Annotated in this window: 36 protein-coding genes and 1 tRNA gene (1 of these 37 only partly in view); 11 read left to right on the top strand and 26 right to left on the bottom strand. The window is 59.4% G+C overall.

Annotation, left to right across the window (positions count from 1 at the left end; all coding sequences use genetic code 11):
• Positions 1 to 442 precede the first annotated feature (442 nt).
• The 12 genes from AWR36_RS14285 to AWR36_RS14230 all read right to left on the bottom strand — a co-directional run bounded on the left by AWR36_RS14285 (position 443) and on the right by AWR36_RS14230 (position 11,828).
• Positions 443 to 532, bottom strand: a tRNA-Ser gene (locus AWR36_RS14285).
• A 221-nt stretch (positions 533 to 753) separates the two neighbouring features.
• On the bottom strand, positions 754 to 948 hold the full coding sequence (gene csrA / locus AWR36_RS14280) for a carbon storage regulator CsrA (RefSeq protein ID WP_067086302.1): 195 nt from the start codon (positions 946 to 948) through the stop codon (positions 754 to 756).
• A gap of 219 nt (positions 949 to 1,167) precedes the next feature.
• The gene (locus tag AWR36_RS14275; RefSeq protein ID WP_067086300.1) at positions 1,168 to 2,415 is read right to left on the bottom strand and encodes an aspartate kinase; all 1,248 of its coding nucleotides are present in this window, start codon (positions 2,413 to 2,415) and stop codon (positions 1,168 to 1,170) included.
• A 269-nt stretch (positions 2,416 to 2,684) separates the two neighbouring features.
• Entirely contained in the window at positions 2,685 to 5,297 is a 2,613-nt protein-coding gene (gene alaS, locus AWR36_RS14270; RefSeq protein WP_067086298.1) for an alanine--tRNA ligase, read from the bottom strand.
• A gap of 62 nt (positions 5,298 to 5,359) precedes the next feature.
• Positions 5,360 to 5,707, bottom strand: a complete 348-nt coding sequence (locus tag AWR36_RS14265; protein ID WP_067086295.1) for a histidine triad nucleotide-binding protein — start codon at positions 5,705 to 5,707, stop codon at positions 5,360 to 5,362.
• A gap of 3 nt (positions 5,708 to 5,710) precedes the next feature.
• Positions 5,711 to 5,896, bottom strand: coding sequence for a Trm112 family protein (locus tag AWR36_RS14260; protein WP_067086292.1), 186 nt, complete (start codon positions 5,894 to 5,896; stop codon positions 5,711 to 5,713).
• Between the two features lie 98 nt (positions 5,897 to 5,994).
• A complete protein-coding gene (locus AWR36_RS14255; protein ID WP_067086289.1) occupies positions 5,995 to 6,846 on the bottom strand; it encodes an alpha/beta hydrolase in 852 nt (283 codons plus the stop codon).
• Between the two features lie 163 nt (positions 6,847 to 7,009).
• The gene (locus tag AWR36_RS14250) at positions 7,010 to 8,035 is read right to left on the bottom strand and encodes a class I fructose-bisphosphate aldolase (protein WP_067086287.1); all 1,026 of its coding nucleotides are present in this window, start codon (positions 8,033 to 8,035) and stop codon (positions 7,010 to 7,012) included.
• A 46-nt stretch (positions 8,036 to 8,081) separates the two neighbouring features.
• Positions 8,082 to 9,560 (bottom strand): glycerol kinase GlpK, encoded by a 1,479-nt coding sequence (glpK, locus tag AWR36_RS14245; protein ID WP_067086285.1) that lies wholly within the window; start codon positions 9,558 to 9,560, stop codon positions 8,082 to 8,084.
• Between the two features lie 95 nt (positions 9,561 to 9,655).
• The gene (locus AWR36_RS14240) at positions 9,656 to 10,150 is read right to left on the bottom strand and encodes a regulatory protein RecX (RefSeq protein WP_067086279.1); all 495 of its coding nucleotides are present in this window, start codon (positions 10,148 to 10,150) and stop codon (positions 9,656 to 9,658) included.
• The gene (gene recA, locus AWR36_RS14235) at positions 10,151 to 11,185 is read right to left on the bottom strand and encodes a recombinase RecA (protein ID WP_067086264.1); all 1,035 of its coding nucleotides are present in this window, start codon (positions 11,183 to 11,185) and stop codon (positions 10,151 to 10,153) included.
• A gap of 118 nt (positions 11,186 to 11,303) precedes the next feature.
• Positions 11,304 to 11,828 (bottom strand): CinA family protein, encoded by a 525-nt coding sequence (locus tag AWR36_RS14230; RefSeq protein ID WP_067086260.1) that lies wholly within the window; start codon positions 11,826 to 11,828, stop codon positions 11,304 to 11,306.
• 90 nt (positions 11,829 to 11,918) lie between these two features.
• On the opposite strand from AWR36_RS14230, the gene mutS reads away from it, so the two are divergent.
• The 3 genes from mutS to AWR36_RS14215 all read left to right on the top strand — a co-directional run bounded on the left by mutS (position 11,919) and on the right by AWR36_RS14215 (position 15,404).
• Positions 11,919 to 14,585: a DNA mismatch repair protein MutS gene (mutS, locus tag AWR36_RS14225; protein ID WP_067086257.1), complete on the top strand. Its 2,667-nt coding sequence runs from the start codon at positions 11,919 to 11,921 to the stop codon at positions 14,583 to 14,585.
• Positions 14,586 to 14,708: 123 nt separating this feature from the next.
• Positions 14,709 to 15,032: a ferredoxin FdxA gene (gene fdxA, locus AWR36_RS14220; protein WP_067086252.1), complete on the top strand. Its 324-nt coding sequence runs from the start codon at positions 14,709 to 14,711 to the stop codon at positions 15,030 to 15,032.
• Positions 15,033 to 15,242: 210 nt separating this feature from the next.
• Entirely contained in the window at positions 15,243 to 15,404 is a 162-nt protein-coding gene (locus AWR36_RS14215; RefSeq protein ID WP_082679624.1) for a DUF1328 family protein, read from the top strand.
• Positions 15,405 to 15,574: 170 nt separating this feature from the next.
• Here the strand turns inward: AWR36_RS14215 and AWR36_RS14210 are convergent, their stop codons facing one another.
• On the bottom strand, positions 15,575 to 16,102 hold the full coding sequence (locus tag AWR36_RS14210) for a carboxymuconolactone decarboxylase family protein (protein WP_067086250.1): 528 nt from the start codon (positions 16,100 to 16,102) through the stop codon (positions 15,575 to 15,577).
• An 85-nt stretch (positions 16,103 to 16,187) separates the two neighbouring features.
• Here AWR36_RS14210 and dinB point away from each other — a divergent pair, with 85 nt between their 5' ends.
• From dinB to AWR36_RS14190, 4 genes are all read left to right on the top strand, one after another.
• A complete protein-coding gene (gene dinB, locus AWR36_RS14205; protein ID WP_067086248.1) occupies positions 16,188 to 17,270 on the top strand; it encodes a DNA polymerase IV in 1,083 nt (360 codons plus the stop codon).
• Positions 17,271 to 17,396: 126 nt separating this feature from the next.
• Positions 17,397 to 17,675, top strand: a complete 279-nt coding sequence (locus AWR36_RS16155) for a DUF6116 family protein (protein ID WP_067086246.1) — start codon at positions 17,397 to 17,399, stop codon at positions 17,673 to 17,675.
• A gap of 158 nt (positions 17,676 to 17,833) precedes the next feature.
• Positions 17,834 to 18,400, top strand: coding sequence for an RNA polymerase sigma factor (locus tag AWR36_RS14195; RefSeq protein ID WP_067086243.1), 567 nt, complete (start codon positions 17,834 to 17,836; stop codon positions 18,398 to 18,400).
• Entirely contained in the window at positions 18,397 to 18,855 is a 459-nt protein-coding gene (locus tag AWR36_RS14190; RefSeq protein WP_067086241.1) for a hypothetical protein, read from the top strand. The genes AWR36_RS14195 and AWR36_RS14190 overlap by 4 nt, the downstream gene beginning before the upstream one ends.
• A 50-nt stretch (positions 18,856 to 18,905) precedes the next feature.
• On the opposite strand, the gene AWR36_RS14185 is transcribed toward AWR36_RS14190, so the two are convergent.
• The 6 genes from AWR36_RS14185 to AWR36_RS14160 all read right to left on the bottom strand — a co-directional run bounded on the left by AWR36_RS14185 (position 18,906) and on the right by AWR36_RS14160 (position 24,113).
• Positions 18,906 to 19,364, bottom strand: coding sequence for a MaoC family dehydratase (locus tag AWR36_RS14185; RefSeq protein WP_067086404.1), 459 nt, complete (start codon positions 19,362 to 19,364; stop codon positions 18,906 to 18,908).
• A 78-nt stretch (positions 19,365 to 19,442) separates the two neighbouring features.
• Positions 19,443 to 20,228: an SDR family NAD(P)-dependent oxidoreductase gene (locus AWR36_RS14180; protein ID WP_197409285.1), complete on the bottom strand. Its 786-nt coding sequence runs from the start codon at positions 20,226 to 20,228 to the stop codon at positions 19,443 to 19,445.
• 1 nt (position 20,229) lies between these two features.
• Positions 20,230 to 21,006, bottom strand: coding sequence for an SDR family oxidoreductase (locus AWR36_RS14175; RefSeq protein ID WP_067086238.1), 777 nt, complete (start codon positions 21,004 to 21,006; stop codon positions 20,230 to 20,232).
• A 72-nt stretch (positions 21,007 to 21,078) separates the two neighbouring features.
• Positions 21,079 to 22,137 carry a phosphotransferase gene (locus tag AWR36_RS14170; RefSeq protein ID WP_231745348.1) on the bottom strand — a complete coding sequence of 353 codons (1,059 nt, stop codon included), beginning with the start codon at positions 22,135 to 22,137 and terminating at the stop codon, positions 21,079 to 21,081.
• 14 nt (positions 22,138 to 22,151) lie between these two features.
• Positions 22,152 to 23,360, bottom strand: a complete 1,209-nt coding sequence (locus AWR36_RS14165; RefSeq protein ID WP_067086233.1) for an acyl-CoA dehydrogenase family protein — start codon at positions 23,358 to 23,360, stop codon at positions 22,152 to 22,154.
• 81 nt (positions 23,361 to 23,441) lie between these two features.
• Positions 23,442 to 24,113, bottom strand: a complete 672-nt coding sequence (locus tag AWR36_RS14160) for a histidine phosphatase family protein (RefSeq protein ID WP_067086231.1) — start codon at positions 24,111 to 24,113, stop codon at positions 23,442 to 23,444.
• Positions 24,114 to 24,304: 191 nt separating this feature from the next.
• Here AWR36_RS14160 and AWR36_RS14155 point away from each other — a divergent pair, with 191 nt between their 5' ends.
• The 3 genes from AWR36_RS14155 to AWR36_RS14145 all read left to right on the top strand — a co-directional run bounded on the left by AWR36_RS14155 (position 24,305) and on the right by AWR36_RS14145 (position 30,887).
• Complete coding sequence (locus AWR36_RS14155; protein WP_231745347.1) at positions 24,305 to 25,207, top strand: LysR family transcriptional regulator; 903 nt, start codon at positions 24,305 to 24,307, stop codon at positions 25,205 to 25,207.
• A 184-nt stretch (positions 25,208 to 25,391) separates the two neighbouring features.
• On the top strand, positions 25,392 to 27,422 hold the full coding sequence (locus AWR36_RS14150; protein ID WP_067086223.1) for an NADPH-dependent 2,4-dienoyl-CoA reductase: 2,031 nt from the start codon (positions 25,392 to 25,394) through the stop codon (positions 27,420 to 27,422).
• 363 nt (positions 27,423 to 27,785) lie between these two features.
• Positions 27,786 to 30,887 carry a Mur ligase family protein gene (locus AWR36_RS14145; RefSeq protein WP_082679622.1) on the top strand — a complete coding sequence of 1,034 codons (3,102 nt, stop codon included), beginning with the start codon at positions 27,786 to 27,788 and terminating at the stop codon, positions 30,885 to 30,887.
• A gap of 3 nt (positions 30,888 to 30,890) precedes the next feature.
• Here the strand turns inward: AWR36_RS14145 and AWR36_RS14140 are convergent, their stop codons facing one another.
• The 5 genes from AWR36_RS14140 to AWR36_RS16150 form a co-directional block, all read right to left on the bottom strand.
• A complete protein-coding gene (locus tag AWR36_RS14140) occupies positions 30,891 to 32,150 on the bottom strand; it encodes an HlyD family efflux transporter periplasmic adaptor subunit (protein ID WP_082679621.1) in 1,260 nt (419 codons plus the stop codon).
• Positions 32,147 to 34,360, bottom strand: a complete 2,214-nt coding sequence (locus tag AWR36_RS14135) for a type I secretion system permease/ATPase (RefSeq protein WP_067086218.1) — start codon at positions 34,358 to 34,360, stop codon at positions 32,147 to 32,149. Before AWR36_RS14135 ends, AWR36_RS14140 begins: the two co-directional genes overlap by 4 nt.
• Positions 34,357 to 35,850 (bottom strand): TolC family outer membrane protein, encoded by a 1,494-nt coding sequence (locus tag AWR36_RS14130; RefSeq protein WP_096866669.1) that lies wholly within the window; start codon positions 35,848 to 35,850, stop codon positions 34,357 to 34,359. Before AWR36_RS14130 ends, AWR36_RS14135 begins: the two co-directional genes overlap by 4 nt.
• 84 nt (positions 35,851 to 35,934) lie before the next feature.
• On the bottom strand, positions 35,935 to 37,233 hold the full coding sequence (locus tag AWR36_RS16260) for a hypothetical protein (protein ID WP_067104721.1): 1,299 nt from the start codon (positions 37,231 to 37,233) through the stop codon (positions 35,935 to 35,937).
• A 347-nt stretch (positions 37,234 to 37,580) separates the two neighbouring features.
• Positions 37,581 to 40,154, bottom strand: a complete 2,574-nt coding sequence (locus AWR36_RS16150; RefSeq protein ID WP_141398543.1) for a BapA/Bap/LapF family prefix-like domain-containing protein — start codon at positions 40,152 to 40,154, stop codon at positions 37,581 to 37,583.
• 393 nt (positions 40,155 to 40,547) lie between these two features.
• Between AWR36_RS16150 and AWR36_RS14115 the strand changes: the two genes are divergently transcribed.
• Positions 40,548 to 41,096: a histidine phosphatase family protein gene (locus AWR36_RS14115; RefSeq protein ID WP_067086212.1), complete on the top strand. Its 549-nt coding sequence runs from the start codon at positions 40,548 to 40,550 to the stop codon at positions 41,094 to 41,096.
• 21 nt (positions 41,097 to 41,117) lie between these two features.
• Here AWR36_RS14115 and pepN read toward each other — a convergent pair whose 3' ends face one another.
• Both pepN and ggt read right to left on the bottom strand, forming a co-directional pair.
• Entirely contained in the window at positions 41,118 to 43,754 is a 2,637-nt protein-coding gene (gene pepN / locus AWR36_RS14110; RefSeq protein ID WP_067086209.1) for an aminopeptidase N, read from the bottom strand.
• A 91-nt stretch (positions 43,755 to 43,845) separates the two neighbouring features.
• On the bottom strand, positions 43,846 to 45,108 hold the 3' portion of the coding sequence (gene ggt, locus AWR36_RS14105) for a gamma-glutamyltransferase (RefSeq protein ID WP_197409284.1). It continues 465 nt past the right edge of the window; the window shows 1,263 of its 1,728 coding nt (coding positions 466-1,728); the start codon falls outside the window, past its right edge; it ends in the stop codon at positions 43,846 to 43,848.

Genomic DNA, 45,108 nt, shown 5'->3' with positions numbered 1-45,108 from the left:
AACCCCGAACCACCGTCTCCGGCAGCTCGTGAGGGGCGCGCATTATAGCGAACCGCCTCTCCGCGGCAAGCCTTTTTTGAAGGCTTTTTACAGTGCTGGATGCGATGCCCGAAAGCGTCTGATCCAACCCTGCGGGACTAGCGGAAGCCCCTTCGAAGTGGCGCGCATTATAGCGGCCTCCTCCCCCCCTGCAAGTACTTTTTGTAACTCAGTTACCCAGCCCTTACAGAGACGCTGACCTCACCAACAACCTGGCTTGAGGCCAAAAAAAACACCCTCTCGAAAGAGGGTGTTTTTAAAGATGGCGATGAGAGAGGGATTAGCTTCGCTTCGCTAGCTGGTCTCCGGCGCCATGCGCCTTCGACTCGAACCCTTCAGGGTTCTCACCCTCTCCGGCCCTTTTCAACAAAAGGCCCCGCTCTGCGAGGCCCTTTGTTCAATATGGCGGTGAGAGAGGGATTCGAACCCTCGATGAGTGTTAACCCATACGCCCTTAGCAGGGGCGCGCCTTCAGCCACTCGGCCATCTCACCTTGTCTGCTTTCTCTGGGAGCCGTTAGGCTGCCCCCCGAAAGAGAGCGGCATAATACCAACGGCGAGACAAAAATCAATGGGGAATCAATAACTTTTTGGCTTTTTGCAAAGCAGCGGTCAATTCTTGGGCAGCCCAGCTGCGCCCGCTTTTCTGACCGCCCCAAAACGAAAAAGGCCGGTCTGACCGGCCTTTTCAGCAACCACTTGTAGCGGGTGGGGGTTATTCCCCCTCCCCGCTGTCAGAGGACTGCTTTTCGCGTTGAATGCGCTGGTAGATTTCCTCCCGGTGCACCGCTACTTCCTTGGGCGCGTTTACGCCTATCCGAACCTGATTCCCCTTGACGCCGAGCACGGTCACAGTGACGTTGTCACCTACCATCAGCGTCTCGCCAATCCGGCGGGTCAAAATCAACATTGGCTACTTCTCCTTGGTCATCCTGTGAGAGCGCAGCGGAACATTCCCATGGCTGCGCTAATGGTCATCATAACCGGATGGCGGCGCAAAAAGGTCGAAACTGCCCATCTCCCTATTCATTATTGACCAGCGGATCAAAATCTCAATAGGTCGGACTCCACGCCAAATGACCGAATCGCTATGGTCAGACTGCGCTCGCCTTAGTTCTGGTTATAGATTCTACTGCCCCTGCTGCACCTTACGGGGCTCTGAGAGCTCGAATTCGCTGTGCAGGGCTCGCACGGCCAGCTCCAGGTACCGCTCATCGATGATCACGGAAATCTTGATCTCAGACGTGGTGATCATCTGAATATTGATATTGTCCTCGCCCAGGGCACTGAACATGCGGCTCGCCACATTGGCGTGCGAGCGCATACCCACACCGACAATTGAGACCTTGGCGATCTTGTCATCGGAGACCACTTCACGCGCGCCCAGCTCGTCAGCCACTCGCTGAAGTACCTCACGCGCCTTGTTCAGATCATTGCGGTGGACGGTAAAGGTAAAATCCGTGGTGCCATCGACCGCACTGATATTCTGGACGATAACGTCCACTTCGATATTTTCGGCGCCAATTGGCGCGAGAATCCGGCACGCCACCCCCGGGTTGTCCGGCACGCCACGGATCGTCAGCTTTGCCTCATCGCGGTTGAAGGCAATACCGGAAACGACAGGTTGCTCCATCTCGTTGTCTTCCTCATCCAGACTGATCAGCGTGCCCTCACCTTCCTCAAAGGTTGAGAGCACCCGCAGGGGTACTTTGTACTTGCCGGCAAATTCGACCGCACGAATCTGCAACACCTTGGAGCCGAGGCTGGCCATCTCCAGCATCTCTTCAAAAGTGATACGGTCCAGTCGCCGCGCGCTATCCACCACCCGCGGGTCAGTGGTGTAGACGCCATCCACATCGGTGTAAATCTGGCATTCTGCCGCATCCAGTGCCGCCGCCAGCGCAACCCCGGTGGTATCGGAACCGCCGCGACCCAGGGTAGTGATATTGCCATCCCCGTCGACGCCCTGGAATCCTGCCACGACCACTACCCGGCCAGCGTCCAGGTCACGGCGCATGCGCTCCACATCAATTTGCTGGATGCGGGCTTTGGTGTGGGCGTTATCGGTAAGAATCTTGACCTGTCCGCCGGTATAGGAACAGGCATCGTATCCGCGCTTTTTCAACGCCATGCTGAGTAGAGCGATGGTGACCTGCTCACCCGTCGACACCAGCACATCCATCTCACGGGGATCCGGGCGCTCCTGAATCTGGTAGGCAAGCTCAATCAGGCGGTTGGTCTCGCCACTCATGGCGGACAGCACGACCACCATGTCGTGGCCCTTGGCCCGAAACGCAGCCACCTTGTCTGCAACAGCCTCGATCCGCTCGATAGAGCCGACAGAGGTGCCGCCGTATTTCTGGACGTACAAACTCATGGGTTTCTGTGTTTCCTTACTGCTAACACGGTCAGGTGCCGCGCCGCTCTACTCCGTATGGCTGTTAGATGCTGGGAATGCCGCGCCCCGGCGCAGTTGGCTTGCAACAAGCCAGGGCACGATTGAGACGGAGAGCCGGCAAGCCCCAGAAGCTCACCACACGGCAGCTTCTGGGGCAGGCTATTCAGCGCAAGCCGCGCACTAAATCACCAAAATCGGCTGAAATCAACTTGCCAAATAGCATTTTCCGCCAACTTGACCCAATTTAACTAGTTGAGCTGACTTTCAACCCAGGCCGGGACTTCTGCGAGCATGCCCTGCAGGGCCGATACATCAGTGCCCCCTCCCTGGGCCATATCTGCACGTCCCCCGCCCTTGCCGCCCAGCTTCCCTGCAGCGAACCGCATCAGGTCACCCGCCGCCACGCGGTCAGTGAGATCCTTGGTGACCGCCGCCACCAGGGCGACTTTCTCGTCCCCCGGCGCTGCCAGCAATACCACACCCGAGCCAAGCTTGTTTTTCATCTGGTCCGCCAGGTCTCGCAGGGACTTGGGGTCAGCCCCCTCAATCGAGGTGGCCAGGAGCTTGAGGCCGGCGACCTCAACCGCCTGGGAAGAAAGGTCACCGCCCGCACCGCTGGCCAGCTTGGTCTTGAGCTGGGCGATTTCCTTTTCCAGCTTGCGGTTGTTGGTCAGCAGCTGCTCAACCTTGTCCGCCAGGGTATCCGGGCGGGTCTTCAGCAATGCAGATACGTGCTCCAGGCGCTGCTGCGCTTCGTCGAACATTGCCAGGGCATGGGCGCCGGTGACGGCCTCGATACGGCGCTGACCGGAGGCAATACCGCTCTCGGCCACAATCCGCAGCAGGCCGATATCACCAGTGCGCGCCACGTGAGTGCCACCACAGAGCTCCACCGAGAAAGCGTCTCCATCTTCCTCGCGGCCCATGGACAGCACTCGCACGGTGTCGCCGTACTTTTCACCAAACAATGCCATCGCGCCTTTGCGCTTGGCGGTCTCGATATCTGTCTCTTCCGTCTGCACGGGCGTATTGGCACGAATCTGTGCGTTGACCAGGGCTTCGATGGCATGCAGCTGCTTCGCAGTCACCGCCTCGGGATTGGAGAAATCAAAACGCAGGCGCTCGGAATCCACCAGGGAACCTTTCTGGGTCACGTGCTCGCCCAGCACTTTGCGCAGCGCAGCATGCAGGAGGTGGGTAGCCGAGTGGTTGAGCGCAGTGGATTCACGGACATCGGCCGCCACCTCCGCTTCTACCGAGTCACCGACAGACAGACCGCCCCGCAACATCTTGCCGGCGTGCAGGTGGTGGCCGCCCTGCTTGGTGCAGTCCGCCACTTCGAAGCGTCCGCCATCCACCTGCAGATAACCACAATCACCGACCTGGCCACCGGACTCGGCATAGAAAGGTGTCCGGTCGAGCACTACCGCACCCTCTTCGCCCTCTTCCAGACGATCAACCTGCTCCGCGCCCTTGAGGATCGCCAGTACCTTGCCACTGGCTTTGGTGGCCTCGTAGCCCAGGAATTCGGTACTGCCCTCCAGTTCGAGAGCGCCGGTGTAATCCTGTTTGAACTTGCCCGCGGCACGGGCACGCTGGCGCTGGGCCTCCATCGCCTCCTCATAACCGGCCATATCCAGGGACAACCCGCGCTCGCGGGCGATGTCCTGGGTCAGGTCCGTCGGGAAGCCGTAGGTATCGTGCAGGGTGAATACCAGCTCACCGGGAATCTCGCTGCCCTCCAGTGACTCCAGCGCATCCTCCAGTAGGGCCATGCCCTTATCGAGGGTCTTGGCAAACTGCTCTTCTTCTTTGCGCAGCGCTTTTTCGATGATCGACTGCTTCTCCCGCAGCTCCGGATAGGCATCACCCATCTGCTCCGCCAGCGCCTCCACCAGCCGGTGGAAGAAAATCTCTTTGTGGCCGAGCTTGTGGCCGTGGCGCACGGCACGGCGAATAATCCGCCGCAGTACGAAACCCCGACCTTCGTTAGACGGCATAACCCCGTCGGCGATCAGGAAGGAGCAGGAGCGGATGTGGTCAGCGATCACCCGCAGGGATTTGTTTTCGAGGTCATCGCAGCCGACGATCTTGCCAGCCGCCTTCAGCAGCGCCTGGAACAGGTCGATTTCGTAGTTGGAGTGCACGTCCTGCATCACCGCCGCAATGCGCTCGAGCCCCATACCGGTATCGACCGAGGGCTTGGGCAGCGGATGCAGCTCACCATCGGCGGAGCGCTCGAACTGCATGAAAACCAGGTTCCAGATCTCGATGTAGCGGTCCAGGTCATCGTTGTCAGAACCGGGAGGGCCGCCCGGCACATCCTCGCCGTGATCGTAGAAGATTTCGGAGCTGGGCCCACAGGGACCGGTATCGCCCATCTGCCAGAAATTGTCCTCATCCAGGCGGGAGAAGCGGTCAGCACTCACGCCCATTTCCTTCAGCCAGATATCCGCCGCCTCGTCATCACTGATGTGAACCGTCACCCAGAGACGCTCTTCGGGCAGCCCCAACACCTTGGTCAGGAAGTTCCAGGCGAACTGAATCGCCTCGCGCTTGAAGTAGTCGCCGAAACTGAAATTGCCCAGCATTTCGAAGAAGGTGTGATGACGTGCGGTGTAGCCCACGTTTTCGAGGTCATTATGCTTGCCGCCTGCCCGCACACAGCGCTGGGAACTGGTCGCCCGCGTGTAGGGTCGCTTTTCCTGCCCGAGGAAAACGTCCTTGAACTGCACCATACCGGCATTGGTAAAGAGCAGCGTGGGATCATTGCCGGGGACCAGCGAACTGGAGGGCACCACGGTATGACCCTGTTCGGCAAAGTAATTCAAGAAGGCTTCGCGTATCTCTGCGCTTTTCATCCAGCGTAATTCCAGCTCGTTAATTGAATGTTTGAATGGTGATTGCCGCGCGGGCCGGAGCCCTATTCGGCCAGGTCCTGCTCGCGCATCTTGCGGTTGGCCAGCAGGTGAATATGCATGTGGAAGACCGTCTGCCCCGCATCCGGGCCGTTATTCATCACCAGGCGATACCCGTCCAGCTCCAGCCGGCGGCCCATCTCAGCGGCCACCCAGAGGAGGTGTCCCAGCAGAGGTTTGTCCTCCGCCCCGGCGTCGAGGAGATTGACCAGCGGCTTTTTGGGAATGATCAGCAGATGCGTGGGCGCCTTGGGCGCCCGATCCCGGATCACGATGCACTGCTCATCTTCGAAGACCCGGTCTGCCTCCACCTCTCCTGCGATGATGCGGCTAAAGACACTGGGCTTGGACACGGGTTATTTCTCCAGCTTTTCCTCAGTGGTCAACTGCCGGGCCTGGGATTCCAGCATCACGGGAATCCCGTCCCGAATGGGATAGGCGAGCCCACTGGCCTTGCAGACCAACTCCTGGGTCTCTTCTTTATATTCCAGCGGGGCCTTACTGACCGGACAGACCAGCAGGCTGAGCAGTTTCTTATCCATGCACCCAAACTCCACAAAATGGCCACAGCGGCCCAAAATGACCGCGTATAGTACAACGGATATGCGCCGTTTTCACGACAGCTGCCGCCCGCAGGGCATCAGGCTTCCCGGACTGCTTCCAGGCTCGAAGAGGTCGTCGAGGCGTATTGGCGCAGATGCTCCAGAATCTGACTCACGGCTTCGCTCCTGTGATCCGGCTCATTCAGTAATTCATGGTAAGCGCCGGCAACGCCATGGAGTGTCTTCTCGGGGCTGCCGAGGGACTCGAAGAAACGCTCGGCAACGGCGCTGTCCACGATTCGATCCCCGCGGGGCAGCAACATCAGGCACGGGGTTGTGATCTCGCCGGCAGCGGCCAACAGATGCCTCCGCTCGCGCAGAAACGCCAGAAACCAGGCTGGGGTGATACGCCGGTGAACCAGCGGATCCTGCCGGTAAGCGCCAACGGCTTCGGCATCGTGACTCAACCAGTCCGGATTCACCCGGTTTGGCAGGGACAAAGATGGCAGCCATCGGCCCAGCATACGGATCAAGCTCAGTTCGAGACCGGCGGGCTCGGCACTGCCCTGGAACGCCGGCGCCGACAGCAGCAGGCTGTCCACGCCTCCAAAGCGATGGACACAACCGCAGGCGATCAAGCCACCCATACTGTGGCCAAAGAGGTGCACAGGACGACCGGGATTGTCCCGTCGCACGAGACGGACAAAGTCGTGCAGGTGTGTGCTGTAACGAGCAAAGTCATCGACATGCCCACGGCGGCCGGTAGAAAGGCCGTGGCCGGCATGGTCAAGCGCGTAAACACTAAAGCCGCTGCGATTGAGCTCTACTGCCAGCCGTCGGTAACGACCGCTGTGCTCACCCAGACCATGGGAGACGACAACCGTCCCCAGAGCCCCCTCGACCCACCAGCGGCGGAAGTGCAGCTGTTCACCCCGGGAAAGAAACTGCATCCCTACCCCCTTCTCTCATCTCTGCTGTTGTTATCGGCAAGCAGGCCGGGCGGCAGAAGCTGTCGCCCAGCCACAAGCCCATCGTTCAAGTGGGCCCTTTCATTGTTATTGCTGTGCACAGTGGCACGGGAGCGCCCGTATTGCGAGCCCCATCAGCCCGGCATTAGTCCGCGCTCCGGGCCTCCAGTCCCTCGGTGTACTCCCCGAGCATCGCCAGGTGGTTGAGCCGGGCCCGCTTCAGCAGCGCCCCCTGGGCCTGGCTTTTCTGGTCACTAGCGCCGGACCAGGCGTGCAGAGCCGGCTCCTGCAGCGCGCGCCCGTAGGAGAAGCTGAGCTGCCAGGGCGTCTGCCAGAGCTGATTGAGAGCATTCAGGTTGGCCGTGGCCTCCTCCGGGCCCTGCCCTCCCGACAGGAAATTGATACTCGGCACAGCCGCAGGGACAGCCCGGCGCAAGGCCCGCAACGTGTATTCCGCCACCTGCTGCGGTGGTGCCTTGGCGCACTCACTGCCAGGAGTGACCATGCTCGGCTTGAGCAGCATCAGCTCCAGTGCCACACCGTGGCGATGCAGCGCGTGAAACACCGCCTCCCAGACCTGCTCATTGACTTCTGCACTGCGCTCGATGCTGTGGTCACCGTCCATCAAAACCTCCGGCTCCACAATCGGCACCACACCACAGGACTGACAAACCGCTGCGTAGCGGGCCAGCATCTCCGCGTTGGCGGTGAGCCCGAGCGCCGTCGGGTTGGTCGGACTGACAGGGTAGACTTCACGCCATTTGGCGAAACGTGCCCCCTGTTCTTTGTAGCCCTGAAGCCGCTCTGCCAGACCATCGAGGCCGTAGGTGATCATATCGCCCGGTGCCCCCGGCAGTGGGCCCTTACCTTTGTCCACCTTGATACCGGGCACGATTCCCGCATCAGCAGCCACCTGCGGCAGTGGCGTTCCGCCATCGTCCCGCTGTCCGAGCGTCTCCTCAAACAGAATGACGCCGCTGACGTATTGCCCGAGGTTCTCGGTCGTCAATAGCAAGCTGCGATAGAAGCGCCGATGCTCCTCCGTGGACTCCACCCCCACTGACTGGAAACGCTTGGCGATGGTGCCACTGCTTTCGTCCGCCGCCAGAATGCCGCGGCGGCCGTCGACCATGTCCGCGATTGTGGCCTGTAACTCTTCGGTTACCGACATAATCATTCCTCCTGTTCCATCCTGAACTGAGGATAGGCGCTCCCGTTCAAAAGGTGCGGCAAGCCCTGACAGCCCGTTGCCAGCCACTGATCAATTCTTCCCTGCGCCCTGTGTCCATCTGCGGCACGAAGTCTCTTTCGACTTCCTGGAGAGACTCCGGCCTCTTGCCAGGCTGCCAGAGTCCTGCTCCGATTCCCGCCAGCAGCGCAGCCCCCACCGCCGTCGATTCGACCTGGACCGGACGCTCGACACGGACATCGGAAATGTCGGATTGAAACTGCATGAGGAAATTATTGGCACTGGCCCCGCCATCCACGCGCAGGCAGGCAAGTGGAACATCCAGCGCCTGGGACATCAGCCCAGCCAGCTCATTGCTCTGGTAGGCGATGGATTCCAGCGTGGCCCGCACCAGCTCCTCTTTGCCGGTGCCGCGGCTGAGGCCACAGATGGTTCCCCGCGCAGTGGGATCCCAGTGCGGTGCCCCAAGCCCACTAAAGGCTGGCACCAGATAGACGCCGCGGGTGTCCTGCACCCGGTGGGCAATGGCTTCCGTCTCTTCCGCATAACGGATCAGGCCCATCTCATCACGCAGCCACTGCACTGCAGACCCGGCATTGAAAACCGCTCCCTCAAGGGCAAAAGCGGGTGCGCCGTCCGGGCCACAAGCCACAGTCGTCAGCAGACCCGGCGGTGCTTCGGGACGCTCGCTGCCGGCATAGGCCAGCATGAAGCAACCGGTACCATAGGTGTTCTTGATGAGTCCCGGTCGGGTGCAACCCTGACCGAAAAGCGCAGCCTGCTGGTCGCCAGCGACGCCGGTGATCGGTGCTGAAGCACCGAGGAAACAGCGGGGATCGGTATCGACAAAGTATCCAGCGGACGGCCGTATCGAGGGCAAGATCTCCGCAGGGCAGTCGAACAAGTCCAGCAGTTCGGCATCCCAATCCCCGCTGGCCAGGTCATATAGGAGCGTGCGACTGGCGTTTGTATGATCGGTGAGATGGGCTCGACCTCCACTCATCTTCCAGATCAACCAGCTGTCGATGGTTCCGAAACAGAGTTCACCGGCCCTCGCACGGGCGGCAAGTTCAGGATGACGCTCAAATAACCACTGCAGCTTGCTGGCAGAAAAGTAGGCGTCCAGAACCAATCCCGTCTTCTGCCGGAGCCAATCGGCCCGGCCAGCGCCTTCGTGCGCCTTGCAGACCCCTGCAGAGCGACGGCACTGCCAGACGATGGCCGGATGCACCGGCTCACCCGTCTTGCGATCCCAGAGCACGGTAGTTTCACGCTGGTTGGTGATGCCGATAGCGGAGAGCTCCGTGGCAGATACGCCAGCCCGCTCCAATGCGGCAGCGCTGACCCGCTGTGTCACCGACCAGATCTCCTCGGCGCGGTGCTCCACCCATCCGGGCTGAGGGTAATACTGGGAGAATTCAGAATAACTGCGGCCCAGAAGGTTGCCCTCTTTATCGAAGACAAAGGCCGTGGTGCCGGTGGTGCCCTGGTCGATGGACAGGATCATAGGGGCCTCGCGCTACTTGTACTTATCGTTATCCGACACGCCGCCAGCCCGCTGTAAAACCGGCCCGGCGGTGCTCCCGCGCAAACGGGGAGAAGTCAGAACTGAGAGTATAAGTCGGTGGCAGCGGCGTCCAGCGCCCAGTGAATGGCATCTGAGGGAAAGCCGCGATAGGCGAGATAGCGCTGGCGGCGGGCGCGCTCCTTGAGCTGCTGCTCCCGGGGCAGGGCCTCGCTTACTGGACCCCGGAATTTCCGCTGCAGCAACTCAGCCGCCAGCTGAAACCAGTCCTCCTGCAGCAGTTCCAGTGCCCTCTCAATCAGATCGGCACTAACACCCCGCTGCTGGAGTTCCCGGCGAATCCGCAGTGGCCCCTGGCCCCGCTGAACGCGGGAGCGGGCAAACAGCTCGGCAAAGCGCTGGTCGGATTGATAGTTGAGCTCCTGCAGGCGCAGGAAAAGGGCATCGAAATCGGCGTCGGGGAATTTGCCACTGAGCTTCTCCCGCAGTTCACGGCGGGAGTGCTCGCGGCGGGAGAGCAGCTCAAGCGCTGCGCTGAAGAGCGCCTGAGCCGGGGAACCCTCGGAAAACACTTAGCCTTCCGGAGTCTCTTCTGCCTGCTCGGGAGTAGCGGGAACCAGATCACCGAGCAGCTGCGCGCGCAGCTGGCCTTCGATCTCATCGCGAATGTCCTGGTTCTCTTTCAGGAACTTCACCGCGTTGGCCTTACCCTGGCCAATCTTGTCACCCTTGTAGCTGTACCAGGCACCGGCTTTGTCTACCAGCCCGTGCTTGACGCCATAGTCGATGATCTCGCCCAGCAGGTTGATACCCTGGCCGTACATGATCTGGAACTCGGTCTGCTTGAAGGGTGGCGCCACCTTGTTCTTGACCACTTTCACACGGGTCTCGTTGCCCACCACTTCATCGCCTTCTTTTACTGAGCCGATGCGGCGGATATCCAGGCGCACAGAAGAGTAGAACTTGAGCGCGTTACCACCGGTGGTGGTCTCCGGCGAGCCGAACATCACACCGATCTTCATCCGGATCTGGTTAATAAACACACACAGGGTGTTGGTGTTCTTGATGTTGCCGGTGAGTTTGCGCAGAGCCTGGGACATCAGGCGGGCCTGCAGGCCTACGTGGGAGTCCCCCATTTCGCCTTCAATCTCGGCGCGGGGCGTCAGTGCCGCCACGGAGTCGACAATCAGCACGTCCACCGCACCGGAACGCACCAGCATATCGGCCACTTCCAGTGCCTGCTCACCGGTGTCGGGCTGGGAAACGATCAGCTCGTCGACGTTCACACCCAGCTTCTCGGCATAGATCGGGTCCAGCGCGTGCTCGGCGTCGACGAAAGCGCAGGTACCGCCTTTGCGCTGGGCCTCGGCGATTACCTGCAGGGTCAGGGTGGTTTTACCGGAGGATTCCGGGCCATAGATTTCCACAATACGGCCGCGGGGCAGACCGCCGATGCCCAAGGCCACATCCAGGCCCAGGGAACCAGTGGAGATCGCGGGGATACGCTCGCGCTCCTTGTCCCCCATGCGCATGACAGTACCTTTACCGAACTGACGCTCGATCTGAGACAGCGCCGCCTGCAGTGCCTTGTCTTTGTTGGAATCCATGACCCTTCCCGTGTACTTGATCGTTGTTGATTGCGGCCAAGCTTAACGAAGGATTACTGTATAAGCAACCAGTAACCGGATAGTCACCCGAGAGCCCCCGCTTGAGTCGCCCACAGCGCTAAACCGGGTGCTCCCGCACCAGCTCGAGCATCATGCCGAGAGCCTCGGCCACGGTCTGTCCCTGAACCTGTGCCCTATCGCCGTCAAAGTGGAAACAGCGGGCGTCGATATCGACTGGCTCCTGCCCCTCGGAGTGCGCCAGCGCGATCCAGACAGTGCCCACCGGTTTCTCGTCGGTGCCGCCATCCGGGCCGGCAACACCACTGACGGCCACGGCAATGTTGGCATCCATCAGGCCCAGCACCCCGCTGGCCATCTGCCGGACCACCTCCTCACTCACCGCCCCAAGCTCTTCCAGGTCCTTCCTGGAGACCGACAGCAGATTGCGCTTGATACGGTTCGCATAGCTGACCACAGAACCATCGAACCAATGGGACGCGCCCGCCACTGCGGTGATCGCCGCCGCGATCGCACCGCCGGAGCATGACTCGGCGGTTGTAACCCGCCAGCGCCGTTTCTCCAGCTCTTCTCCCAGGGCCCGGGCCCGCTCTGCGATCTGCTGCGGCAGATTGTCTGTACTCATCGCCTTAATCTCTCTTATAAGAATCGCTAGAATAGCGCCTTCCCCGAGACCGCAGCAAAGCCCTCTCAACTGACAACAAGAAGTAATCCCATGCCGCCAACCGCGACACCCAGCGCCAAAGCCCAACACACCCCGATGATGCAGCAGTACCTGCGCATCAAGGCCCAGCACCCCCAGGAGCTGGTCTTCTACCGCATGGGGGACTTCTACGAGCTGTTCTACGATGACGCCAAGCGGGCGGCAGAACTCCTGGACGTCACCCTGACAGCGCGAGGCAAGTCCGGTGGCGAGCCAATTCCGATGGCGGGCATTCCCTATCATGCCGCCGAGGGTTACCTGGCGCGATTGATCAAGGCAGGGGTTTCGGTGGCCATCTGTGAGCAGATCGGCGACCCGGCCACCAGCAAGGGGCCAGTGGAGCGCCAGGTGGTCCGCATCGTGACACCCGGCACAGTAACGGATGAGGCACTGCTGAATGAGCGCCGCGATAACCTGCTCGCTGCCACCTCCCGGGTCGGAGATCAATACGGTCTGGCCCTGCTGGACCTGGCCACCGGCCGCTTTGTTGTCCAGGAGGTAAATACCCTCGATGGCCTGGCCGAACAGGTTCAGCGCCACGCCCCCGCCGAACTGCTGGCGGCAGAGGATCTCGACCTGCCGGCAGAGATCCAGCGGCATCCCGGACTGCGCCGCCGTGCGCCGTGGGAGTTCGACTTCGAGTCTGCCAACAGCCTGCTCAACCGCCAGTTCGGCACCCTGAACCTGGAGGCCTTCGGCTGCAGCCACATGCATGCCGCCATCATCGCCGCCGGCTGCCTGCTGCAATATGCTCGCGACACGCAGCGCACAGAGCTGCCGCATATCCGCAGCCTGCAGGCGGAGAGCAGCGAGGAAACAGTTGCGCTGGATGGCGCCAGCCGGCGCAACCTGGAAATCGACCTGAACCTGAGCGGGGGTGACGAAAACACCCTGCTGTCGGTACTCGACAGCTGCAAGACCGCCATGGGCAGCCGCCTGCTGCGCCGCTGGCTCAATAACCCGCTGCGCAGGCTCACCACCCTGCAGCAACGTCAGGATGCCATTGCCGCCCTCATCGACGGCTACCAGTTCGAACCGCTTCGCGAGTCTCTCAAACCCGTCGGTGACATGGAACGTATCCTCGGCCGTCTGGCCCTGCGCTCCGCCCGGCCCCGGGACCTGGCCCGGCTGGGTCAATCGCTGGCACAGTTCCCGGAGATCCAGCAGCTACTCGACCAGACACAGGCGACCCTGCTGGCCGACCTGGGCGAACAGGTCGGCGAATGGCCGGAGACCGTCGCACTGCTGGAACGGGCCATCGTGGAAAACCCGCCAGTGGTGATTCGCGATGGCGGCGTCATTGCCGAGGGCTACGATAGCGAGCTGGATGAGCTGCGCGCGATCAGTGAGAACGCCGGCGACTTCCTCGTACAACTGGAGCAGCGGGAGAAAGAGCGCACCGGCATCCCCACTCTCAAGGTCGGCTACAACCGGGTCCACGGCTACTTTATCGAGATCAGCCGTGGCCAGAGCGATAAGGCCCCGGCCGAGTACATCCGCCGCCAGACACTGAAAAACGCCGAGCGCTTCATCACCCCGGAACTGAAGGAGTTCGAGGACAAGGCGCTGTCAGCAAAGAGCCGCGCACTCGCCCGGGAAAAAGCCCTCTATGAAGAGCTGATCAATCAGCTGAACGAATTCCTGGCCCAGCTTCAGGGCGCCGCCGCCGGCGTATCGGAACTCGACGTACTGGCCTGCCTGGCCGAGCGCGCCGACAATCTGCGCTTGTGCCGCCCGGTGCTCGGCGAAGAACCGGGGCTCGATATCAATGCGGGGCGCCACCCGGTCGTGGAGCAGGTGCTGGACGAACCGTTTGTGGCCAACGACATTGCGCTGCGGGACGACCGCCGCATGCTGGTCATCACCGGCCCCAACATGGGTGGTAAATCCACCTATATGCGCCAGACCGCACTGATCGCCCTGCTCGCCCACGTGGGCAGCTATGTGCCGGCGGACAGTGCCCGCATTGGCCTGCTGGACCGGATCTTCACCCGCATTGGTAGCGCCGACGACCTGGCGGGCGGCCGCTCGACCTTTATGGTGGAGATGACAGAGACAGCCAACATTCTGCGCAATGCCAGTGCCAACAGCCTGGTACTTATGGATGAAATCGGGCGCGGCACCAGCACTTACGATGGCCTTTCCCTGGCCTGGGCCTGTGCCCACTTCCTGGCCGAGCGGGTGCGGGCCTTTACCCTCTTTGCCACTCACTATTTTGAGCTGACCGATCTCCCCAACCGCTGCCCCGAGGCCGCCAACATTCATCTCAATGCCACAGAGCACGGCGACGATATCGTCTTCTTGCATCGCATCGAGGAGGGTCCGGCCTCAAAGAGCTATGGCCTGCAGGTGGCCAAACTGGCCGGCATTCCCAGGGAAGTACTCGAAGAGGCGCGGGAGAGGCTGCAAGCACTGGAATCCGGATCTCAGGAAGCTTCGATCGAGGTTGCCGGGGCCCCGGTCGCTGATCCATCCAACGCGATCAGCAAAGCCGCGGATCTCGGCCAACCTGTCACTGAGGCCGCAGGCCCGTTGGCGGGAACTGAATCTCCCCTGCAGGTGGACCTGTTTGGCAGTGCCCCGCATCCAGCCATCGAAGCACTGACAGAGCTGGACCCGGATGACCTGACCCCGCGCCAGGCGCTGGAACAGTTATACGCTCTGCGCAAATTGTTATAACAACGGGGCCGATTGCCTGCAAAACCCACTACAATTCGCGCCAGTAGTTGCTAAAATCCGCAGCTTGGTAATTTCGGCCGGAGCGTGGTGCTCCGGTCTGTACAGCAGCACTGAGGGATAGTCATGACATTCGTAATTGGGGAAAACTGCATCAAGTGCAAGTACACCGACTGTGTAGAGGTCTGCCCAGTGGACTGCTTCTATGAAGGCCCCAACTTCCTCGTGATTCATCCAGACGAATGCATCGACTGCGCGCTGTGCGAGCCGGAATGTCCCGCCAATGCGATCTTTTCCGAGGACGAGGTGCCGGAGGACCAGCAGGAGTTCATCGAACTGAATGCCGAGCTGGCCGAGGTTTGGCCCAACATTACCGAGAAAAAAGACCCGCTACCGGATGCGGCCGAGTGGGACGGCAAGAAAGGCAAGCTGGAACAGCTGGAACGCTGATTACGCTTCCCTCCTATTCTTGACAGGCCGTCGTACGACGGCCTGTTTCGTTTCCGCTTAGAAAAACTCCTCGACCAATCCCGGCTAATTTGTGAACAGCGTTCTCCCAGGCTACAAATAAGCGCAAGGAATTCCCGCACCCTTTTTTGTATGCCAGCGGGACTGTTAGGGACCAACCGTGCCCTTCACCAACGATCGGGAGGTGCTTCTATGTTGCGCTGGGCAATCATATTCCTCGTTGTGGCATTGGTGGCCGCATTCTTTGGCTTCGGCGGCATTGCCGGCGCTGCGGCAGACATCGCCAAAATATTGTTCTTCGTGTTCCTGGTGCTATTCGTACTGGCACTAATCTTTGGCAGAAAACGACCGTGACGGTCCTCTATCTCTTCCAAAATCCACTAGCGTTTCGGATTGCCAACAAGTCGCCCTAGGGCGGCTTGTCTGGTTGGGCTTGAAAAAAATGTCCCCCGCCAATGGTCCGGCAAACTGTTAGGCGGCCTTATCACCGTCGATCCAATCTACCGTCCCAACGAGAAGTGGCGTTATGAGTCCTGCGGCACAGCCATCACTTCAATAAATTTATTGAAGCCGGTGATCATCTCCATTACCCCGATGGCCTCCAGAATCTCATCATCCCGAACCCCCTGCTCCCGCGCAGCGGCAACCAGGCGCTCGGCATGATTATAAGGATCGAGGTTAGCGTGGCGGGCAAGCTCCAGAATCGCGTGCTCCCTGGCATCAAAATGAGCGTGTTCCGAATCCGTGCGGATGCGCAACACTTCCTTGGGCTCTACACCCAATTCCTGCAGTATCTGGCTGTGCCGGGCAATGCTGTAATCACAGTGATTATCGGCAGCAATTACCAGTGCGATGGACTGTTTCAGGCGTGAGGGCAGACAGCCGTGCACCATCACAGCCTTGTATTTCTCCCAGTTCGCCTTGAGCAACCCGGGGTGATTGGCATAGGCGCGAAAGAAGTTGGGAACCTCGCCCAGCTCCTGCTTGATATCTGCGAAGACCGCTTCTGACATCTCGTCAGCGGGGCTCTCTACCAGTGAGATCCGGCTCATAAGTCACCTGTCTTTCCCTGATGTACCGATACCAGGGCGGGTAAAAGCGGTTCCCGCGCCTTGCGGCACTGTATATAATCCCAGCATGAGGAAGATCATCCACTGCGACTGCGACTGCTTTTACGCATCGGTCGAGATGCGTGACGACCCGAACCTTCGCGGTCGGCCGCTGGCAGTGGGGGGCAGCAGCGATCGGCGGGGCGTCATTTCCACCTGCAACTACGAAGCACGCAGTTACGGGGTCCGCTCAGCCATGCCGACAGCGCATGCCAAGCGACTCTGCCCTGACCTGATTGTAGTACCCGGTAACATGAAGAAATACCGGGAAGTCAGCGCGGAGATCCGCCAGATCTTCCTCGAGTACAGCGACAGGATAGAACCCCTGTCCCTCGACGAGGCCTATATCGACGTCACGGAAAGCGGTCACTGCCAGGGCAGCGCCACCCTGATTGCAGAGCAGATTCGCGCCCACGTCGCGGAACGTCTGGGTATCACCATCTCTGCAGGGGTCGCCCCTAACAAGTTTCTGGCCAAGATTGCCAGTGATTGGCGTAAACCGGATGGCCTGACAGTGATTCCGCCGGAAGCGGTTGAAGAGTTTGTATTGAGACTGCCGGTTAGCAAGATCCACGGGGTCGGTCGTGTCACGGCGGAAAAAATGCAGCGCCAGGGCATTCGCACCTGTGCCGATCTACGCAACTTTACCCAGATCGAACTGGTACAGCGCTACGGCAAATTCGGCAGTCGCCTTTACCAGCTGTGCCGAGGCGAGGACGACCGACCCGTCAATGGAGACGGCTCGAGAAAGAGCGTCAGCGTCGAGCGAACCTTCAGTGAAGACCTGCCCGATATCGCCGACTGGGAAGAGCAGCTACCCTTCCTCTACGGTCGTTTACAGGAGCGGCTCGAAGGCCTCAGTGCCCGGTACCAGGTGAGTGGCGCCGCCGTGAAAGTCAAATATGCCGACTTCTCTACCAGCACCCAGGAGCGGGCCAGCCACTCCACCCGCATCTCAGAATTCAAGCAATTACTGAGGCAGAGCTGGGAACGGCGCCAGGGCCCCATCCGCCTTCTGGGGCTCGGGGTCAAACTCAAAGATCTGCGCGCCGAAGAAGGACCAGAGCAGTTGCCGCTCCCACTGGAGCCGGAGCGCCCGCACTCCGCCTGATCCGGCGTGTGCACGGCAATCACACAAACGTACCGGTCATGAAATCTGGCGTCGCCGCGCACTCACCTGCCGAGGCCCTCCTTCGACAACAACTATACTCATCAGACCAGAGACAAGAGCCGTTCGATGAAAAGAGTGCTGCCCAGTACCCTGGTTGGCTGGTTCCTCGGATATGCGGAAAGACTGGAGCGCCCACGTCTCTTCAAGTGGATTTGTGCGCTGTTTCTCGTCAATCTATTCGTAATTGACCCGCTACCATTCATCGACGAAATCCTCCTCGGGCTGTTCGCACTCTATCTGTCCCGCCAGAAGGCGAATCCAGCGGGCAGTGATACCGGGAAGAGCGGCGGGGAGAAAGTGGTCAAGGGCGAGACGGTCAAGGATGGCCGGGATTCACGCCGCTAGTGCGACGCCGTCCCATGCTGTAGGAGCGCCCGCCAAAAATTGATCTGACCGTCTCTGGCTGAGGTACCAACCACTGTGAAGTGAGTGGACCGTTGGAGGTGGGGTCCCCTAGCAACGCAGTTCGAGCCAAAAACCTTTGCGCACGGAGGCGTGATAGTTTGACCAGAAATGCGTTTCAAAACCTCTCGGACGAGGCGCTGCTCGATTACTACCACTCGACGAGAAATCTTCGGGCCTTCCGGCAGTTATACAGCCGCCATAAAGACAGTCTCTATCGCTACTGCGCGCAAATGAACTTTTCTGCGGCATCCACCGTCCTGGAGCAGCTCTGGCACAGCCTGCTCGAGCGTCCACCGGAACTCTGTGGCCGTCTGTTGCGGAACTGGCTGTTTATTCGCGCAAGCCAGCTACTGACACAGAGCGCCACTGCAGCTGACACCGAGCACAACGGGGAACCGGGAGAGAGTCCGTTAGCCGAAGCAGCCAGGATGGCTCCGGGTGAATCCAGCGCACTGCTCGCTGCGATGCAACAGTTGCCGAGAATCGAGCGCAATATCGTCTTGCTGCATATGGAATGCCGCCTACCGCTGGCGACCATTGCCGACATAGAGCGCATCTCGCTCAAAAAATGTCGGGGGCTTTACCAGCAGGGAAAGGACCGGCTGCGGGAGATCTTACATGGGCCAGAGCGCCAACCCTGGCAAGTGGAAGAGGTGAGACTATGAGTGTCTGCGAAAGAGACTACCAGCTAGCGGCAGCGGCTATGCAGTCACCACACACTCTGGATGAACGGGTACTGCAGCAGGCTCGATCATTCAGGGCCACCCGCCAGAAGTACCCCTGGGTGTCAAAGGCTGCAAGCGGTTGCGCGGCATTCGCCATTGCCGTCCTGCTGATTCATCCGGCCCAATACCTCGGCGCCCTGACTCCGTCAGGGACATCGCACCCTGTCACTACAAGCTCAGAAATCAAAGCCCTCGCCAGCTGGCAGGAGTATGCGGGGGAAGCACTGGCCAGAACCGATCCCTGGTTTGAACTGCGGCAAACCGTCAAGACTGGGGATCACGTTGCGCTCTGCTCCCACTGGCGTGAACAAAAGCGCGGCACGACAGCGGAGAAGCTGCCCGCAGATTTGGCCCAGGAGGCCCGCCGCCACTGTCGGGTTCTTCAACTTCGCTGATACCGCCTCTTCGCCACGGCTCTGCAGCGGTGGCGAAGCCCTTTACCCCCTCAGACAAACTGCATGATCAGCCATTCGGCGATTAACGCAGGTTTCTGCTCCCCCTCCACTTCCATCGTCATTTGCAGAGTGACGAGGAACTGCCCGGGGCTCTTCTCCAGGATATCGAGCACGGTGGCCAACACCCGCACACGACTATTCACCTTGACCGGCGAAACAAAGCGGACTCTGTCGAGGCCATAGTTCATGGCCATCTGAGTCCCCTCAATAGCTAGACCCAGCTGCTCGGCGAAATGTGACAGCAGGGAGAGCGTCAGGAATCCGTGCGCCACTGTACTGCCCAGTGGCGTCTGCTTAGCTGCCTCCGGATCCACGTGAATAAACTGATGGTCAAGGGTGCAGTCGGCAAAGGCATCAATACGTGCCTGGTCAATGGTGAACCACTTCGTGGGCTTCAGCTCAACACCGATATGGTCCGCCACCTGGTCGCGGGGAATGACTGTCGACATCTTGAATCCTCTTTCCATGGATCACTTGTATAGACTGGTGGAGCCCCCCGAGACAATCCGCTACGAGAGGCCTGCCGGTCAGTATGCCGATAAACCCCCATCTACAGCCAGGGCCTGCCCAGTGACGTAAGTCAGTGCCGGCGAGAGCAGCATCACCATGGCTGCAACCACTTCACTGGTATCTGCCAGGCGTTTCATGGGGCAGCCGGACGCCAGGAAAGCCTGGAAATCCTCAGCACTCACACCCTCCGGGGTCTCAATGCCGGTCACCATCGGGGTGAGGGTAAAAAACGGGCAAATGGCGTTAACGCGTACACCGTCCCCGGCGGCCTCGATAGCAGCGGTCTTGGTAAGCCCGATTACCGCATGTTTTGCTGCAGCGTAGGAGGCAATTTTCGGCGCGCCACCCAGCCCCGCCATGGACGAAACATTGAGAATGACACCACTTCCCGCAGCTTTCATCACCGGCAACTGGTGTCGAAGACCAAAGAATACGCCTTTCTGGTTGATGTTGTACTGGCGGTCCAGCTCCGCCTCGTCAGTTTCCTCCAGGGACATGATAGGCGGTGCGACCCCGGCGTTGTTGACCGCGATATCAAGCCCTCCGAAGCGCTCTCGGGCCAGGGAGACCAGCCCCTGACAATCTTTCTCGCGGGAGACGTCGCAATGTTGCGTCGCCAGCTGTACGTCTTCACCGCCCAGCTCATCTGCCAGACGGTCCAGCTCCACGGAATTGATATCGCCGAGGACCAGCCGCGCTCCCCGCTTGCCGAGCTCACGGGCAAGGGCCGCCCCGAGTCCACTGGCAGCACCGGTAATGAGTGCAACCTTGCCATCGAAATCGAGCATCGCATCATTCGTCATATCAAATGCCTCCACAAGCCGTCATGCCACCATCCACAACCACGCACTCGCCGGTGGTGTAACTGGAGGCATCCGATACGAGGTAAAGCACCGTCCCCGCCATTTCCTCTGGCTCGGCATGGCGATGCATGGGGATGTGATCGATCGCTGTTTTGTAGATGCCCTCGTCGGCAAACAGTGCACCGGCAAAATTTGTGCGGGTGAGGCCCGGCAACAGCGCGTTGACGCGGATATTGAACGGAGCACACTCTTTGGCAAATGCCTTGGTCATGTTGACGACGGCAGCCTTGGTTATGGAGTAGATACCCTGCCCCACGCCCGGCTGCAGGGCATTGATCGATGCCGTATTAACAATACAGCCGCCACCCTGTTCACGCATCAACTTGCCGGCCTCGACCGACATGTAAAAATAGCCGCGGATATTAACGTCCACGGTTTTCTCGAACGCAGCGAGATCGGTATCGAGAATATGGCCGAAGTAGGGATTCGCTGCCGCATTATTGACGAGGATATCCAGCCGGCCATATTTCTCGCGGATATGGCCGAACATCTTGCCGATATCCTCCATATTGCCGATATGACAGGCAAAGGCCTCTGCCTGCCCACCCGCATCCACAATCGCATCCGCAACTGCCTTACAACCATCAATTTTACGGCTGGACACAATCACCTGCGCCCCCTGCTCCGCCAGCAGTCGGGCAATCGCCTCACCGATTCCGCGGCTGGCGCCGGTAACCAATGCCACCCTACCCGTCAGGTCAAAAATTTCTGTCGCCATGGATTCCTCTCATTATTGTCTGCGTTACTTGTTATTTGCCACGAATTTTTTATCCGGAAATGCAGGACCGCATCAGTATTCTTTCTCAATCACATCCAGTGCGAAGCGCGCCACAGGATCCACCAGTGCCCCGAGCTTCGCTGCGCTGCGACTGGAGGCATTGCCATCTTGAGCGCGCTTGGCCACTCCCTGAATGATGGCCGCCAGGCGGAAAAAGCTGAACGCCAGGTAGAAGGCCCAGTTGTCGATTCGCTCGATACCGCAACGAGCACAGTACCGGGCGATGTATTCCTTCTCGGAGGGAATGGACAGCTTTGCCCGATCAACTCCCATCAGGCCAGCCATCTTGTCGCCACTTTTTGGCATGCGAAGCTGCATACATTGATAGGCGAGGTCGGCAAAGGGATGACCGAGCGTGGACAGCTCCCAGTCCAGCAGGGCCATCGCCCGCGGGTGCTGCGGATGGAAAATCATGTTATCCAGCCGGTAGTCCCCGTGTACCAGAGCGATACGGCCATCGTCCTCCGGCAGGTGCTGGCCGAGCCACTGAATCAGCGCATCCATTGGTCCCACCGGCTCCAGCTCACTGGCCCGGTATTGCCCACTCCAGCGCTCGAACTGTCGTTCGAAATAATTCCCGGGCTTGCCGTAGTCCGCGAGCCCGACTGTTCCCACATCGATGCTGTGCAACGCTGCCAGGACCCGATTCATCTCATCGTACATCGCCGCCCGCTGCTGGTTGTCCACCTCCGGCAGGGCCGCATCCCAGAAGATGCGCCCCTCACAGTATTCCATGACGTAGAACAGCGAACCGATCACGTCTCGATCTTCACAGAGGTGGATCACTTCCGGCACTGGCACTTCGGTATGTGCCAGTGCGCGCATTACGCGAAATTCGCGGTCCACGGCGTGGGCAGACTTGAGCAATTTACCCGGCGGTTGGCGGCGCAAGACATAGACACCGGCGGCGGTTTCCAGCTTGAACGTGGGGTTGGACTGGCCTCCGGAAAACTTGCTCACCTGTACGGGACCACAAAACCCGGGAATCGCGTGTTCCAGATAGGCAGTGAGCTCGACAAGAGGCAACTGCTCCACCGATCCCGCTTCTGGCTTCATCACTTCTGTTGTCATCGCTTCCCCCGTGATTATTCTGCGCTGTAGCGGGCGGCCAAATTGCGCCCCAGCTGCATCATATGCACCTGGTCCGGCCCGTCGGCGAGCCGGATGGTGCGTGCGTAGGCATATTGCTGGGCGAGGCCGAAATCCTGCCCCAGCCCCGCGGCACCGTGAATCTGAATGGCCCGGTCAATCACGTTGCAGGCCATCTGCGGTGCTACGATCTTGATCATGGCAATCAGGTCTTTGGCTGCCTTGTTGCCGTGGCGATCCATCTGCTCTGCCGCCTTCAGTGTCAGCAGCCGTGCCTGCTCAATCTCGCAGGCAGATTTGGCGATATCTTCCCGCACCGAGCCCTGCTTGCTCAACGGCCGCCCGAAGGCGATGCGCTCTTCAGAGCGGCGCGCCATCATCTCCAGCGCGCGCTGCGCCTGGCCGATCAGGCGCATGCAGTGGTGCATGCGGCCCGGCCCCAGACGCCCCTGGGCGATTTCGAAACCGCGCCCCTCGCCGAAAATCAGGTTGTGCGCCGGAACGCGGACATCGTCAAAAATAATCTCAGCGTGTCCCTCCGGGGCATCGTCATAGCCAAATACGGTCATGGGTCGAATGATCTTTACTCCCGGTGTGTCCACCGGAACCAGGATCTGCGACTGTTGCCGGTAGCGGTCGGGGTTTTCCGCATCCGTTTTACCCATCACGATCAGGATCTTGCAGCGGCGATTGAGGGCACCGCTGATGTAGAACTTGTGCCCGTTGATGACATAGTCGTCACCATCGCGCACGATGGAGGTCTCGATATTGGTAGCATCGGAGGAGGCCACGGCGGGCTCGGTCATGGCAAATGCCGAGCGGATCTCCCCTTCGAGAAGTGGCTGCAACCACCGCTCCTGCTGTTCCGCACTGCCATACTGTGCCAGCACTTCCATATTGCCAGTGTCAGGTGCGCTGCAATTGAAGATCTCGGACGCGAAGAGTACCCGCCCCATCTCTTCAGCCAGTGGCGCGTATTCCAGATTGGTCAGCCCGGCGCCGAAGCGGGGATCGGGCAGGAAGAGATTCCAGAGCTCAGCCTCCCGCGCCTTTGCTTTCAGTTCCTGCAAAATCTGCGGCTCGCCCCAGCGGTCTTCCTGCAGCTGCTCGTGAAAGGTTTTCTCCGCGGGATACACGTGCGCGTCCATAAAGCCCCGCAGCCGCTCCAATAGCTGTTTGACCCGATCCGAGTATTCGAAATCCACGTTGCTTTTCCTCCCCAAATTCTGCGATAAGTAAGGCGAACAGATCAGGCATTCCAGCTGCTCTGGTCTGCTCCATGTCCGCTAGCTGTAAGTGATATATTCCCTGCGCTCTGGTGTTTCCATATGCGGCAGGTGGTTAAAACTGTGCAGGCTGCACTCTTCCCCGCTGCCAAAAAAATGACTGACCGCCGTATTGCGGATTTGCATATTCAGTCGCGTCACGGTTTCCGGGTGCGCGCCCAGCACCTGGCGGATCATCATGGCGATGGCGCCACCGGAACTCACGACCAGGGTCTTGCTGCCCCTCGGGGCATCAGCAATCACCGACAATGCCTCGTCGATACGCCGCTCGAAGGCCTGCCAACTTTCATTGGGCGAGACCTCTCCCCGGGACCAGGCCAGCATGGCACTCTTCAAGAAGCGATAGTAATGGGCGCGGGGACTGCCTTCGCCGGGAACCGCTTGCGGATTGTGCTGGCCGTACAGGCGGGTCAGGGCGTGGAAATCAAATTCATTGAGCTGGGGGAGCAACTGCGGGGTGACGCCGTCCAGCTTCAGCCCCTGACAGAGACCCTGTGCCGTCTCCCGGTGACGGCGCAGATCCCCGCACAGGATCCGGTCGAACTGCAGCCCCTCTGCCCGCCAGTGCTCACCCAGCCAGCGGGCTTGTCGCCAGCCCAGCTCTGAGAGTTTGTCGTAATCGTCTGCCCCGAACGACGCCTGGCCGTGCCGGACGGTAAAAAATTGGGTCACCAGAGTACCTCCGTTAACTCCCTCCACCCTACCGGCCCCCAATAGATCATCAAAGTTTATTATGCGAATATGCAGCCATTCATGCTGGTGATAGCCCACCACTATAAAAAGAACGGCCCAGTGGCATCGCTGGAGCCTGAATTGGCCCGCCAGTAGCCACAGTCTGGCCAGCAATGACGGGAGACAATCGCGTGGCAGGTGCTCAGTTACAGCAGATGGATATGAACCTGTTCCTGGTGATGGACGCCATCTACCGGCAGCGGAACCTGACCCGCGCCGCCGAGCAGCTCCACATCACCCAGCCCGCTGTCAGTAACGCCCTCGCCCGATTGCGGCGCAACCTGGACGACCCGCTTTTCATCCGTACCCCCACGGGCATGAGTCCCACCCCGTTGACTGAGAGCATCATGCCCCGCATCCAGCAGGCGCTGGCATTGTTGGACGGCAGCCTCAGTGCCCAATCCAGCTTCGATCCGACCACCGCGCGCAAGACACTGCGGCTTTCCATGAACGACATGGCGGAAACCCTGCTGCTTCCACGCCTGCTTGAGGCGCTCGAGCAACGGGCACCGGGGATCAGCGTGGAATCCTATTACGTACCCAGAGACCAGCTGGCCCGGGAACTGGCGGCCAATACGTTGGATTTCGGCCTGGACGTGCCCCTGGCCACGGCCACCCAGTTGCAACAGCAGCGGCTCCTGAACGACCGCTACCTGTGCATGTTGCGGGAGGACCACCCGCTGGCCATAGAGGAACGGTTGAGCCTCGACCAGTACCTGGCGCTCGGGCACGTGCACGTTTCCAGCCGCCGCACCGGTCCCGGGGTGGTCGATATCGCCCTCAACAAGCAGGGCCGGCGCCGAGCGATCAAGCTGCGCGTGCAGCACTACCGGGTCGCGCCCCTGGTGGTCATGCGCACGGATCTTGCTCTGACAGTACCCGCCAGCCTCGCGGGGCAATATCCAGCCCGCCTGTTCGAGCTCCCCTTCCAGATCCCACAAATGGACTGGCACCTGCTCTGGCACCGCAACCAGGACAGTGACCCGGCGAACCAGTGGGTCCGCAAGCTGCTGCTGGAGCTGTTCTACCGCTGACCTGATTACCCGCTGACCGGTTTTCCCGCTAAGAAGGAGCGAAGCAAAGCCAAAGAATTCGGCCGGTATGGTCACTGCCTGCCCTTCCTGCCCCCTGCTATTCTGCCGAACCAATCAAACACCGCCGGTGGCGCGCCCATCGGGGGAACCGGCACAGCGAGCCAGAAGAAGAGAGACAGCCGCCATGTCCCAGCCATACCCCAACCTTCTTGCCCCCCTGGACCTGGGCTTCACCCAGCTCAAGAACCGTGTCCTGATGGGCTCCATGCACACTAATCTGGAAGAGCATCCGGGCGGGTTTACCCGGCTTGCCGCCTTCTATGCCGAGCGGGCCCGCGGAGGCGTAGGCCTGATCGTGACCGGCGGTATCGGGCCCAATGAAGAAGGGGGGGTCTTTATGGGCTCCGCCAAGATGACCACCCCGGAAGAGGCACAGCAGCATCGTGAGATCACAGACGCCGTGCACGCTGAGGGCGGCAAGATCTGCATGCAGATCCTCCACGCTGGCCGCTATGCCTACAATCCGAACCTGGTTGCGCCCTCGGCAGTTCAGGCTCCGATCAATCCCTTCCCCCCGCGGGAGCTGACCAGCGAGGAGATCGAGGGCCAGATCGATGACTACGTGCGCTGCGCCACCCTGGCCCGGGAGGCCGGTTATGACGGCGTGGAGATCATGGGTTCCGAGGGCTACTTCATCAACCAGTTCATTGTGTCGCGCACCAACAAACGCACCGATGAGTGGGGTGGCAGCTTCGAGAATCGCATCCGCCTGCCGATTGAAATCGTACGTCGCGTGCGCGAGGCGGTCGGACCAGAGTTCATCATCATCTACCGGCTCTCCATGCTCGACCTGGTCGAAGACGGCAGCACCTTCGATGAGGTAGTCGCACTGGGCAAGGCCATCGAGGACGCCGGGGCGACCATCATCAATACCGGCATCGGCTGGCACGAGGCCCGTGTGCCGACCATCGCCACCAGCGTGCCCCGCGCCGCTTTCACCGCCATCACCGCCAAGGTCAAGCAGCACCTGCGCGTGCCGGTGATCACCAGTAACCGCATCAACATGCCGGAAGTAGGTGAAGAAGTGCTCGCCGCCGGCCATGCGGACATGGTCTCCATGGCGCGGCCATTCCTCGCTGACGCCGACTTCGTCAACAAGGCGGCAGAAAGCCGCGCCGATGAAATCAACACCTGCATCGGCTGCAACCAGGCCTGCCTCGACCATACCTTTGAGATGAAGCTCACCTCGTGCCTGGTGAACCCCCGTGCCTGTCATGAAACAGAGCTGAACTATACAACCGCGGAAGTGAAGAAGCGTATCGCTGTGGTCGGCGCTGGCCCGGCGGGTCTCGCCGCCGCCACCGTCGCCGCCGAGCGCGGGCACAGGGTCACCCTGTTCGAAGCCGGCGACAAAGTTGGCGGGCAATTCAATGTGGCCAAACAGATCCCGGGCAAGGCAGAGTTCGAAGAAACTCTGCGTTACTTCAAGCGCAAGCTGGAACTCACTGGTGTCGCTGTGAAACTGAACCACCGTGTAACCGCCGGTGAACTGAAGGATTTCGATGAGGTGATTCTTGCCACCGGCATCAGCCCCCGTACGCCACCCATTCCCGGTGTCGAAAATGAAAAAGTGCTCGGCTACCTGGATGTGCTGAAGGAGAAAAAGCCGGTAGGCCAGCGGGTCGCGATTATCGGCGCCGGCGGCATTGGCTTCGACGTGGCGGAGTATCTCACCCATGAGCACGACCACCAGGAGCAGCTGCTCGCCAGTGATCGGGATGAGTTTTTCCGCGAATGGGGCGTGGACATCGAACTGAACCAGCGGGCGGGCCTGCAGCAGCCTGAAGCGGTATCTTCACCGCGACAGGTCTACCTGCTGCAGCGCAAGACCAGCAAGGTGGGTGCCGGCCTCGGCAAAACCACCGGCTGGATCCATCGCACCAGCCTCAAGCATCGCCAGGTGGAAATGATCGCGGGCGCCCAGTATGAAAAGATCGATGACAAGGGCCTGCACCTGCAACTGGGCGAAGAATCGCGCCTGCTGGAAGTTGACAACATCATCATCTGTGCCGGTCAGGAGCCGGAGCGGACCCTGCACACCGAGCTGGAGAAACTCGGTATCCGCTCCCATCTGATTGGCGGGGCTGACGAAGCGGCCGAACTTGACGCCAAGCGTGCTATTGACCAGGGGTCCCGTCTCGCAGCCGGACTGTAAATACTCCCGAGCATATTCCACCAATCCAACGGCCCGTCACGCCGGTGGGTTGGTGGTCTTTCCCCGAATCCCCCCGCCTTCCTGTCCATTTTCCTTTTACGCTCAATATTAGAATCCTGTTGCTTTACTGATGAGCTTCTGGATATTGCCTTCGAAATAACCACCGCTTCGGGGTTCTTTGTTATCCCTCCCGTCCAGGGCAGGCTGCTGCGCGACAGATCCGGTCGAGCGCTATACTGCTGTTGATCCTTATCTGGGTAATGCCAGAGAAAAGTCGGCTGTGCGTCAACCTCTTAACAAAGCCCCTTTTCCCATTACCCAGATCAGAGCCGCAAATGCCACGGATGGTTGCAAATAACAAGCATGTCTCTTTCCGAACTCCTGATACAGGTGCGCCCACAGGTCGAGCGGCAAATCAGCCGGAACCAGGCGCCGATAGTGCTCTTCGCCTCAATCTGCGATAGTGAGCAAAGGGCCCATACGAGCCATTGCAAGGCCCAGACCTTTGACGAAGCCTGGCGGCAGATTGCTTCTCAGGCGCAGACCACTGCCAGAAAACGCAAGCTGCAGGTCAAGTGGCTCAGGATTGACTGGGTAACCTCGATAGAGGCCACCACCTGGGAGGGGCTGGACGCGCGCCTGAAAAAAACCAAACGTGGCTACTTCCGCCATGGTCTCGCTTTCGACCACGATCTCCGTTTTGCCCTGCTGGAGATGGAGCTGAATGCCAATGCCATTTGCTATGGCGGCAACCAGGTTGAACATGCCGTATTCAACCATGGAAATTTCCAGAAATACGCAAAGCGTCGTTTCAATCGGGTCCCACAGCTGGACTCAGTCGAAAAACAAGCGGTATTCATTCTTTCCACCAAAGGCATCTTCGCCAGCAATGTAACCCCTCCCATCTACCTTTACGGGCCAGGCCGCAATGCGGGACGAAGACTGGTCAACAGGCTGGATACGTCGCTGGTCACTGATCTGGTGAGATCCAGCAGCGAATTCCTGGCCAGCCAGGTTCGCTCCAACGGACGCTTTTATTACGGATGGCATGCCTGCTTTGACCGTCCGATCAACACCTACAACACACTGCGCCATGCCAGTAGTACCTATGCGATGATCGAGGCATGGGAGGTAACAGAAAGTCCGCAGCTCAAGTCTGCCATCGAACGCGCACTGGGGCATCTAACCGAGACGTTGATCCAGCGCGTCACGCTCCCCAATGGGCAGCGGGTAGCATTTCTGGTCGAGAGCAATGGAGAGGTCAAACTCGGCGGCAATGCAGTCGCTATTCTGGCGCTAGTCAAGTATTCCCAGGCAACAGGGTCGACCAGATACCGGGAATTGCTGGAGCAGCTGGCCCTCAGCATCCAGTACATGCAGAACCCGGACAGTGGCCAGTTCCTGCATGTCCTCCAGTTTCCCGAACTCAACGTCAAACAGGCATTCAGGATCATTTATTACGATGGTGAGGCGGCATTCGCACTGATGCGCCTCTATGGCCTCACAAAAGACGAACGCTGGCTCAATGTGGTGGAGAAAGCGTTCGATTACTTCATCGAGGCCGGGCACTGGCGAGCTCATGATCATTGGCTGAGCTATTGTGTCAACGAACTGACGCTCTACCGCCCGGAAGAAAAGTACTTCCGCTTTGGCCTGCAAAATGTGGCCGACTACCTGGACTTTGTCGAGAACAGGATCACCACCTTCCCCACCCTGCTTGAGTTGATGATGGCCGCGGAAAGAATGGTCAAGCGATTGCAGCAAAGCGAGAAGCATCGCCACCTGCTGGACCTGCTGGATCTCGATCACTTCTACCGCGCCCTGGACAAAAGGGCCTACCATCTGCTGAATGGCTATTTCTGGCCGGAAACCGCGATGTTCTTCCAGAACCCTGGCAAGATCACCGGGAGCTTTTTCATTCGACACCATGCGTTCCGATTGCGTATCGATGATGTGGAGCACTACTTGTCAGGCTTTGTCGCCTATCGCGAATTCTTACTGAAAGGGGGAAAGCAGGTCGTCAATCAACCATCACGGGTATCGGATGGGACAGCTCCGCCAGCGTCCGGGCCCAACTGGAACCGCGAAAACCTGCTCATCGCTACAGGAGGACAGTGGCTTGGCCAGATGCCAGCGAAAGAGTGGTCTGCTACGGGCCTCTGCGTCTACCGGGGTGGTATGAAACCTGGCAACCTGATAGCTCTGCGCTCTCAGGGCGGAAATCGGTTTATTCCCCGCAGCGACCTATCTCGACTGCCATTTACACCCCAGGCAATCCTCGCCGAGGGAATGAAAGACCATTTGTCAGATTTGCCCGCACCCGTGTTGCGAGTTCGGGATGTACGCACCGCAGTACTGGACATGGGAAAATTTGCACGCAAAAAACTGACGGGCACTGTAATTGGCATTACCGGTAGCGCTGGAAAGACAACGACCGTCGCCATGCTCCATCACTTGTTGGGGCCCTGGGGAGGAGCAGCCAAGTCAGAAGCCAACGCCAATCTTCCGGTGGGCATCGCCTGGAACCTGGCTTCGATACCGTGGCAATCGCGCTTCACACTGGTTGAGATGGCCATCGGCAGCATGGACAAAAATTCCGCTCTCGCACGCCCTCATGTAGCTGTGATTACGAACATTCACAAAGCTCACCTTGAATACCACAAGACTACGGAAGAAATCGCCGTCAAGAAGGCCCGGATATTCTCTGCCATGGAGCCCGGCGGGCTTGCAATCTTTAACCGCGACATCCCCGAGTGGCCCATCATCCAGTCTGCAGCGGAGCAGGCGCAGCTCAGGATCATTACTTTCGGCCGTCACCCCGACAGTAATGCCAGACTTACTGACTACGACCCTGCCACCGGTCTTGCCAAGGCCACCATTGGCAACAACGAGGTAAACTTCACGGTCGGCAGTATGGGCCTGCATATGGCGATGAACGGGCTAGCTTGCCTCACCGTCATCGATGCACTCTCACTCGATATCAATGCTGCATTGCCGTTGACAGGATTGTTCCAACCACCCTCCGGGCGTGGAGACCTGCTCGAGGTGGCCCTCGACAACAGGAAAATCCACCTGATAAACGATGCCTACAACGCCAATCCTGGTTCCATGCAAGCAGCCCTGGATCGCCTCAATCACAGTGCAGCGTCACAGACGCGAGGAAGAAAAATACTGGTTCTGGGCGACATGCTGGAACTGGGGGATGACTCCGAGCAGTGCCATCAGGATCTCGTACCCAAAATACAGGCCTGTAACCCGGATTCGGTTTTTCTGGTAGGCAAGCAGATGGCCGGGATTTTTCACCCCTTGCGTGAGAGCGGCATCAGGTGCTCAAGTCACGATGACCACAACAGCTGCACAAACCAACTCGCTGAAGAGCTTGAACAGGGAGACCTGGTGCTGCTGAAAGGCTCACACGCGACAGGACTGCACCACATCGTCCGGCAGTTGCATGACCGTTCATGACCATTATCTCTCGCGCAATGCATCTTTCGCGCTGTTGAGGGGCTTCACCAGATAGTCGAAGACAGTTTTTGAACCCGTCTTGACGTCAACGGTTGCAACCATACCGGGAACGATGGGAAAGCGCTTGCCCGCCTGATTCACCAGTGCATCTGATTCGGTCAGGATAAATACGCGGTAGTAATATTGATCCGGATTAATTTCGTCCTGAATGGTGTCCGGAGAGATCATTTTGACATGCCCATCCAGGCCACCATAGACAGAGTAGTCATAGGCCGTGATCTTCACCTTGGCGGCCTGCTCCGGGTGAATGAAGGCGATATCCCGCGGGGAGATTCGAGCTTCGATCAGCAATTTGTCGTCCAGAGGGACAATTTCCATCAGACGGCCGTTGGGGGGGATGACTCCGCCGATGGTCGTTACTTCGATATCTTTGACGATCCCCCGCACCGGGGAACGCAGGGTGAGCCTTGTCAGTGAATCGGAGCGTCCCTCAATAACGGATGACAACGCCTCAACCTCGGCACTGACCGCTGCCAGTTCTTCCCGCGCTCGCACCATATACTCCGAGCGTCTCTCATTGATCTGTAATTCCAGCTCGGACTTCTGGCGGCTCAGACGCAAAACTTCCACGTTGCTGGCCGCTCCTGAGCTCACCAGCGAGCGCGTGATGGACAGTTCTTTTTCAACCAGCACCAGGGATTCCCTGAGCCCCTTCAGGGATTCATCCAGTTGGTGGCGACGGGTGTTATAGAGTTTGCGCTCCTTGGCCAGCAGCTCGTCGAAACCGTCCAGCTCTTCGGGAAAGGCAAGCTTGCTGCCATTCACCTCTGCCGACAGGCGTGCAGCACTGGCCAGTGCTGCTCGGTAGCGGGCTGCACTCTCTTCCACGTTGGAGCGGATCTTGGTGGGATCCAGTTGAGCCAGGATTTGCCCCTGTTCGACGATGTCCCCCTCGGAGACCTTCAAGTCTGCCAGGATGCCGCCCTCCAGTGACTGGACCATCTGCGCCCGGGATGTCGGCACCACCTTTCCCGTGCCGGAAGAGACCTCATCGACCCGTGCAAAATAGGACCAGGCAATCAGTGCAGCGATCAGCAGAAAGAAAACCCACACGACCCGCGTCGAACGCACGATCGTCGACTCATCCGTTCCGTCATCCAGAGTGCCTGCGCCTCTGTGAAAGTCGGCATCCAGCAAAGGCACCCTGGGAGAGGCGGACTGTTTCAGTGGGCAGGCCTTTGCGCCGCCCTCTTTTGGGCTCATGGCGACACCTGTGCAGACTTGCCCGCAGAAGACTGGCCCGGCGTCGGCTTCGCAGGCTGTGAAAGCTTCGTCAGTATTTCTTCCTTGCCACCGTCCATCAACACTCGACCTGCATCCACCACTACGATTCTATCCACCAGCCTCAGGGTACTTGCCCGGTGCGTAGCCAGTATTAATGTGCGCTCACCGATCCACTCTGAGAGATTGTCGATGACCCGACGTTCGGTAGCCTCGTCCAGGGAGGCTGAAGGCTCATCCAGCAGCAGTACCTGCGGTTGGCGTATCAACAGCCGCGACAACAGCAGCGACTGCCGCTGACCACCAGACAACCCCTTGCCACCTTCAAGAACCATATGGTCCAGCCCTCGGGGCAACCTGCGCACAAAGTCCTCGGCACAACTCATTTTCAGCGCCCACAGTATTTCCTCATCAGAAGCCTGAGGCGCTCCCAGGGTCAGGTTCTCCCGCAGGGTGCCGTGAAAGAGCGTAGAGTTCTGGCTCAGTAATCCAATGTCCCGGCGCAGATCTGCGGGATCAAGATGATCAATGGCAATACCATCGATTGTGGCCAGGCCGGAAGCGTTTTCCAGCAGGCCCGCCATCGCCTGCAGCAATGTCGACTTACCGGCACCGTTGCGCCCCAGAACTGCGATTTTTTCACCAGGCCGAATAACCAGCCCGGGAACCTGAAGCGCAGGATCGGGCGCGTCCGCGTCGTAGCTGAATGCGGCCTGGCGAAATTCATAATCACCATGAATCGTGCTCTTGTGCACCCGCTTGCTGCCCTCGGCATGATCCACGGGCAACTGCATGATCTGGTCGAGCCCTTTCAGGGCCATCCTGGCCTGCTGCCAGCGGCTCAAAATCTGGGTCACCTGCGCGATCGGTGACATCATCCGGGAGCCCAGGATAGAGGCCGCGACCAGCGCACCGGTAGTCAGGTCACCGGCCATCACCATGGGGGCGCCAAAAAGTACAATTACGGCGAATACCGAGGACTGCACATTGTGTGTCCAGGTCACCAGCTTGCTGACCAGATATCGCAGCTCGAGATTCGAATCCGCGGTCACCGCATTGAAGTGGTTCCATTGCTGCTGAAAGCGCTGCTCGGCCTGCAATACCTTGATGTCCTCCATGCCCTGAACCGATTCCACCAGCATGGCATTGCGCAGCGAGGATTCCCGCATCGACTCAGCCGAGAGACGAGCCAGTTTTCCCTGCGCCAACAGGCCCGGTATCAATAGCAGCAACAGCGCGACCAGTGGCACCAAAACCAGTGGGCCCGCAATCATCCAGAGCACAGCCAGAAAGAGAAAGAAGAACGGCATATCGGCAATGGCCAGAACCGTGGTGGAGGTCACCATTTCCCGTACCCGCTCCAACTCCCGAATTTGGGAAATGAAGGTTCCGGTGGACTTCGGGCGTGCAGAATTACGCAGTCGCACGGCATGACCGTATACGAGGTCCGACACACGGATATCGGCCCTCTTGCCAAGAAGATCCGTAATGCGTGTGCGCATCAACCGCATGATGAAGTCAAAAAGCACAGCCACACAGACACCGCTGAACAGGACATACAGTGTTGGCATGGATTCCGCTGGAATTACACGGTCATAGACCTGTTTCGAGAACAGGATACCGGCAAGCGCCAGGGTATTGGCTACTGTGGTCGCCAGCATGACATGGGTGTAGGGTTTCAGGTCTCGCAGGATGATCGAACGGAACCAGTGCTTACCCTGGGGCTTGATGTAGTCATCGACCCGGGCATCGCTGACAGTCTTGCGCGGTCGCAAGATCAGCAGCATGCGCACCTGTTCCTGCAGTGCTTTGAGTTCGACTGTCGACGCCAAACCCTGATCGCCACTGAAGGTCACACTGGCCACACCCTGCTTATCCACTCCTTCAATGACACCCACCTGGCCATCGGTCGTTTGAATCACCAGCGGCAGTCGCCAGGCGCTTATCTTGGCGTGCTCGAACTTGGCAGTTTTCACCGTCATTCCGGCCTGGCGCGCCATCTGGAGAAGAACACTGTGGGTAGAAGTGTCCTGTGTTGAGGCACTGGCAATTCGAATGTTTTCTTCCGAACAATCGAGACGGTAATGACGGGCCACCGTCAGCACTGCCTCCAACCAAGGAGAGAAATCCAGAGCCGGATTCTGGTCCGAGGCAGCCGCCTCATTCACCTCCACTGCATCCAACTGACTCATGGCAGAATTTGCACCCCCTGCACTTGCCGCCCCTCAATGCCGAATGCGCGTCGCAGTGCACCGACGTTGTAGAGACAGTCCAAACGCAATCTCTCCAGATCGAACCTTGTCCCACTGAGCTCCTGCCGGGCCTGATAGAGCTCCTGCTCCGAGTTGAGCAGGTCCAGCAGCGTGCGGGTACCAAGCGAAGAATACTGCTTGCGATACAGGTCGCGAGTCTCGCGAATAGAGCGCTCCCGCGCCTCCAGAATGCCAAGGCTCCTGGCCAACCCCCTTTCCTGTTCCTGTGCGGAGCGGTAATCCCTTGCCACTGTCTCAATCGCCGCATCCTTCGCATAATCAGCCGCCTGAAGCGCATAGGCACTGGACTGCTTCGTCGCAGAGATCCGCCCCCCCTGATAAATGGGCATGGAGAGATTCAGGAAGACGGAAGATTCGTTCTCATCGATGACATTGGCATCCACATAGTTGGGATCCAGGTACCGGTTGTAATTGGCATCGAGAGACAGGGTAGGCCAGGCGTCAGATTTGGCTTCTTCCAATCTGGCCATCGCCTCATCCCGTGAGGCTTCAGCGATCAGCACCCGCGGGGATGCGGTAACCGCCGATACGGGCGCCTCGCAGGCAGAGGTCAGTGATGGCGTGGCTTCCATCGAGACAGCAAAGGGTTGCTCTGCGCCAACAAAGTTCTGCAATTCCGCACGCCAGCGGGCCAGGCGCGCTTCCAGCTGCTGAAAGTCTGCCCGCGCCGCCTGCATTCGAGACTCTGCCTGGAGCAGGTCAGACCGGGAGCTGGCACCGCGTTCACTACGCATTCTCACCAGCGACGCTATGGATTGGACACCATCGATTCGCTCCCGGGCAATACCGAGTAAAGCCTGGTAACGCTGGACTTCGATAGCCGCATTGGCAGTTTGGCGGGCAACCTGATCCACACTGAACAGCACGTTCGCCAGAGAGCGCGTTGCCTCCGCACTGGCGAGGTCTACGCCACTGGAGACCTTGCCGAAGTCATAGATCACCTGCGAGGCATAGAGCTGCAGCGCATGACCATTACCATCCCCCTCATCTTCACTGTCGTGACCGGCAATCACACCGGCGTTCAGTTGGGGGAAGTAGCCTGCACGGGCAATGCGGATATTCTGTTGTCGCTGGAACAGCTCATTGACCGACTCCGAGATCACCGGATGCCAGTTCACGGCCTGGAGGACGGACTGTTCGATGGTGAGCAGTGGCGGTGAATACTGCGACTGGCTGACAACTGCGGGTCGGCTCCCTTCTGACGATTCGACTGAAGGAGATTGCGCTGCAAGTTGCGACGCACTGCTGACAAGTAGGAGCCGTTCATGGAACTCCTGACCATGCCCCGGGGGAGCCCAGGCGTGGCAGGCAATAGCCAGTGCTATCGCCCATTGCCGCTGTCGAATAAGCACTATGTCCACTCGCCGAGGATGATTGCGATGTCCACTTGTGGTGGAAGCTGCCGGCATCGCTGATTAAATTTATTCCAGCATCGAGTCTAGACAAAAAAACCGGGCCCTGAGGCCCGGTTCTTCCCTACGCGTTGAGATCAATCAGATCTGGAAATCTCCCAGGCCACTCTGTTGCCAGAGGTCCTGGACCATTTCTTCACTCTGAGGCATCAGGTCGAGGTCAGGCAGCTCGAAGGTCGACTCGCTGAAGCGTGCGAACACATCAGGTAGAGCGTCGCTAATGCCGTCATTTCCACCTCGAGAGCCAGAAACAAGTGACTCTACATTGCTGAGCAGGTCAGCCAGGGAAAGGGCCGGCTCTCCGTCACCCCCGCCACAGCCGCAGTCTTCCTCATCGCCGTTCTCGGCCGCACTGGCCTCCACACCTGCGAGAGTGACTACCTCCGTGATCCCGGTTGCCTCGACAATCTCGTTGCCACCAACATCGGGACAAAGGTCATCGACGTCAAACTCCACGACTCCTTGACCGCCAACTGTAGGACCACCAGGGGCATTTGGGTTACCGGCGATCGGCCAGTTCGCAATGAGTTCCTCGTTGGAGATTGCCTCTGAGCAAGGATCGTCTGGGGTTCCCTGATAATGAATGGTCGCGGCCTTAATGACCCACTCCTCGACCACAACCGGCGGTTCGCCATCCGGGTCACCGAAGTTTTCCTCAATACAGGGGATCAGACTCTCCGGATAGGTACCGTCAGTAATTTCTTCATCAAACCCTTCCACCTTAATGATTTGCCCATCCGAAAGCCGGAAAGCGATGTAAGAAATCGCATTGGGCAGTTCACAGTCGGCATCCGCGTCCGCATCGGCGTCGGCGTCCGCATCGGCGTCAGCATCGGCATCGGCATCGGCATCGGCGTCCGCGTCGGCATCGGCGTCGGCATCCGCATCCGCGTCGGCATCCGCATCTGCATCCGCATCTGCATCGGCATCGGCATCGGCATCCGCATCGGCATCCGCATCGGCATCCGCATCGGCATCGGCATCGGCATCGGCATCCGCATCCGCATCCGCATCGGCATCGGCATCCGCATCGGCATCCGCATCGGCATCGGCATCGGCATCCGCATCGGCATCCGCATCGGCATCGGCGTCGGCATCTGCATCAGCGTCGGCATCGCAGTCGTCTTTGTCGCCGTACTTGCAGTCGTCCTTGGGCGGATCGTCTTTGCAGTCGTCCTTGGGTGGCTCGTAATCTTTTTCGCACTCCTCAGGTGGTGGTACGTAGCCTCCACCAGAGTCCCCATCCTTACAGTCCTCGTAGCCGCCGCTAGAATCTTTTTCGTCGCGACTCCAGTCATAGCTACCGCTCTGGTAATCCTTGTGGCCAAACCAGAAGCTCTGTCCGTCTCCCGAGTTATCGCTGCCAGAGTATGTTCCCATAGTGCACCTTTATCCCTACTTCCCTGAAACATCCATTAATGAAGTGCGGTTGGGTTCAACGCGGGCAGCTGTTTGTCGCTATTTTTGCCAAAGCGTTAATATCGTTAGCGGTCAAATACCCCAAACCAGGCTGACTATTTTTTAACCAGCCTGTTAAGTTATGGAATACCAAAGAAGGGAATGCAAGGTGGGAAACACCGCGGGAAGAAGGCCCTGTTGAGGATCGGCGGAATGCGAGCACACCGAGGATGGACAGGCCTACAGAGCAGGGGATGACTTGGCCTGTCTTCCTCAGTTTTCTGGTCACTACCGGTCTACAACAATTCTTCTGTCAGCGCATGAATACACTAGACAGGGTCAAAACCTGATTGCTGCCACAGGTCCTGCACATCCTGCTCGAACTGCAGACTAAATTCATCATAAACGTTGTCGGCCGACGCCTGCTCTGCGTCTTCAGGCCCGCAACCCTGCCCCGGCAGATTGTCTGTTGAGTATTCACCATTTGTCAGTGCAGAAATGGCTGTTTCTACGCCATCCAGGAGCTCATTGAGTTCTACGCTCTGCTCGAACTCGAGGTCATTGGAAAGCTCTTCACCCCTTTCGACCAGCATTTCGAGGCTGTCCAGAGCTTGTTCCAATTGAGACAAAGGAACCAGTCCTTCAGTAAAGGCCCCCACCAAGTCTCTGACCCCTTCGGCCAAGTCAGCGTACTCCTCCGTCGAATCCGAATCCAGGCAGCCACAGGCAGCAGCAACCGAATCTGCTCCCGCTCCTTCGCCAGACAACAGGGGCTCGCCATCACAAAGGTCTTGCAAATCTACCTCAATAACGCCCGGACCACCTATTTGCCCTCCAGGGTTTGTAGGCCAACCATCGGTCGTTGTGATCTCGCAATTGTCGTCGTAAAACTGATTGCCTGCCTGCACGATGTAATCACTGCCGTTCACCGGTACGACTTCAGCTCCGTACGTTTCTTCAATGCAGTCGATCAATGTCGCCGGGAATTGACCATCGTTGATCTCAGCATCATTGAACTCGACTTTGATCACCCGACCATCATCGAGCTGGAAAGCAACGTAGCCAATATCTCTTGGTAAATCACAGTCGGCATCTGCATCCGCGTCTGCATCGGCGTCGGCGTCGGCGTCGGCGTCGGCGTCAGCATCAGCGTCTGCATCAGCGTCCGCATCAGCATCGGCGTCCGCATCGGCATCAGCGTCCGCATCGGCATCGGCATCCGCATCGGCATCCGCATCGGCATCCGCATCCGCATCGGCATCCGCATCGGCATCCGCATCGGCATCGGCATCGGCATCGGCATCGGCATCGGCATCCGCATCGGCGTCTGCATCGGCATCTGCATCTGCGTCCGCGTCGGCGTCCGCATCGGCATCGGCATCGGCATCTGCATCCGCATCGGCATCTGCATCCGCATCGGCATCTGCATCGGCATCTGCATCCGCATCGGCGTCGGCGTCGGCGTCGGCGTCGGCATCAGCGTCTGCGTCTGCGTCTGCGTCAGCATCCGCGTCAGCGTCAGCGTCCGCATCAGCATCGGCGTCTGCATCAGCGTCCGCATCGGCATCGGCATCGGCATCAGCGTCCGCGTCGGCGTCTGCATCAGCGTCTGCATCAGCATCCGCGTCGGCATCCGCATCGGCGTCTGCGTCTGCGTCTGCGTCTGCGTCTGCGTCTGCGTCTGCGTCTGCATCAGCATCGGCGTCCGCATCGGCATCGGCATCGGCATCGGCATCAGCGTCCGCGTCGGCGTCTGCATCGGCATCTGCATCCGCATCGGCATCGGCATCTGCGTCCGCGTCAGCGTCAGCATCGGCATCTGCATCTGCATCGGCGTCTGCATCAGCGTCCGCATCGGCATCGGCATCAGCGTCCGCGTCGGCGTCTGCATCGGCATCTGCATCCGCATCGGCGTCTGCATCGGCATCCGCGTCAGCATCCGCGTCAGCGTCCGCATCAGCATCCGCGTCAGCGTCCGCATCAGCGTCCGCATCAGCATCGGCGTCTGCATCAGCGTCCGCATCGGCATCTGCATCCGCATCGGCGTCTGCGTCTGCGTCTGCGTCAGCATCCGCGTCAGCATCCGCATCGGCATCGGCATCGGCATCGGCATCGGCATCGGCGTCTGCATCCGCATCCGCATCCGCATCCGCATCCGCATCCGCATCCGCATCCGCATCCGCGTCAGCATCGGCATCGGCATCTGCGTCGGCATCGGCGTCCGCGTCCGCATCCGCATCCGCATCCGCGTCAGCATCCGCGTCTGCATCGGCATCTGCGTCGGCATCCGCGTCGGCATCCGCATCGGCATCGGCGTCTGCATCTGCATCTGCATCTGCATCTGCGTCGGCGTCGGCGTCGGCATCGGCGTCTGCATCGGCATCGGCATCCGCGTCGCTATCTGCGTCTGCGTCACTCTCTGGTATCTCCGGCCCAATCGGCCTGAATCCGCCAGGGGGGATCACGAAGCCTCCTCCACCGCCATTACCATTATCAATAGCGGGGACGAGGATACCGATACCAATCAGGGGAGGCAGCCAGTTCGGTATTGCGACACCGGCCGCGGGAGCAGCCGTAACGAGTGCTTCAGGGGTAGCGGCAACTTCACTGATGAGGAAATCCGGCTCGGCCCCCGTGTACTCGCCGCGCAGCAGGTTGCCCTTGGCTCCCTGAAACAGCAGCTCGCTCTGGAGGCCCGCATCATCGACGTCAAAAAAATCGAACAAGGTAATGCGCTGACCGTTTTCCAGGACGATCACTAGGTCGAAGCCTTCGCGGGAATAACTGGCAACTTCTTCTGGGCCGAAGGGAAGGACGACGGCACTGGGTGCGGATAAATTGATGGACTGCAGCGGCGTGGAAATAGCCTCGCCACTGCGCTTGTCGATGACCGTCGCGCTCATGCCACCACCTGCTACTACTTATGCGCAATCCCTGGGCACCGAAAGCTCAATGATGCTTTGGCACAAAGAGGGGGGCTTTGGTGTAAAAATCACTACTGTGGAGTCATTCGTCCGTCTTCAGGGGGCTCCGGACCTGAAAAAATTGTTCAATATTTTTTATGGACGAAGACGTCAGGGGTTGCAAGGAGCTAAATAGCGCCAGCTATACTCTACCGGCTAAATTTAGGAAGCTGGCCATGATGCTATCACTGGTGAACGCCTGCCAACTTGATCAATTGGTCCAGGCCTCTATCTATGACTAGTACGGCCCCTGGCAGCATTTTCAGCAAGAAGAGAGCAATCGCCAGCTTGAGCAGGGACACATACCGTTTGCGTATTTGATCAGGGAGTACAATGCCTCGTATTTTGTTGATTCGTCATGGGGAGGCGCTGAAAAAGCCTTCGATTAGTGACCCTGCACTGACACCGCTTGGTGAGGAACAGTCACGTCAGCTGGCCAAGAACCTGTCCTCGGAGCCACCGGTGTCTCTAATCAGCAGTCCCATGCAGCGCGCGCGGCAAACCGCCGAGCCTCTTGCTGAAGCCTGGCAGCAGCCGGTTGCCATCGAGCCGCTGGTGACGGAAATCCCCTCCCCCCTTGATCTGCCAGCCAGCCAGCGGGGACCTTGGATACGCGGTCTGCTGGATAAAGAATGGCACCAACTGGAACCCCACCAGCAGGAGTGGCGAGCGGAGATCATCGCATATCTCCAAGGCCTTCAGAGTGATACGGCGATCTTTTGCCACTTTATGGTGATTAACTCGGTGGTGGCGAAGATCCGCGAGGACTCCCGCATCCGCCAGTTCCGGCCCGACTACACCTCGATCACCGAGCTCTCACTGGACGAGCACGGACTGCGCCTGGTCCGCCTCGGCCGCTGCCGGGACAGTCAGATCCGCTAGCCCTCCAACTGACAGAACATCTCAGTCTTTTTTCAGGCTCTTGCTCACCACTTCATAAAGGTCAGCAGACAGTTGCCCCGATGCCATGACCGACTGCAGTGCTGCAAACATCTGCTCCCGCGGCCCCTGGCAGTACTTCTTCCAGCGGGTGATCGGCGTGACCAGTCGCGCGGCAATCTGCGGATTGAGCTTATCCAACGCAATCACCTGCTCGGCCAGGAACCGGAAACCACTGCCATCGGGCTGGTGGAATTGAGTAAAATTGCGGTTGGCAAAAGCACCGATTACGGACCGCACCCGATTGGGGTTAGTCAGCTCAAAGGCGGGATGGGCCATCAGTGCCCGCACTGCTTCGAGGGTGCCGCGTTTGGGGCTGCTGCTCTGTAAAGAAAGCCACAGTTCCACGACCTGGTCATCTTCTTTCCAGCGCTCATAAAAGTTCTGTAACGCCGCCTCTGCGCGCTGTTCATCAGCCCGGTTGACCAGAGCCGCCAGAGCGGCTGCGCTATCAGTCATGTTGGTTGCCGTAGCGAACTGACTATCGGCAAGGGCCAGTGCGTCTTCCCGCTCCGTGACACACAGATAAGCAAGGGCGACGTTTTTCAGACGCCGCTGTGCAATATCCGCTGCCACCGGACGATAGGGTTTATCGTGATCGAGCCGTCGGTAAGCCTGCTCCAGGTGTTCGTAAAGCGCTTCGGCCAGAGCCTGCTCGGCATATTTGCGGGAGGCAATTATGGCCTCCGCATCGATCGTGTCCGCCTCCTCCGCCAGTGTCTGGGCACTGGGCAGGGTCAGCATTTCAGCTACCAGCGCTGGATCCAGGTCGTCCTGCTGAAGCACACTCCGGTAGGCATCCACCAGCTCAGGCGGGAGCTCCATTGCGGTGCCGGAACGGAAATCTGCCTGCAACTGGGCCAGTGCCCGGAAGGCCAGGCGCTGTCCGGCATCCCAGCGATTAAAGGCGTCACTATCGGCGCGCATAAGCAGTTGCAGCTGGGCCGGTGAATAGTCGTAGCGCACTTTTACCGGGGCCGAAAAGCCCCGCAATAGTGACGGCAGCGGTTGCTCGGGGACACCCTCAAACGTAAAGGTCTGCTCCGGTTCGGTCACTTCCAATACGGTCTCGCCTTTGCCGTCGGCATCCAGTGCCAGCGCACTGCCATCCGCCCCGAGCAAGCCCATCTTGAGCGGGATATGGAATGGCAATTTCTCAGCCTGGCCCGGGCTCGGCGGACAGGACTGGCGAACCGTGAGCGTGTAGCGATTACTATCAGCATCGTAGTCGTCGCTGATTTCCAGCACCGGCGTGCCGGCCTGGCTGTACCAGCGCCTGAACTGCTTCAGGTCCACCTCATTGGCGTCTTCCATTGCGGCAATGAAATCTTCACAGGTAACCGCACAGCCATCGTGACGCTCGAAGTACAAGTCGCTGCCACGGCGGAACGCCTGCGCTCCCAGCAGGGTGTGAATCATGCGCACCACCTCCGCGCCCTTCTCGTAAATGGTCAGGGTGTAGAAGTTGGAGATCTCCATATAGGAGTCTGGCCGCACCGGGTGCGACATAGGGCCAGCATCTTCGGCAAACTGGGACGTGCGCAACATGGACACATCCTCGATGCGCTTGACCGCACGGGAATTCATGTCAGCAGAGAATTCCGCATCGCGGAACACGGTGAAGCCTTCTTTCAGGCTCAGCTGGAACCAGTCGCGGCAGGTAACCCGGTTACCGGACCAGTTGTGAAAGTACTCGTGCGCGACGATGGATTCGATACGCTGGAAGGCCGCATCGGTAGCTGTCTCCGGGCTGGCCAGTACACAGGCAGAATTAAAGATATTGAGGCCTTTGTTCTCCATGGCACCCATGTTGAAATGATCCACGGCGACGATCATGAAGATGTCCAGGTCGTACTCCCGCCCATACACCTCCTCATCCCAGCGCATAGCCGCCTTGAGAGAGCGCATGGCATGGTCGCATTTGTGGATATTCTTTGGCTCGGTGTAGATCTCCAGGATGACCTCGCGACCACTCATGGTGGTGAAACGGTCTTCGACCTTCTCCAGCTGTCCGGCCACCAGCGCGAACAGGTAAGCTGGTTTGGCGAATGGGTCCTCCCAGGTGACAAAGTGACGATCGCCATCGATCTTCCCGCGTTCGATCTCGTTGCCATTGGATAGCAGAATCGGGTAGTCCCCTGGTGCGACGATCGTGGTAGTGAACTTCGACATTACGTCGGGCCGGTCCGGGTAGTAAGTGATCTTGCGAAAGCCCTCCGCCTCGCACTGGGTGCAGTACATGCCATTGGACAAATACAGTCCCTCCAACGACGTGTTGCCCTCCGGATCGATACGGTTGCGTATCTCCAGGGTGAATTCGGCACGATGGACGGGGATGCTCAATCCCTCCGCATGGCAGGTGTAGTCGTCCTCCCCCAGTGGCACGCCGTCGATGGCCACCGATAACAGTTCCAGGTCGACGCCATCAAGCTGCAGCGGCGGCAGGCCCTCGCCGGCAGCGGGGTTTCGACGCACTTTCAGCTGGGACTCGACCAGTGTGGCGTTGGGCTCCAGCTCGAAACGCAGCCGCGTGCTGTCCACCAGGTAATCGGGCTGGCGGTAGTCTTTCAGATAGACTGTGCGGGGCTGGGCATCTTTCATTGTTTTCGACTCACTCTAGGAAATTGGAAATACCCCGCCCTGGACGGAGGGGTGCTCACTATAAGGATCTGACGGGCGCTGCCAAGAGGTCTCAGTAACCAGCGGCGTGTCCATCCTTGCGGCTCTCAGACGCGCCATGATACACACCGTCGGCACTGCGCATAATCGCCTGATAGCCGCCAAAGGGGCCACTGGCGAAGCGCACCTGGTGCCCCATCTGCACCAGTTTACGGCGGGTCTCCATGGGGAAGCCGTCCTCAAGGCTGAGATAGCCGCCATCCTCCATTACTTCATCCGTCGGCTGGCTCGACCCGCTGTGCAGGATGCGGGGTGCGTCTCCCGCTTCCTGCACGTTCAAACCAAAGTCGACCATGTTGATCACGATCTGTGCGTGCATCTGCGGCTGGGTCGCGCCGCCCATCACGCCGAAACTCAAATACGGCTTGCCCTCCTTGGTGACGAAAGCGGGAATGATCGTGTGGAAGGGCCGCTTGCCCGGCTGGTACTGGTTGAAGTGCCCCTCTCGCAGGCTGAACATCTCTCCGCGGTCCTGCAGAATGAAACCCAACTCGCCGGGCGTCATGCCCGAGCCCATACCGCGGTAATTACTCTGGATCAGTGACACCATATTGCCCTCGGCATCCGCCACCGTCAGGTAGATGGTATCACCGTGCTTCAGGGCCGGGTTGCCGGCGTCGTACCGCCTGGTGGCGCGGCCTGGATCGATCAGCTTGCGCCGCTCGGCGGCATAGCCCTTGGAGATGAGCTCTTTCACCGGAATCTGGTTGAAGGCCGGGTCCGCATACCACTTCGCCCGATCCTCAAAGGCGAGCTTTTTCGCCTCTGTGAAGAGATGCACATACTCTGGACTGGTACGACCCATCCGGGCCAGATCGTAGCCCTCGAGAATATTGAGAATCTGTAATGCGGCTATGCCCTGCCCATTTGGCGGCAGCTCCCATACATCGTAGCCACGGTAGTTGGTGGCAACCGGGTCGACCCACTCGGACTCGTGGGAGGCCAGATCCTCAAGAGACAGGAAACCGCCATTGGCTTTCATATAGGCCGCAATCTCGCGGGCGATATCCCCCCGGTAAAAAGCATCCCGGCCACCCTCAGCGATACGTTTGTAGGTCTTGGCCAGCCGTGGATTTCGGAATATTTCACCCTCTCTGGGTGCCCGGCCATTGGGCATAAAGGTCTGCCGGAAACCGGGGAATTTCTGCAGGCGCGGCACTGAGCGATCCCAGTAATAGGCCACCAGCTGGGTTACCGGAAAGCCCTTTTCGGCATAGCTGATGGCGGGCTGCAGGACATCCGACATGGGCAGGCGACCAAACTTTTCATGCAGCTC

This window comes from Microbulbifer flavimaris (assembly GCF_001641755.2).
Lineage (GTDB): Bacteria > Pseudomonadota > Gammaproteobacteria > Pseudomonadales > Cellvibrionaceae > Microbulbifer > Microbulbifer flavimaris.
The sequence above is the reverse complement of the archived record's forward strand: the minus strand, read 5'-3'. Positions and strand labels throughout refer to the sequence as shown.

Excerpts from the sequence above, each read along its gene's own strand:
- csrA (WP_067086302.1), bottom strand. The coding sequence starts at position 948 with ATGTTGATTTTGACCCGCCGGATTGGCGAGACGCTGATGGTAGGTGAC.
- AWR36_RS14275 (WP_067086300.1), bottom strand. The coding sequence starts at position 2,415 with ATGAGTTTGTACGTCCAGAAATACGGCGGCACCTCTGTCGGCTCTATC.
- alaS (WP_067086298.1), bottom strand. The coding sequence starts at position 5,297 with ATGAAAAGCGCAGAGATACGCGAAGCCTTCTTGAATTACTTTGCCGAA.
- AWR36_RS14260 (WP_067086292.1), bottom strand. The coding sequence starts at position 5,896 with ATGGATAAGAAACTGCTCAGCCTGCTGGTCTGTCCGGTCAGTAAGGCC.
- AWR36_RS14255 (WP_067086289.1), bottom strand. The coding sequence starts at position 6,846 with ATGCAGTTTCTTTCCCGGGGTGAACAGCTGCACTTCCGCCGCTGGTGG.
- AWR36_RS14250 (WP_067086287.1), bottom strand. The coding sequence starts at position 8,035 with ATGTCGGTAACCGAAGAGTTACAGGCCACAATCGCGGACATGGTCGAC.
- glpK (WP_067086285.1), bottom strand. The coding sequence starts at position 9,560 with ATGATCCTGTCCATCGACCAGGGCACCACCGGCACCACGGCCTTTGTC.
- recA (WP_067086264.1), bottom strand. The coding sequence starts at position 11,185 with ATGGATTCCAACAAAGACAAGGCACTGCAGGCGGCGCTGTCTCAGATC.
- AWR36_RS14230 (WP_067086260.1), bottom strand. The coding sequence starts at position 11,828 with ATGAGTACAGACAATCTGCCGCAGCAGATCGCAGAGCGGGCCCGGGCC.
- mutS (WP_067086257.1), top strand. The coding sequence starts at position 11,919 with ATGCCGCCAACCGCGACACCCAGCGCCAAAGCCCAACACACCCCGATG.
- fdxA (WP_067086252.1), top strand. The coding sequence starts at position 14,709 with ATGACATTCGTAATTGGGGAAAACTGCATCAAGTGCAAGTACACCGAC.
- AWR36_RS14215 (WP_082679624.1), top strand. The coding sequence starts at position 15,243 with ATGTTGCGCTGGGCAATCATATTCCTCGTTGTGGCATTGGTGGCCGCA.
- AWR36_RS14210 (WP_067086250.1), bottom strand. The coding sequence starts at position 16,102 with ATGAGCCGGATCTCACTGGTAGAGAGCCCCGCTGACGAGATGTCAGAA.
- dinB (WP_067086248.1), top strand. The coding sequence starts at position 16,188 with ATGAGGAAGATCATCCACTGCGACTGCGACTGCTTTTACGCATCGGTC.
- AWR36_RS16155 (WP_067086246.1), top strand. The coding sequence starts at position 17,397 with ATGAAAAGAGTGCTGCCCAGTACCCTGGTTGGCTGGTTCCTCGGATAT.
- AWR36_RS14190 (WP_067086241.1), top strand. The coding sequence starts at position 18,397 with ATGAGTGTCTGCGAAAGAGACTACCAGCTAGCGGCAGCGGCTATGCAG.
- AWR36_RS14185 (WP_067086404.1), bottom strand. The coding sequence starts at position 19,364 with ATGTCGACAGTCATTCCCCGCGACCAGGTGGCGGACCATATCGGTGTT.
- AWR36_RS14180 (WP_197409285.1), bottom strand. The coding sequence starts at position 20,228 with ATGACGAATGATGCGATGCTCGATTTCGATGGCAAGGTTGCACTCATT.
- AWR36_RS14175 (WP_067086238.1), bottom strand. The coding sequence starts at position 21,006 with ATGGCGACAGAAATTTTTGACCTGACGGGTAGGGTGGCATTGGTTACC.
- AWR36_RS14170 (WP_231745348.1), bottom strand. The coding sequence starts at position 22,137 with ATGACAACAGAAGTGATGAAGCCAGAAGCGGGATCGGTGGAGCAGTTG.
- AWR36_RS14150 (WP_067086223.1), top strand. The coding sequence starts at position 25,392 with ATGTCCCAGCCATACCCCAACCTTCTTGCCCCCCTGGACCTGGGCTTC.
- AWR36_RS14145 (WP_082679622.1), top strand. The coding sequence starts at position 27,786 with ATGTCTCTTTCCGAACTCCTGATACAGGTGCGCCCACAGGTCGAGCGG.
- AWR36_RS14140 (WP_082679621.1), bottom strand. The coding sequence starts at position 32,150 with ATGAGCCCAAAAGAGGGCGGCGCAAAGGCCTGCCCACTGAAACAGTCC.
- AWR36_RS14135 (WP_067086218.1), bottom strand. The coding sequence starts at position 34,360 with ATGAGTCAGTTGGATGCAGTGGAGGTGAATGAGGCGGCTGCCTCGGAC.
- AWR36_RS14130 (WP_096866669.1), bottom strand. The coding sequence starts at position 35,850 with ATGCCGGCAGCTTCCACCACAAGTGGACATCGCAATCATCCTCGGCGA.
- AWR36_RS16260 (WP_067104721.1), bottom strand. The coding sequence starts at position 37,233 with ATGGGAACATACTCTGGCAGCGATAACTCGGGAGACGGACAGAGCTTC.
- AWR36_RS16150 (WP_141398543.1), bottom strand. The coding sequence starts at position 40,154 with ATGAGCGCGACGGTCATCGACAAGCGCAGTGGCGAGGCTATTTCCACG.
- AWR36_RS14115 (WP_067086212.1), top strand. The coding sequence starts at position 40,548 with ATGCCTCGTATTTTGTTGATTCGTCATGGGGAGGCGCTGAAAAAGCCT.
- pepN (WP_067086209.1), bottom strand. The coding sequence starts at position 43,754 with ATGAAAGATGCCCAGCCCCGCACAGTCTATCTGAAAGACTACCGCCAG.